Consider the following 54,655-nt stretch of genomic DNA (forward strand, 5'->3'; position numbering starts at 1 on the left):
CACGCCGGAGCCTGATGCTGTCACCCACCAGGCGCGGACGAGCTCCGCACGCTCCCGGGCACAAGGGACTGAGCTCATGCCTCCCATCCCGGAAACCGTCTGCGAGCATACGCGCAGTTGAGAGGGCGGGGATAAGTTTCCGGCCCCGCCCCCACAAACCGTCATCCTGACGAAAGTCAGGACCCAGATCGCAAAGCGGAATTTTGGCTGGAAAGGCTCAGATCGAATGTCGGCGATGTGCGGGATAAGTGCGAACTCGCGGCCACCCGGCTCTATGAACTGGGCCCTGACTTTCGTCAGGGTGACGGTGCTTGTGGGAGCGTTGGTACCTTCTCTCCCAATTGCCTCACTTTTTCCCGGACGGAGGCCCGCGGAAGCGGGCCGTAGATCCGGGATCTACCGAAGATCACTTCAAGCGATGAGCTTCCCGTCGGTCCCGGCACTCTGCCCGGCCGTCGCCGGGCTTGCAGCCGGGAAAAACGGAATGGTGTTCAGGGTGATGACTGCAGTTTCAACGCCCCCTCTCCCCACCGGGGAAAAGGCGCGACGCCGCCTACGCGTCCTCGAGAACCTTCACATCCTTCATCGGCCGGGCGGTGACGCAGATGCGGGGGCGTTCGCCTTCGGTCTTGGTGACCAGCAGGCGTTCGACCTGGCTGTCATCGTGGAAGACCACGCCGGTCAGCGCGTCCAGCACCGCCTTGGCGACATTGTCGACATCGTGGGTGGGACTGTTGGGTGTGCGCTGGATCTCGATCACGACCTCGTAAGGCCCCCATTTCGGGCGCGCGCGCTTGAATTCGAGGCGGAAGAATTCCCCGATCAGCGCCTTGAAACGCCGCGACTGCGTGGTCAGTGCGTCCACGCGCAAATTGAGCTCGTCGCCAGACATCAAGGCCTGAACCTTCCCTCTACCGACCCAGTTTTGCGCCTGCCCCCCGCGGGCACCCGATCTGCGGCCTTGCGCATCGCCATCTTGATCGTTCATCTGCCGGTGATACACGTTCCCACCGATCACAGCCATATTCCTCCCGCACAATGCGGCCTGCAAGGAGCCTCCCCTGATGAGCGAGATGCGTACCGAGACCGACAGCTTCGGCCCCCTGGAAGTCCCGTCGGCAAAACTCTTCGGCGCCCAGACCGCGCGTTCGCTGATCAACTTCCCGATCGGCACGGAAACCATGCCCAAGCCGCTGATCCGCGCGCTGGGCATCGTCAAGCGCTCGGCCGCCCTGGCCAACAAGCGCCTGGACAATATCGAACCGGAGCTGGCCGACGCCATTGCCCAGGCCGCGCTGGAAGTCGCCGAAGGCAAGCTGGACGACCATTTCCCCTTGTCTGTCTGGCAGACCGGCTCGGGCACCCAGTCGAACATGAACACGAATGAGGTCGTCTCGAACCGCGCCATCCAGATCCTGGGCGGCACGGTCGGTTCGAAGGATCCGATCCATCCGAACGACCACGTGAACCGCGCGCAGAGCTCGAACGACACCTTCCCGACGGCGATGCATATCGCCGCCGCCGAGGAGATCGTGCACAGCCTCGTGCCCGCCCTGCAGACGCTGCACAACGCACTCAACGACAAGTCGAACCAGTTCAAGGACATCATCAAGATCGGCCGCACCCACACCCAGGACGCCACGCCGCTGACCCTGGGCCAGGAATTCTCCGGCTATGTCGCGATGGTGAAGAACTCGATCCGCCGCGTGGAAGCGACGCTGCCCGCCCTGCTCGAGCTTGCCCAGGGCGGCACGGCCGTCGGTACCGGCCTCAACACCAAGAAGGGCTTCGCCGAAGCCTTCGCCGACGAGGTCGCGGCCTTCACCAAGCTGAAATTCGTCACCGCACCGAACAAGTTCGAGGCCCTGGCCACCAAGGACGCGCTGGTCGAGGCCCATGGCGCCCTCAACTCGGTCGCCGTCTCCCTGTTCAAGATCGCCAACGATATCCGCTTCCTGGGCTCCGGCCCGCGCTCGGGTCTGGGCGAGATCGCCCTGCCGGAGAACGAGCCGGGCTCGTCGATCATGCCGGGCAAGGTGAACCCGACCCAGTGCGAGGCGATGACCATGGTCTGCGCCCAGGTGATGGGCAATAACACGACGGTCAGCTTCGCCGGCAGCCAAGGCCATTTCGAGCTGAACGTGTTCAAGCCGGTCATCATCTACAATGTGCTGCAGTCGATCCGCCTTCTGGCCGACGCCGCCAACACTTTCACCGACAAGTGCGTTGTCGGCATCCAGGCCCGCGAGGACAATATCCGGGCGCTGATGGAGCGCTCGCTGATGCTGGTCACCGCGCTCAACTCGACCATCGGCTATGACAACGCCACCATCGTCGCCAAGACCGCCCACAAGAACGGCACCACGTTGCGCGAGGAGGCCGTCAAGCTGGGCTTCGTGACGGAAGAACAGTTCGACGCCATCGTGCGCCCGGAAAACATGCTGGGTCCGAAGGACTAGGTCAAAGGCCGCCATGACCAAGCCCGTCAATCTCCGCCAGTATCGCAAGCGCAAGCAGCGCGAGGACAAGGCCGCGGCCGCCGAGGCGAACCGTGTGAAGCATGGCACGCCGAAAGCGGTCTCGGACCTGGCGAAAGCGCGGGCGGAGATGGCGGCGAAGACGCTGGACGGGCACAGGCGGGACGAGCCGAACGGGCAATAGCAACAACGCACGCTGTCATCCCGGCCGAATGCCCCGCGAAGGCGGGGCGCAGAGCAGGGACCCATACGCTTCGGCGACGGCCCAAAGCAGGCTCGATGCCTGCGACAGCTGGATCGACACCGTGACTATGGGTCCCGGACTTCCGCCCGGCCCCAGGCCGGGCATCCATCCGGGATGACACTTAAGATGCGCGCTAAAACGGCGAGTTCAGTACCGGCACGCGGCCGTGCTTGCGGCGGTATTCGGTTATCAGGCGCTGGGCCTCTTCCGCGTCGGCGCGGGATTCCATGAACATCATGGCGGTCGGGATGGCGGGCTGGCGTTCACCGGCGGGTTCGAGCTCGCGGGCGAAGGCGCGGCGGAGCGAGCGGGCCGGGCCGATCTTCAGCACCGAGGAAATGTCCCGCTCGTCGCACAGCAGCACGTAGACGCCCGGGACATCCGGAACCATCTCCGTATTGAAACGCGACAGGGCGACCGGCTTGTGCCAGCGCTTCATTCCGGCTTCTCCTGCAAGGCGTGGCATGACGCCTCCAAATCGTTCGGACAGATTTGCCCGATCCGGTAATCAGGCAATTAACGCTGCTGCATACGGTATCAACCGGTCGAGAAGGCGAGGATGCGGCTGATCTCGCTCTGGCTCCTGCCGCTCTCCTCCGACCAGGCCGTGATCGCCGCCTGCGCTTTTGCAATGGCCGCTTTCGACGTTGGCGGCTTGTCGACCACGCCTTCCCTCACCAGCGCCGCGCCGACATCCTTCGACAGGATCCAGGCGTCCCAGCCGGAAAAGCGCAGGAAATACTGCGCCGTCATGCCCGACAGACGCGAGCCGCGTGTCTTCAGCACGTCCAGCAGGCCGGGCTGGTCGCCGGCCGGCCAGTTGGCCATGAAGCGGCCGAACCCGCCATGCTCCTTTGAGATATCGGCGACGAAGCCGGCATTGTGGACGGTGGCGAGGATCTTCTGGCCATTGCGCACGATACGTTCGTCCGAGGCCAGCCGGGCCACATCATCGTCGGAATAGAAGCTGACCGTCGCCGGGTCGAACCCGTCGAAAGCGGCCTCGAAACCGGGCCATTTCGCCTCGATCACCTTCCACACGAAACCGGCCTGGAAGACGCAGCGCGTCATGGTGGAAAGCCAGCGATCGTCCGGGATATCCGCGATTTCCTGCACTGTGCGCAGGTGGCCATGGGCCGCCAGACGCGTATCCAGATCGGGATGGTGCATCCGGGCCATCGCCTCGATCTCGCTGAAGTTTTTCATTCCGTATCTCCCCTCGTCAGCCAGATATGGCATCGTTTTTACCGCGCGCAACTTGTCCCCGCCCCTCCTGGCCCGGCCTAGGCTGGATGGAAACGGGAGACGGACATGCCAGAACTCAATCGCACCGCCCTTGACGCCGTGGCGTCAACGCGCCCGCAAAGCGCCGCCATCATCGCCGCCATCCGGCCGCACCTGCCGGGCGCGCTCACGGCCGCCGCTATCGATACGCCCCTGCGGCAGGCGCATTTTCTCGCCCAGATCGCCCATGAGAGCGACGGCTTCGCCACCCTCACCGAATATGCCAGCGGGCGCGCCTATGAGGGGCGGACCGATCTGGGCAATACCCGGCCCGGCGACGGGGTGCGCTACAAGGGCCGCGGCCTGATCCAGCTGACCGGACGCGCCAATTACCGCCGAATGGGCCGCCGGCTGGGTATCGGCCTGGAGGCTGAACCCCGGCGCGCCGCGGATCCGGATATCGCCGTGCGCACGGCCTGTGCCTACTGGCAGGACCGGCAGCTGAACACTTATGCCGATCGCGACGATCTGATCGCCGTCACCTTTGCCGTCAATGGCGGTCTCAACGGTCTTGCCGACCGGCGCGAGCGGCTGACCCGCGTGCGGACCGCGATGGGCCGCAATCTCGACTGGAGCCCGGCACCGCATCCCGTGCTACAGCGCGGCGGGCGCGGCCCGGCGGTCGCCAGCCTGCAATATGCACTGCGTCAGGCGGCCTGCGATGTGCGGATCGATGGCGATTTCGGCCCCGCGACAGAGCGCACGCTGCGGCGCTTCCAGACGCAGACCGGACTGGCGGCCGACGGGATCGCCGGACCGGCCGCCTGGGCGGCGCTCTTGAGGCGGCCCGCGCTTGCCAGCGCGCACGCGCCGGGCGACAAACCGGACATGCCGCTTGTCAAACGCTCGCTTTCCCTTGCCGGTCACCGCACCAGCCTGTCGCTCGAACCGGAATTCTGGGAGGAGATCGACCGAGCCGTTGCCGAGGACGGCCGCTCGCTGGCCGGGCTTGTCGCCGAGATCGACGAGGCGCGCGGCGAGGATCCGCTGGCCTCGTCCATGCGGGTCTGGGTGCTCGAACGCCTGCGTGCCGGGCGCTGACCAGGCTCAGTGGCTGCGCGCCAGCCAGGCTCCAACGTCCGGATTGGTATCGTCAAAGAGGACCGGTTCCTGCGAACAATCCCAGCCCGGCGCCAGCCGGTCGGCTGCCTCGCGGGCGATGAGATTGGCATCGCGCAGGGCCGAGGCGTCGACATGAGCGACGGCGCAGGCCGTGTCCGCTCCGTGCGGGTCGAGCGTGGTGACGATCAGCGTGTTCGGCTCTTCCAGCCCGCCGGAGACTTCCAGCATTTCCGGCGGATTATAGTGGATATAGCGGTGGATGGTGGCGAAAGCCGCGCCATCGCGCAGACGCCATTCGACAACATCGTTGAACCCGCCGAACAGGCCGCGCATGGGCGGTGCGATGAAGTCTGACATTGCCCCGCCGGGACGGGCGTAAGCGATCGCCGCCCCGTGCTCGCCCGCCGCGATCTGAAACGACCAGTCATCATGACCGGCGCACCGGATCTCGACCCCGGGCTCGTCCGGCAATTGCCGCTCGGTGCAGGTCTCGTCGATGCGCGTATAGGTGCTGTCGACCGACCGAGCCGCGGCTCCGCCCGCCAGCGATACTGCCAGCGATACGGGCAGCGCGGCCGCAAACAAGATCGTTCTGGACATTCCGCTCTCCCCCTACAGGCACCGCAGCCTAGCGTGCCCGCAGGGAGAGGCAACCGGCGCCGCTAGCCGGCCATGGCCGGTTCGGTGACGCGAACCCGCAGCTTGACGAAATGCTCGTCCCAGCCGGCGTCATGGCCGCACAATTGTTCGAACACATCGACCGGCGCGCCCTCGAACCCGTCATGCACCAGCTTGACCAGCGTGCCCGAGGCGACCTCGCTCAGCGTCCATTCGACCCGTGTCAGATGCTCACCGAGCCATTTGTGGGTGAAAGTGTAGACCAGCCGGGACGGTGCCTCGGCTTCGACCACCTCGCCCCACATGCACCGCTCGGGCTCTTCAAGGCTCTTGAGAAACATGTAGGGGCCGGGCGTTACCAGCGACCGGTCAACGGGATGGAACCAGCGCGCCAGATTGTCCTGGCCGGTGAGGAAGTCCCAGACGCGCTCGCGCGGCGCCTTGAGGAACAGCGATTTCTCGATGCGTGGCTCAGCCATGCTCTTTCTCCACTTCTTGTTTCAGTTTGCTCAGCTTGTCGTCCCAGAAGGCGTCGAAGCGGGAGACCCAGTCGGCGACCTGCTGCAGGGGGGCGGCGTTGAGCCGGTTGAACCGCTCGCGGCCGCGCGCCTCGACGCTGATCAGCCCGCCATCGCTGAGCACTTTGAGATGCTTGGCGACAGCGGGACGGGTCATGTCGAACCGGTCCGCCACATCCCCGACGGTCATCGCCCCTTCGGAGAGAAGCGCGAGAATTTCCCGCCGTGTCGGGTCGGCGATTGCCCTGAAGATATCCGGCCGGTCCATGCGGGCCCTCCATATGAAACCATCTGGTTTCTTTTATATGGAACCGATTGGTTTCATGTCAAGCGCCACCGCGGTTCGGCTTGACGCTTGGCGCATTCCGCAGTGAAACCGGAGATGTGAGCGATTCAGATGGGCAATCCTGGCTGGGACAGATCGCCAAGGCCTTCCGCGACGGCCGGGGTCCGGCCCTGTGGGTTCTGGGCATCGGCGTCGGCCTCGTCGCCGGCTATGCCACCCTCGCCCTGAGGCTGGGCATTTCCGCCGTCGAGCGCGGCGCGTTCGGCGTCACGGAAATCCATCTCGCCTCCGCCGCCTCCCACCTGCCCGCCTGGCGCGTCATCCTGATCCCGCTCGCCGCCGGCTGCGTCATCGCGGCCATGCTGTGGCTGGGCAAGCGCTGGAACCTGTCGCCGGACACGCGCGGCAAGGGCGTCGCCGACGTGCTGGAAGCGCGCGCCGTGAATGCCGGACGGATCGACCTGAAGTCGGGGCTCTATTCCGCTGTCATGTCGGCGATCTCGCTGGGCGGCGGCGCCAGTGCGGGCCGCGAGGGCCCGGCCGTGCATCTGGGTGCCACCCTCGCCTCGCAATTCGGCAAATGGCTCGACATGCCCGCCCGCGGCAGCCGCATCCTGCTGGCCTGCGGTGCGGCAGCGGCGGTCTCGGCCAGCTTCAACGCGCCGGTCGCCGGCGCCCTCTTCGCCTTCGAGGTCGTGCTGGGCCACTACGCCCTGCGCTCCATCGCGCCAGTCGCCTCCTCCTCCATCGTCGGCGCCCTGATCGTGCGGCATCATTTCGGCCAGGACCCGGTCTTCGGCCTGCCGGAGATGGCCGCGGCCAGCGTGTGGGATTTCCCGGCCGCCGCCCTGCTGGGCTTTGCCGCGGCGGGGCTCGCCATCGTCTTCAATCGCGGCGCCATCTTCCTGCCGGCCCGGCTGGGCCAGTGGATGGAGCGCATGCATCTGCCGGTCTGGCTTCTGCCCATTCCCGGCGGGCTCCTGATCGGCCTCATCGCGCTCATCGCGCCGGAAATCCTCGGCGTGGGTTATGAGGCCACCTCCAACGCCCTACGCGGCGAATACGCCTTCCAGCAGCTCATCCTCTTCATCGCGCTGAAGACCCTGGCGACCGTGCTGTCGCTCGGCTTCCGCTTTGCCGGCGGCGTATTCTCGCCCTCCATGTATCTGGGCGCCATGCTGGGCGCGGCCTTCGGCATCGCGCTGAGTGCGATACTGGGCGAACACACGGCGGGACCGGCCTTCTTCGCGGTGATCGGCATGGGCGCCGTCTCCGGCGCCGTGCTGGGCGCGCCGCTCTCGACCACGCTGATCGTGTTCGAGCTGACCACGAGCTATGAAGCCTCGGTCGCGGTACTGCTGGCCGTCTCGCTGGCGACCGTGCTGTCGCAATCGGCGCTGGGCGGCTCGCTGTTCCAGCTGCAGGTCCAGCGCAAGGGCTATGACCTCTCCGGCGGATCGAGCCGGCTGGTGCTGCAGACCGTGCGTGTGCGCGACGTGCTGGTGCCGCTGGACGACTGGGGCAAGTCGGAAATCCCCGACAAGACCTGCGTCTTCGAGGACGACACGCTGGGCCGGGCGCTCGGCGTGCTGGATGCCGAACAGGTCGACGGCGCTGCTGTACGGCAACGTACGGGGGAACAGGCCATCATCGGCTGGATCGCCAAGGCCGACGCCCAGGCCGCCTATGCCCGCCGCCTCGCCGAGATCAGCGAAGAGGAACACCGTTAAGACGGTTTTCGCCTGTCGCGCGAACCGGTTAGCGCTCTGGAAAGGATGTCCCGCTAAGGTGGCAGGATGACACTGGGCGGGCTGCATATGACAACGCAGGACGAAACGGCTCTCGGCACGGGCGTGCTGAGTGCGGACGCGCTTGCCGCCGCCAATATCAATCCCGTCACCGGTCTGGCTACGGACTATCTCAACCACTTCAACGAGGTGGTGATGCTGATGGAAATGCTGCCGGACATGCCCGATTGCGCCGAGGATGTGCTGGACTGGCAGCCGCTGGATTATTGCGGCCATTTCCGCCAGTCCGCCTTCAAGGACAAGGACCTGGCCATCCTCGCCTATGCCGCGGCACCGCGGGCGGTGCGCGCGCATCTGGAAACGCTGATCCTGCAGATCGACAATGCCGTGATCGAGGCCCAGGACCGGCTGCGCAGCGGCAGCGACGCGGCGACCTGCCGGGCCGTCGCACACCTGGCGACCGAAGAGATCAAACCGCTGATCGCGGCCGCCTCCGGCACGATCCATGGCCGCGCGGAAGGCGAGGACGACTTCGCCGACGAGACCGCCCAGGCCGGCATCGACGCCCTCTTCGGCTGACCGTCACACACCGCATTCTCATATAATATTGACGAATCCGGCCGGTTTTGCGCCGCCGGATTAACCGTGTCTTGGACGCCGGCGAGTCATAGCTCGGGGAAAGACAGACACCGGAGACCGACCATGCCGATCATGAACTGGGATGCCTCGCTCGATGTGGGCGTGGAGTCGATGAATGACGAACACAAGCAGATCCTGGACCTGATGAACGCGATCCACGATCGCGCCGCGACCGGCGAAACCGGTGCGTCCATGACCGCGCTTGTCGACGAGCTTGCCCGCGTGACGATCGAGCATTTCCGCGACGAGGAAGCCTATATGGCCAGCGTCAATTTCGCCGGCCTCGCCTCGCACAAGCTGATCCATGCCGACCTCCTGAAGAAATTCGCGGCCCATGCCGACACGATCCGCGCCAATGGCGGCCAGGTCCCGTCCGAATTCCTGATGTTCCTCAAGCTCTGGCTGACCGCCCATATCAAGGGCATCGACATGAAATACTCGCCGACCATGCCGCTGAAGATGGCGGGGTAGCGGGGAGCGGACTCACCCCCTTCGACCTCACCCGGCGCATGGCCGGGTTCGGCCACTTCCCCCGCTTCGCAGGGGAAGCCTTGGCTCAGGGCTCGGCCCGCTTGCGGGGGAGCTGTCGGCAAAGCCGACTGAGGGGGCGGTGCGCAGCACCGCAGAGCGCGCAGCGCGCACAAAGACCCCGAACAAAATACGAACAATTGCACATCCCGGTCTTGGGATTGATCGCCAATCGGTCCAGACTGCACAGTCATTGCGACTCGAAGGCGGCACCCAAGACACGATGTCCAACCTCTCCATTTCCGACATGGCGCGCCCGGCGCCGCCGACGCCCTATCTTGAAGGGCTGAACGAGCAGCAGCGCGCCGCGGTGGAAGCGCTGGACGGGCCGGTGCTGGTGCTGGCCGGGGCCGGCACGGGCAAGACGCGCGTGCTGACGACCCGCCTGGCCCATATCCTCGCCACCGGCCGCGCGCGGCCGTGGGAGATTCTCGCCGTCACCTTCACCAACAAGGCCGCGCGCGAGATGAAGGAGCGTGTCGGCCAGATCATCGGCGAGGCGGTCGAGGGCGTGCCCTGGCTGGGCACATTCCACTCGGTCTCCGCCCAGATCCTGCGGCGCCATGCCGAACTGGTGGATCTCAAGTCCAACTTCACCATCCTGGATACGGACGACCAGCTGCGCCTGCTCAAACAGATCATCCAGGCGGAAAATATCGACGAGAAGCGCTGGACGCCGCGCCACCTTTCCAGCCTGATCGACGGCTGGAAAAACCGCGGTCTCAAGCCCGAACAGCTCGGCGAGGAAGACAAGTGGTCCTTTGCCGAAGGCCGCGGCCAGGGTCTCTACACCCTCTACCAGGAGCGGCTGCAGACGCTCAATTGCTGCGATTTCGGCGATCTCCTGCTGCACACGCTGCACATCTTCAAGGACAATCCGGACGTCCTGAAGACCTATCACGACAAGTTCCGCTACCTCCTCGTCGACGAGTATCAGGATACCAATGTCGCCCAGTATCTCTGGCTGCGGCTGCTGGCCCAGGGCACGGGGAATATCTGCTGCGTGGGCGATGACGACCAGTCGATCTATGGCTGGCGTGGCGCCGAGGTCGACAACATTCTGCGCTTCGAGAAGGACTTCCCGGGCGCCGAGGTGATCCGGCTGGAGCGCAATTATCGCTCGACCGCCCACATTCTGGGCGCGGCCTCGGGCCTGATCGCCGCCAACCGCTCGCGCCTGGGCAAGACGCTGTGGACCGAGGACGAGGCCGGCGAGAAAGTCGCCGTGCGCGGCATCTGGGACGGCGAGGCCGAGGCGCGCTATGTCGCCGAGGAGATCGAGAACTGGGTCTCTTCCGGCCGCGCCTATTCCGGCAGCGCCGTGCTGGTGCGCGCCGCCTGGCAGATGCGCGCTTTTGAAGACCGTTTCATCATGCTGGGCCTGCCCTACAAGGTGATCGGCGGGCCGCGCTTCTTCGAGCGCGCCGAAGTGCGCGACGCCCACGCCTATCTGCGGCTGGTGCGCTCGCCCGAGGACGATCTCGCCTTCGAGCGCATCGTCAACACGCCGAAGCGCGGCATCGGCGATACGACTGTGCAGAAGATCGCCGTCACGGCCCGCGAGATGGGCGTGCCGATGACCGAGGCCGCCCGGGTCATGGTCGGCACGGACGAGATCCGCGGCAAGGCCCGCACCGCGCTGCAGGTCTTCCTGCGCGACATGGAACGCTGGCGCGACCAGGCCGAACAGAGCCGGCTGGACGAGCTCGCCGAGATCGTGCTCGACGAAAGCGGCTATACGGCGATGTGGCGCGAGGACAAGACGCCCCAGGCCGCCGGCCGTCTGGAAAACCTCAAGGAACTCGTCCGCTCCATGGGCGAGTACGACACGCTGGAAGCCTATCTGGAGCACGTCGCCCTGCTGACCGACGCCGACCGCGCGGCCGACGAGGACGAGGTCTCCCTGATGACGCTGCACGGCGCCAAGGGGCTGGAATTCCCGCTCGTCTTCCTGCCGGGCTGGGAAGAGACCGTCTTCCCCTCCCAGCGCTCGCTCGACGAGGGCGGCACGCGCTCGCTGGAGGAGGAACGGCGCCTGGCCTATGTCGGCATCACCCGGGCCCGCGAACGCGCCATCATCACCTTCACCGCCAACCGCATGATCTATGGCCGCTGGCAAACGGTGATCCCCAGCCGCTTCATCGACGAATTGCCGATGGACCATGTCGAGGCCCGCTCGGAGACCGGCTATTATGATGGCGGTCCGGGCTTCGAGAGCGTGCGTCAGCAGCCCGACGCCATGGCCTCGAGCTACTCCAGCCCCGGCTGGAAGCGCTACCAGGCCAGCCAGACCGAAGGCCGCCGCTCGGCCCCGCCCACCATCAACGCCAAAGCCACCCTGATCGAAAGCGGCGACACAAACGGCCGCTGGAAATCGGGCGACCGCGTCTTCCACGACAAGTTCGGCTACGGCACGGTCAGGAAAGCCGACGGCGCCAAATACACCGTCCGCTTCGACAAGGCCGGCGAGAAAAAGGTCGTCGAGAATTTCCTGCGGGAATTGCCTTAGGCGGGCTTTTTTCCAATTCACGCACATTTTTCCCGGCCGGAAGCCCGCGCAGGCGGGCTGAAGACGCCGGGACCGACCGAAGATCATTTCGAGCGATGAGCTTCCCGTAGATCCCGGATAGCGCTCTCGCGCTTCCGGGAAAAAGCTCCGAACGGGTTGCATCAAGAAATATATAAATCTACAATTGCATTCATGAGCAATGCACCCGAAGCCGTCTACATCATGGCGAGCCGGCCGCGCGGAGCCCTGTATGTCGGACGGACGACGAACCTGATCTGGCGCACCTGGCAGCATCGGACCGGTGCGATGCGCGGATACACGCGGCGCTACGCGATCAAGCAGCTCGTCTGGTTCGAATGGCATGAGGGGTTCGAGACCGCCGCCCGGCGCGAATATCTCCTCAAGCGCTGGCGCCGCGCCTGGAAGATCAACCTGATCGAGGCGATGAACCCCGGCTGGAAAGATCTCTGGTTCGACATCCGCGGCGATTTCGACGAAGCCGCACCCGTTCTCGCCTCAGCGCCCGAGGTCTGAGCGCGTCTCCTGGCTGGAAGCCCTCGAAACCGGACCTTTTCCCGGCCGCATGACCCGCGAAGGCAAGCTGTTTTTCCCGGCCGTAAGCCCGCGAAAGCGGGCTGAAGAAGCCGGGATCGACCGAGCGCGATGCCAAGCGGTGAGCCTCCTGTAGATCCCGGGTAGCGCTTTGCGCTTCCGGGAAAAATTCCCTCATACTCCCCGAACTTTTCCCGGCCGTAAGCCCGCGAAGGCGGGCTGAAGATGCCGGGATCGACCGAAGATCATTTCCAGCGATGAGCTTCCCGTAGGTCCCGGATAGCGCTCTCGCGCTTCCGGGAAAAATGACGCTTTGGGTTTCCTGGGAAGTACGGCGCTCCGGCCGCGCCTTCCCCCCTCTCCCTCGATCCCTCTCCCAAGGGAGAGGGAGGTTGGAGCCACTCCTGCCACGACGCTGTCAGCACGCTCTGCCATCGCGGCTTGGCAGGCGGGCGCAGGCGGGGTGGAGTGTGGCGGACACGAGAACGAGGCCAGGCCATGCTCCAGCGCTGCGGATGGGTGAATATCGACGATCCGATCTATGCCGAGTACCACGACACCGAATGGGGTGTGCCCGAGTATGACAGCCGGGCCCTGTGGGAGAAGCTGATGCTGGACGGGTTCCAGGCCGGCCTCGCCTGGATCACCATATTGCGCAAGCGCGAGACGATGCGCGCCGCCTTTGACGGTTTCCAGCCCGAGATCATCGCCCGCTATACCGATGCCGACCGCGAACGCCTGCTAGCCGATCCGGGCATTATCCGCTCGAAATCGAAGATCGAGGCCGCCATCGGCAATGCCCAGGCCTGGCTGGACATGCGCGAGCGCGGCATCGATTTCTCGGACCATTTGTGGAGCTTTGTCGGCGGCGCACCGATCCAGAATGCCTGGCCGTCGCTGAAGGACACGCCGACCAAAACCGCCGAGAGCGAGGCCCTGTCGAAGGATCTCAAGAAACGCGGCTTCAAATTCGTCGGCCCGGTCATCGTCTACGCCTTCATGCAGGCCGTCGGCATGGTCAATGACCACGAACCCCGCTGCCACCGCCACGAACCGGTGAAACGGCTGGTGCGCTAGTCAGCCTCTCCCCCGAACGGGGGATCGTGCGGCTGGCGTGGCGGGTCTAGTCGTGATCGTGCGGCCACCACTTCATCCCGGTCCCGGTGGCCGTGCGATGCGGGACCCTCCAAGGCCGCACCAGCCCAGCGTCCTCGCACCCTCGCAAGACTGGTGCGGTGGTTCCCGCATCGCCTCCCCACCCCTTTCCAGACAGGCTTTTCACCCCGCCCGGCGGCCCTCCCCTGAACCGGGGATACCGGTGCGCCGGCCCCGCTCCTAGGCTCCCCATCGTTGTGAGGGACCTGAATGCTCCAAGGAGGGGACACCATGAAACGCCTTGCTACTTTCGCCCTGACCGCCGCCATCGGCCTTGCCGCGCCGGCTTCGGCCCAGACCTTCGGTTCGGTCAATCTGCGCGCCGGCTTCACGCCGGACCCGTATCGCACGACGGTGACGTCCGGCGGCGCCATTGCGGCCAGCAATCTGTTCACCAACTGCACCGGCTGGGTCGCCGACAATGTCGACTTCGCCGTCTACTACACCGCCGGCAGCTTCAACCTGACCTTCTCGGCCAGCTCGAACGCCGACACGACGCTGATCATCCAGGCGCCGAACGGCAACTGGTATTGCGATGATGACAGCGGCAACGGTCTCAACCCGATGGTGACGATCGGCAATCCGACCTCGGGCCGCTATTCGGTCTGGATCGGCTCCTACCGCCAGGGCGAATACGCCCAGGCCACGCTGTCGGTCTCGGAAATCGGACGGCAGTAGTGATGAAGGCGCATCATCTTGCACTCATTCCGGCGCTGGCCCTCGCGGTCAGCGCCTGCGCCAGCACGTCGGGCAGCGGCGGTGGTGGCGGTGGCGGCAGCCGGGTCAATGGCGTGTTCGGCTCGGTCTCCCTGCAGGCCGGCTTCACGCCGGATCCCTACCGGGTCAATGTCGTCGCCGGCGGCACGTACGAATCCGCCCGCGAACTGGGCACGCAATGCCGCGGCTGGACGACGGGCGACGGCACCTATGTGCTCTACTACACGGCCGGCCAGTATCCGCTGACCATCTCCGCCACCTCCGATACCGACACCACGCTGATCGTGAGTCTGCCGGGCGGCGGCTTCCTGTGTGACGATGATTCCGGTCCGGGTCTGAACCCGCAGGTCACGATCAACCGTCCGGGCAGCGGCGGCTATGCGATCTGGGTGGCGACCTATTCCAGCGGCCAGACGGCTCCGGCCACCCTCTCGATCTCCGAGATCGGCCAGCGCTGATCCTGTGTGCCGGGGGCAGGACGGGCGGTCCTGTCTCCGGCACGCCACACGCCCGGCCATGTAACGCGGGTTTCACGTGACAGACGCGCCGGCGCGGCGCTAGTTTTCCGGCTCCTTCACCCGATGAACCGGAGCCGCCCCCGTGACCCGTCTTCTCACCCTTCTTGCCGCCAGTTTCGCCCTCACCGGCTGTGCCTATCTGGAAGGCGGCCGCAATGAGGACCTGCCCTCGGCCTCCGAGCTGGGTGCCGGCGATTGCCGCCAGGCCGGACCGCAGGACGCGGCCGCACCGGGCGAGTGGATCTGCGACAATGGCGACAGCCCCTTCCAGCGCACCCGGCCGCGCCACCGCGTCGAGGACAACTGATCCGGCCGGATCAGTCCTTCAGCGCCTTCGCGTGATGGCGCAGATGGTCTTCCATGAAGCTGGCAATGAAATAATAGGAATGATCGTATCCGGGGTGCCGGCGCAGGGTGAGTGACTGGCCCGCCTCGCGGCACGCCGCCTCGAACAGTTCCGGCTTCAGCTGTTCCTCGAGGAACTGGTCGGCCTCGCCCTGGTCGATCAGGATATGGGCGTCGGATGGCTGGCGCTTCACCAGCTCGCAGGCATCGTGCTCGCCCCAGGCCGGGCATTCATCGCCCAGATAGGCCTGGAAGGCCTTGCGGCCCCAGGGCACTTTCGACGGCGCCACGATGGGCGAAAAGGCCGAGACCGAGCGATAACGGGCGCGCTGCTTGAAGTGCAGGGTGAGCGCGCCGTGTCCGCCCATGGAATGGCCGAAAATCCCCTGCCGCTCCATGTCGGCGGGAAAGGCCGAACCGATCAGGGCGGGCAATTCCTCGGTGATGTATTGCTGCATGCGGAAATGCGGCGCCCAGGGCATTTCCGTGGCGTCGATATAGAAACCCGCCCCCTGGCCCAGATCATAGGCCTCGTCATTGGCCACATCCTCGCCGCGCGGCGAGGTGTCCGGCGCCACGACCATCAGGCCCAGCTCGGCCGCCATGCGCTGCAGGCCGGACTTCTCCATCACATTCGACCAGTTACAGGTCAGCCCGGAGAGATACCACAGCACCGGCACCGGTCCGTCCTTGGCCTGGGGCGGCGTGAAGACGGCGAAGCGCATCGTGCAGGCACAGGCCTCGCTGTCATGATCATGGACAGACAGCGTGCCGCCGAAAGACGTCCAGCTGGAAACGGGTTGGAGGGTCAAGGCGATGTCCTTTCGGATGAAGGGATGGGCGGTCAAGACGGGTTGATGTCGTCAAGGCTGATCGTTTGCAGGCCGAGGCGGTCGCGCGCCAGAGTCAAGAGCCGCTTGTCCGCACTTATGAGCGGTAGCCCCTCCCGGCGTGCCAGAGCAATATAGAGACAGTCATACACAGGGTGGTCCTGCTCACAGGCGATCTGCAAGGCTTCCGGTTGCAGCGTCAGATCAGGCCGCAGTTCGGGATAGACTGCGAAGCGCCGGATCACATCCAGACTTGTCGCTCGGTCCAGGTCGCCGCGCCGGTGATACTTCCAGATTGCATTGGCCACTTCGGTGACGATCAGGGCCGGCGCCACCATCGCATAGCGGTCGATGGCAGCTTCCGCCTGTCTGTACCCCGGCCCCCGTATAAACGCCCGCACGGCGACGCTGGCATCGAAAACGGCCGGCTTCAACGATCCCGGTCCTCGCGGATCAGATCTGTCGGATCGATATCCGTCGGCTTGCACCGTTCACGAACACCGCGCGCAAATTCCAGAAAATCTTCCCGCTGGCGATAAATGCGCTCCTCCAGAACCTCCCGCAGGAATTGCTCCAGCGACTTGCCGTCATTTGCCGCCATGCGCTTGAGGTTGGCAACGACGTGATCGTCGAGATTGCGGATGATGACCTGGCCCATGGCGCGCCTCCTGATATCATGATGATATCATAGCAGACCCGCAGGCTAGGCCCAAGCGTGGATCAATACTCCACCACGCTGCGAATACTCTCGCCGGCATGCATCAGGTCGAAGCCCTTGTTGATGTCTTCCAGCTTGAGCTTGTGGGTGATCAGGCTGTCGATATCGATGCGGCCTTCCATGTACATGTCGACGATCTTGGGCACATCGGTGCGGCCCCTCGCCCCGCCGAAGGCCGAGCCGCGCCAGTTGCGGCCGGTGACCAGCTGGAAGGGACGGGTGGAGATTTCCGCGCCGGCCGGCGCCACGCCGATCACGATGGAGGTGCCCCAGCCCTTGTGGCTGCATTCCAGCGCCGTGCGCATCACATTGACATTGCCGATGCATTCGAACGTGTAGTCGGCCCCGCCGCCGGTCAGCTCCACCAGATGGCCGACCAGATCGCCGGTCACATCCTTGGGATTGACGAAATCGGTCATGCCGAACTGGCGCCCCATGGCTTCCTTGGCCGGGTTCATGTCGACCCCGACGATCTGGCGCGCGCCGATCAGTTTGAGACCCTGGATGACGTTGAGACCGATCCCGCCGAGACCGAAGACGACGGCCGTGCAGTTGGGCTCGGCCTTGGCGGTGAACATCACCGCACCGATCCCCGTCGTCACGCCGCAGCCGATATAGCAGATCTTGTCGAAGGGCGCGTCCGGGCGGACCTTGGCCAGCGCGATCTCAGGCAGGACGGTATAGTTGGAGAAGGTCGAGCAGCCCATATAGTGCAGGATTTTCTCGCCCTTGTAGGAGAAGCGCGAGGTCCCGTCCGGCATCACGCCCTGGCCCTGGGTCGAGCGGATCGACTGGCACAGATTGGTCTTCGGATTGAGACAGTATTCGCATTCCCGGCATTCCGGCGTGTAGAGCGGGATGACGTGATCGCCGGGCTTGAGCCCCGTCACGCCCGGACCGCACTCCACCACCACGCCTGCGCCCTCATGGCCCAGGATCGCCGGGAAGGCGCCTTCCGGGTCGGCGCCCGAGCGGGTGAATTCGTCGGTATGGCAGATCCCCGTCGCCTTGATCTCGACCAGCACCTCGCCGGCCTGCGGCCCCTCCAGGTCGACCTCGACGATCTCGAGCGGCTTTCCGGCTTCGAAGGCAACAGCGGCACGCGTTTTCATGGAGCTCTCCCGGGGTTTCCAGACCGATTGCAGACCCCGTGTTTCGCACTCCGGGACCGGGAGGTCAAAGGCGTACGCAGCTGCGAAAAGCAGATTTTGCTGCGCAGCAAACCTCTTGAAACGCGGAGGGAACGAAACGACGTCGCATCCCGTTGGGTCTCTGGGGAGGGCGCAAGGAGTATGTCATGTTTCCGTCTCTTCCCCCCGCCGGCTGGCGCGTCTCCGCGACCGCCATCCTGATCGCCCTTTCCGGCACAGCCGCCCACGCCGAGGGTTTCCGCATCCAGGAATACAGCGTGCGCGATCTCGGCCTCGCCAATTCGGGCAATGCCGCCTATGCCGCCGACGCCTCGACCGTCTTTTCCAATCCCGCCGCCCTGCCACAGCTTGACGGGCGCCAGCTCAATGTCGGCCTGCACGGCATTCTGGGCCGCGGCGAGTTCACCGATACGGGCTCGACCGATGCCACCGGCGCCCCGCTGAGCGGCGGCAATGGCGGCGATCTGTTCAACGACGCCGTCATCCCCAATGCCTACTACGCCCAGCCCATCGGCGACGGGCGATTCTGGTTCGGCGTCGGCCTGACCGCGCCCTTCGGCCTGACGACCGACTATGACAATGGCTGGACCGGCCGCTACCAGACGCTGGAATCCGAGCTGACGGTGATCGATATCAACCCCTCGCTCGGCTTCGTCGTGAATGACTGGCTGTCGCTGGGTCTCGGCGTGAGCGCGCAATATGCCAGCGTGAAACTGACCAATGCGATCGATTTCGGATCCCTGTGCCTGGGCCAGGTCGAACCGGCCGCGCCGGGCACGTGCTCATCCATCGGCGCCCTGCCGCAGCAGGCCGACGGTTTCGTCAAGCTGGACGGGGATGACTGGACGCTGGGCTATAATCTGGGCGCGCTGATCACGCTGAGCGATGCGACCCGGCTGGGTCTCGCCTACCGTTCGGGGATCGATCACGGCATCGAGGGCGATGCACAATTCTCCGCCCCCGCCGCGATGGGCGCCCTGCTCGATCCCGCCTTCACCGACAGCCAGGCCTTTGCGCCGCTGAACCTGCCGGCCCGCTTCTCGGTCAGCCTGCATCACCAGGCCACTGAACGCCTCGCCCTGACCGGCGATGTCAGCTGGTCGCAATGGGAGCGGTTTGACGGGATTTCCGTCGATTTCGACAATCCGGCCCAGCCGGACACGGTGGAAACCCTCAATTACGACAACACGATCCGCTATTCTGCCGGTGCCGAATATGCCGTGAATACGGCCTGGACCGTGCGCGGCGGTGTTGCCGTCGAGGAAACGCCGACCGATCCGGACTTCCGCTCGCCGCGCGTGCCCGATGCCGACCGCACCGTCGCTGCGCTGGGCGCTTCCTGGACCCCGCGCGAGAACATCACGCTGGACGCCGGCTACCAGCACATCTTCTTCGAGGATGCCGAAATCGACGAGACCGGATCGGGCGGTGACACGCTGACCGGGGTCTATGACGAGAACGCCGCGGACCTGGTCGCCCTGGGCCTGAGCTGGCGCTTCTGACGCCGGCCGGACCGGACAACCGCGCTAGAAGGGTGACGCCGCGGCGTTGCCGGACTAGTTTCGCGCCTCTTGCGTACGTCCCGGAGTGATGTGAATGAACGCGGTTATCCGGTCCACCGGTCTTTGGACCCCCGACGAGTCCGTTTCCAACGATGAACTCGTCGCCTGCTTCAACGCCTATGTCGAACGTTTCAACGCCGAGAATGCCGACGCCATCGCGCGCGGTTCGGTCGAGGCGAAAAACCCCTCCTCCTCCGGCTTTATCGAGAAGGCCTCCGGCATCAAGTCGCGCTACACGATCGACAAGGCCGGCGTGCTCGATGTCGATCGCATGCGCCCGCGGGTGAAGCCGCGCGCCAATGACGAGCTCGCGCTGACCGCGGAAGCCGGCGTCGCCGCCGCCCGCGACGCGCTGGAACGCGCCGGCCGCGACCCCAAGGATGTCGACGCGGTGATCTGTTCGGGCACATCGATGCAGCGCACCTATCCGTGCATGGCGATCGAGATGCAGGACGCGCTGGGCATTGAGGGCTTCGGCTTTGACATGACGGTGGCCTGTTCGTCCGGCACGTTCGGCGTGGTCAATGCGATCAACATGATCGATACCGGCATGGCAAAATCCGTACTGGTCATCGTGCCGGAAATCACCACGCCGCAGCTCAATTTCCGCGACCGCGACAGTCATTTCATCTTCGGCGATGTCGCCGTGGCCATGCTGATCGAGCACGAGGATGTCGCCGGCGGAGAGGGCTGGCGCGTTCTCGGCCGCAACATGATGACGAAATTCTCGAACAATATCCGGTCGAACTTCGGCTTCCTCAACGCCTCGGAAGACCCGGAACCGGATTTCGAGGATCGCTATTTCGTCCAGGAAGGCCGCAAGGTCTTCAAGGAAGTCTGTCCCATGGTCGCCGAGATGATCCTCAACGACATGGCGAGCTTCGGTCTCAAGCCCGACCAGATGAAGCGCCTCTGGCTGCACCAGGCCAATATTAACATGAACATGCTGGTCGCCAAGAAAGTGTTCGGCCGCGAGTTCGAGCCGGACGAAGCGCCGGTCATCCTCGACGAGTTCGCCAACACGGCCGGGGCCGGCTCGCTGGTCGCCTTCCACCGCCACAATGACGGGTTCGAGGCCGGCGAGAAGGGCCTGATCTGCTCTTTCGGCGCGGGCTATTCCGCCGGCACGGTGTTTGTCGAGAAACTCTAGGCGGAAACGGAGCGGCCTATCTGCGGCCGCTATAGGCCACCGCCAGCCTGAAGACCGCGAAACCCACGCCGCACACCGACCCGGCGATCAGCAGGATCGTCATGTCCGGCTGGTAGAGATTGAAGGTCGCAAGCGGAACGCCGAAGAGTCTGGGGATCAGGTCCACAAACACCCAGGCCATCGCCAGGGTCGCGACCAGGGGGAAGAAAAGGCTGAAAGCGCCGAAAGCACCCGACTTCGCCCGCAGGCCCGCTCGGCGTAGCCACGCCGTCGCGATGCCGGCCAGGAAGAGAACCGGCAGCACCAGCAGCATGAGATAGAGGCTCTTTGCCCCGAGGTGATTGCCGCCACTTTGCGGTGTCTCCCCCAGCGCAATCGCCGCGAAGCCGGAGAGAATGTCTCCGGTCACGCCAAACCCCATGCCGCTATTGGCATTGACCAGAACCACCCCGCCTCTTCGCTCCGCGCGGGACAGGACAGCGATGGTTTCGACCCCCGGGGTCAGTCCCGTGTGGTAGGCCGCATCGGCCTCGGCATCGAGAAACCAGCCGAAGCCGTAATGCGGTGAGGCGGCATTGGCCGGGCGCATCATCATGGCCTTGTGGTCGGCGCTGATCAGATCGTCCTCGCCATTCATCATCATCGCCAGATAGCGGGCCATATCAGCAGCGCTGGCCATCACGCCCCCCGCCGGCGCCATGCCGCGCACGGTCCGGCGATCGGCAACCGGGCGCCGGCCGCCAAACCAGGGCGTATGGCCGATCGCCATGGCCTCATGCACCTCGCCATCGGCGACGAAACTGTCATCCATCCCCAGCGGCTCAAGGATCCGCGTCTCGATATAGTCGCCGTATTCCAGCCCGCTGACCGTCTCGATCAGCCCGCCCAGAATGAGATAATTGGCATTGGAATACTGCCACCGGCCGCCGGCCTCGCCGGCCGGCGCCATAGCCGCCAGCTGACGGACCCGGTTGGCCAGCCCGTCAGTCTCGCCGGCGCCGTCGGTATGGGACTGATTGCCCTGCAGTGTGGAATAGCCGCTGGTATGGCTCAGCAGCTGGCGGATCGTGATCGTCCCGCCGGGCTGGCCGTCGAACACATCCAGATACTCGCCAATGCCATGATCGAGCTCGATCCGGCCCGCCTCGACCTGCTGCAGGATGGCGAGCGCCGTGAAACTCTTCGAGATCGAGCCGAGCGCGAAGGGCGTGTCTTCGGTGACCGGCAGGCCACTGCCTGCCACGCGCTCACCGCGCTCGCCCAGCCGCACATCGCCATTCTCGACAAGCGCATAGGCCAGACCGGGCGCCGCCGCCCGGGGAACAGCCCGGTCGAGAAAGGCCTCGACCCCGCCGGATTGCGGTTCATCTTGTGACAGGGCCGCTGCCGTCAGACACAGCAGTCCCAGGATCGCCAGATAACGCCACATTCGATATCCCCCCGTTTGTCTTTACCTGACCTAGCAGGCAGCGGCCGCCGGCACCACTGTCCGGCTTGTATCCCTAGCCATCATGCTCGACGCAGATCGCCTCGCTGTCGGCAGGCGTGAGCGCTTCGTTCAACAGGGCGCATCGCGCCTGACCTGCCACGCCCGGCTCCGGCCGGTAATGCCGGCAGGTCCGGCACACGCCGAAGGCCCGGCCGCCGCGCCGGCGCAGAAGGTCTGACAGCACCGCCCGCAGCCCGCCGGACAGGTCCTCGCCGCGTGCCGCCTCCACGCTCCGAGCCGCCGCGTCCAGCGCGTCCATCGGATCGCCGGCCAGCATCTCCTGTCCCGCCGCGGTCAGCGCCAGCGTCAGTCGCCGCCGGTCACCGGCGACCGGCTCCTTCGTCACAAGCTGCTTGGTCTCCAGCGCATTGAGCGATTGCGACACCGTGCCCTTCGTCAGGTTGAGATAGGCGGTCACGGCCGAGGGCGTGCGGGAAAACCGGTTGGCCAGACGCAGGAAGCGCAGGATTTCCCACTGCACGGGTTTGAGCCCGCTTGCATGCGCCTCGTTCTGGATGAGGCGGGACAGGCGTTCGAGCAGGTGCGTGGTCGGCGAGTGTCCGGACATGCCTGAACGTATCGAGTCAAAACAGGTCTTGCAAACCCCGGATCCGCTTCCTAGCTTTTAAATGTATCGAGTCGATACTTTTAGAGCGAAAGGACACCCCATGCCCCACATCACCCCCTTCCCGCACGCCGACGCCTCGGGCGAACGCAAGCAGCTGATGGACGCCGTGAAGGGCCAGTTCGGCGCCGTCATCAACATGTTCGGCACCGTCGCCCACTCGCCGGCCGCGCTGAAATCCATGCTCGGCAGCTTCCAGGCGCTGGGCGGCGGACGCATCGATGCCGCGCTGGGCGAAAAGATCGCCGTGGCGATCGCCAACCGGAATGATTGCGAATACTGCCTCTCCGCCCACACCGTGCTGGGCACCCAGGCCGGCGAAACGCCCGCCGCGATGGAAGCCGCCCGCGCCGGCAAGGCCGCCGATCCGCGCACCCAGGCCGCGCTCGACTTCGCGCTCGCCGTCGTCGAACAGCGCGGCCATGTCGGCGCCAGTGCCGTCGAGCGGCTGCGTGCGGCCGGGTTCGACGATGAGGAAATCGTCGAGATCGTCGCGCATGTCGCACTCAACCTCTTCACCAATTACGTGAATGTCGTGTTCGGCGTCGAGGTCGACTTCCCCCGCGTCAAACCCCGCCAGGCCGCCTGATAAAACGGATAGCCCGCCGGCGCCGCCGCTGGCGGGCATCCATCCGGAGGATACCGGGATGAAACTCAAACCCGCCCCCGAACTCACCGTATCCGGCTGGCTGAACACTGCGGAGCCGTTGAGCCTGGCCGGCCTGCGCGGCCGGATAGTGCTGCTGGAAGCCTTCCAGATGCTGTGCCCGGGCTGTGTCTCACACGCCCTGCCGCAGGCCCGGCGCGTCGCCGAGCATTTCACCGCACACGGCGTCGCCGTGATCGGCCTGCACAGCGTGTTCGAACATCATCAGGCCCAGGGCAGCCGCGAGGCGCTGGCTGCCTTCCTGCACGAATACCGGATCGCCTTTCCCGTCGCGATGGATGCGCCCGGAGATGCGCCCGGAGATGCGGCCGGAGATCGGGGCGGCCTGCCCCGCACCATGGCCGCCTATGCCATGCAAGGCACGCCGACCACGATATTGATCGACCGGCAGGGCCGCATCAGGCGGCACAGTTTCGGTGCGGTCACCGATCTCGCACTCGGTGCCGCGATCGGTTCGCTCCTCGCCGAGGGCGATCCGGTATCCGCACCGGACGGGAGCGATCCTGCCCTGGCATGCACGCCCGAGGGATGTCCTGCGCCCTGATCCTCTTCTCCTGGTCTTCAGCCTCAAAAAAGCGGGGCCAAAAAAAGACCCGGTCCGCCGCAGCGAACCGGGTCAGTCTGACGTCTCGAGGCCGGGGAGGACATGGCCTGGACGCGAAACGGTTCAAAACAGGTCGGGGGTAAGCGCCGCAACCCCTTACAGCGCTCACCCCCGTTCCGGCCCCCAACCGGCCGAACCATGAGCCGGTGTCAGCCGCCGACGGACTCGCCGTGGAGGCTGGTATCGAGACCGGAGACTTCGGATTCCTCGTCGACGCGCAGGGACATCAGCTTCGACAGGACAAACAGGATGGCGAAGGTCACGGCGCCGCAATAGACCGCCGCGGCCAGGGCGCCCCAGGTCTGGGTCCAGACCTGCAGCAGATTGCCTTCGATGGCGCCCGGCGCGCCGCCGATCGCTTCGCTGGCAAAGACACCCGTCAGGATGGCGCCGACCAGACCGCCCACACCGTGCAGGCCGAACGCGTCGAGTGCGTCGTCGATCTTCAGCGCCTTCTTCAGGGCGGTGACGCCCCAATAGGCCGCAAAGGCCCCGCCGGCACCGACGAAGAAGGCCGCCCAGGCCGGCACGAAGCCGGCGGCCGGGGTGATCGCGACCAGGCCGGCCACGGCACCGGACGCCGCGCCGAGCACGCTGGCCTTGCCGCGCAGGATCCATTCCAGCCCCATCCACACCAGGACGGCGGTCGCGGTGGCCAGCTGTGTGGTGACCAGGGCGTGCGCTGCCGCGCCGTCAGCTGCCAGCGCAGAGCCGCCGTTGAAACCGAACCAGCCGACCCAGAGAATGCCGGCACCGGCGACCGTCAGCACCAGATTGTCCGGCGCCAGGTTCGATCCGGGATAGCCCTTGCGCGGGCCAACGAATTTCGCGAGCACCAGGCCGGCCACACCGGCATTGATGTGCACCACGGCGCCGCCGGCAAAGTCGAGCACGCCCGCCTCGCCCAGGAAGCCGCCGCCCCACACCCAGTGGCAGATCGGCGCATAGACCAGCACCACCCAGACCGCCGAGAACACCATGAAGGCGGAGAATTTGATCCGCTCGACCGCCGCACCGGCGATGATCGCGACGGTGATGATGGCAAAGGTCAGCTGGAACATCAGGAAGAGGTTTTCGGGCAGGTCGCCGGACATCGTGTCCGGTGCGATCCCCGCCATGCCAAGACGGCCGAGCCCGCCGACAAAGGCGTTCAGCCCGCCCCCGTCGGAGAAGGCGAGCGAATAGGCGATCAGCGCCCACAGCACGGTGACGATGGCCGCCGCACCGACGCTCTGCATCAGCGTGGAGAGCACGTTCTTGCGGCGCACCATGCCGGCATAGAAAAGCGCCAGCCCCGGCAAGGTCATGAACAGGACCAGGGCGGTCGAGGTCAGGATCCAGGCATTGTTTCCAGTGTCCATGCGGGGCCTCCGGCGAGCGGTTGAGTGCTTCTTGCTGTCTGCCCATGAGCTAGGCGCCGGATTTTCCGGGAGTCGACGCCGCCGCGGGAAAATCGCGGTTTTGCGCCGTGTGCGCTGCACAATCGGGCAGGCTTGCTCGTTTTTCGGGCGGCCGCCCGGGCGCGGCAATGCGCGCATGGATTGATCGGGGGCAGGCATGCTTTACGCTGACGAAAAGTCGGGAAGAAAGAGTCGGGAACCGTGCCAGACAGCGTCATCCGGGCGACCGGTTACTGGGCCCCGCCCAGTGTCATCGACAATGACGAGCTCGTCGCGAGCTACAATGCCTATGCCGAGCGGTTCAATGCCGAACACGCCGCAGCCATTGCGGCCGGCGATGTCGAGCCTGTGCCCCTGTCCAGCGCCGAGTTCATCGTCAACGCTTCGGGCATCCAGCGCCGGCATGTCTACGAGAAGTCCGGCATCCTGGATATCGACCGCATGGTGCCGCAAATCCCGCCGCGCCCGATCGAGGAGGTCTCGGTGCAGGCCGAGTTCGCCATGAAGTCGGTGACGCCGGCACTGGAGGCCGCCGGCTATGACGGGTCGGACATTGACGGCGTGATCGTCGCCTCCTCGGCCCAGCAGCGCAATTTCCCCGGCGTTTCCTGCGAGATCCAGAACATCATCGGCTCGGACGGCTTCTCCTTCGACCTGACCATGGCCTGCGCCTCGGCGCTCTACGGGCTGCACATCGCCAATGGCATGATCCGCTCGGGCCAGGCGAAACGCCTGCTGATCTGCTCGCCGGAACTGATGACCTGCATCAATGTGCACTCGCGCCGCGAAGTGCACTTCATCTTCGGCGACGCCTCGGCGGCGATGATCGTGGAGGCCGATGACGGCCGGCCGGGCGGCTGGGACGTGCTGGGCACCCATGCCCAGAACAAGTGGTCCTCGGCGCTGCGCTCGGATTTCGGCTTCATCAACATCGCCGAACGCCAGGTCGATCCGGACTTCGAGCCGCATCTCGACCAGGACGGCCACCGCGTCTTCAAGGATGTGGTCGGCTTTGCGCCCACGGTCGCGCGCTCGATGATGGAGGATATCGGTCTGGCACCGGAGGATGTGCGCCGCGCCTGGCTGCACCAGGCCAATATCCGCATGGTCGACATGATCGCCAAACGCATTCTCGGCCGCGACCGGACAGAGGAAAACGCACCGGCCATCCTGACCGAGTACGGCAATACGTCCTCCTCCTCCGTCGTGATGAATTTCCAGATGCATTCCGACGATATGAAAGCCGGCGAGACCGGCGTGATGTGCGCTTTTGGTGCCGGTTACGGTGTCGGCGCGGCTGCCGTGAGGAAACGCTGATGCGCCCGATACACACCCTGGCCGCACTGGCCGGCCTGAGCCTGATCGCTGCCTGTTCCGACCCCGCACCCGAACCGGAAGCCGCTGACGGCCCGGGCGCCCTTGAAGAGACTGCCACGCCGCAGCCGGCAGGCGGGGACACGGCCCAGACGGACGCCGAGGACGAGGCCGAAACCGCCGGCCTGCCCGGTGTCGACATCTACATCGCGCCGCTCAGCTGGGTCGGCAATATTCCGGCCATCGGCACGCTGACCAATGCCACCGCGCGGCCCGGCTATGACAACCAGCCCGCCTTCACCGAAGACGGTACCAGCTTCTACTTCACCTCCGGCGACAGCGAGCACACCGATATCTGGCGCTGCAGCCTGGACTGCACCGTGCGCACGCAGATCACCGACACGCCCGATGCCGGGGAATACTCGCCGCGGCCGACTCCGGCCGGCGGCGCGCTGTCCTATATCTACCAGGCGCCCGGCGGTTATGGCGGCGAGGTCTGGCTGGACGCGCCGGGTGGCGGCAATGCCCGCTCGGCCTCCGATGTCGGCCCGAACGGCTATTACGCCTTCAATGCCGACATGACCCGGCTGGCCGTGTTCAGCCTTGAGGACAACTTCCCGCTGAAAGTCTTCGGCCGGTTCGAGGATACCGGGATTGTCACCGCCGCCGAAGGCATCGGCCGCGCCCTCTATGCCGCGCCGGACCATGACAGCGTCTACTTCACCCTGCCGCACGAGGATGGCGGCTTTGCCGTCTTTGAAACCGGGTTCGACGGCGCCACGCCGGAACACCGTTTCGACCTGCCCGGCGAGACCGAGGACTATGCCGTCTTCACCCTGCCGGACGGCACGGACGGTTTCTTTGCGGTCGACGAGAATGTGCTGATGACGCGCACGCTGAATGCGCCCTGGCACTCGGTCGCCGATCTGGCCGTGCACGATATCGACGGGGTCACCCGCCTCGCCGTCAGCCCGGACCGCCGCCATATCGCCCTCGTCGCGAACGATCCGGCCGGCGAATAGCCGGCGCCGCGATCATGCAGGAACACGGGCGGCACACGACCATTGTCGAGATTCAGCACCTGCGCATGGTCGCGGTCCTGCTCGTCGTGCTCGCCCATATCCATCAGGCCGATGCGCGCTTCCTCACCACGACGCTGCTCGACCAGACGGCCTATTTCGGCTTTGCCGGCGTCGACGTCTTCTTCGTCCTGTCCGGCTTCATCATCCACCATCTCTACCGCGACCGTCGCGGGCTGGATGTGCGCTACTTCCTCAAGCGGCTGAACCGGATCTTCCCGCTCTACTGGATATTCACCGGGCTGACACTGGCGGGCTATCTCGTCTTCGGCGACAGCCTGACCCGCTCCTTTGCCGAGCTCGACCTCATCGCCTCGCTGACCCTGATCCCGCATCACGACCTGCCCGTCCTGCTGGTCGGCTGGACGCTGACGCACGAGCTCTATTTCTATGCCCTGTTCGGACTGGCGCTGGCCCTGCCGCCGGTCTGGCGGGTCCGGGCAGCCGCGCTGTGGGCGGCGGCAACGATTGCCGCGACCGCCCTGATGCCGCGGGATGTCTCGCCCTGGCTGAGCGTCGCCTTCAGCCCGTTCAACCTGCTCTTCCTGTCGGGCATTGGCCTCTCGGTGCTGCGCGACCGGCTGCCGGCCTGGCGCTGGCCGCTCACGGTCGTCGCGCTGGCCGGTGCGATCGGCGGACTGGTCTGGACCCATGGCGGCGGGCTCGACGCGATCGACGCGGCCGCCCTGCGCGTGCCGGTCTTCGCCCCCTTCGCCATCGGCATCACCGCGGCCTGGCTGGCCTGGAAACCGCACCTGCCCGCCCTCGCCGCGCGCATCGGCGACTGGTCCTATGCGATCTATCTGGGCCATCTGCTGGCGATCAGCGCGCTGGCGCGCGTGCTGCCCGACAGCCTGTGGAGCCCGCTCTTCTATCTCGTCGCCCTGGCCGCCTGCATCGCCCTGGGCTGGCTGACCCATATCGCCGTCGAGATGCCGCTCCTGAAAGCCGGCCGGCGGCTGATCGACACAATAAAACCGCCCGCTGACACGCAGCGGGCGGCCAAGGACTAGCGAAAGCGGGTCCGGTCAGACCGCGACCGCCTCCGTGATGCGGTAGGTCAGGTCGTCGCCATCGGCTTCGTGGATGGTGAGATAGTCTCCGACGCGCAGCGTGTGGTCGCCGAGGCGGAAGACCGGTTCGTCCGGGCCCTCGTCTTCCTCGTCATAGCGGAAATACCAGTGCGAACCGCGATGGGAGAGCCAGCCATCGGCCTTCTCGTCCGGATCGGGCGAGAAGCGGTCGACGGTGCATTTCTCCTTGTGGGCGCGCCACAATTCGAGGTCCAGCTTGCCATCCTTGTCGAGCGGCGCGACCACGACATAGCCGTGATGCTCGTCGCCATCGGGATAGCCGGCGTCAGGATTGCGGCCCAGCCGCATCACCACACGTGTCAGACCCATCTCGGTCTCCTGTTCCAAGTCAACGATATCGCACCCCTTTTTCGCCGTCGGGTCAATCCGTCCGGCCGCGATGCGGCGATCTCACGCACACCCTAGCGTGCGCGAACGACCGGCAGTTCGATATAGGAGGCGTGCCCGGGCGAATGGTGCACGGAATTCGTCGCCACACGGCCCTCGCTCTCGTCGTAATTGTTCCCGCCCGTGTTCAGATTGCGCACGAATTTCGGGAAGTTGGACGAGGTGATCTCCACCTGGATGCGATGGCCCGGCTGGAAGACGATGCTCGACGTCATCGGCGTGAAGTCGAGTTCATAGACCTCGCCCTCTTCCATCATCTGCGGCGTGTCATAGCCATTGCGATAGCGGGCCCGCAGGATGGTGTCGTCGACGATCCAGGCCGTGCCGTCCGGAGCGACATCGACGAGTTTCACGGCGAAGTCGGTATCCGGCGCGTCCGAGGAAACATAGAGCACGGCATCGATGAAGCCGGTCACATCCAGCGGCTCGGTGAGCACGTCGGAGGTGTAGACCAGCACGTCGTCACGTACCTGGACCGGCCGCTGGTCGCGCGCGCCGGGATGCACGATGCCGCCATTGCAGCAATCGCCACCGCCAATGGTCTGCACGGGCACCATGGGATCGTAGACATAGGTGTCGGCGGGCTCCTCACCCTCCGGCGCCTCGAAGCTCAGACGCCCGTCGCCATAGCGGCTGTTGGCATCGCCGCCGGAATGCAGATAGAGCCGCACCGGCTCGGCCGCGGCCGGCGGCCATTCCTCCGCGCCGCGCCACTCATCGGCGCCCATGGCGTAGTACTGCACGCGCGGCGTGTCGCGGTCCCAGGCATTGCGCTCGCCCTTCAGCCAGCGGTCGAACCAGGCGAAGATCAGCCCCGTCGTGTCGAAGCTCGTGTCGCCGACATTGCGCTCGCCGACGACCGTATCCGGGCCGTAGTTGAAGAAGTTGCAGTGCACATTGGGACCGGCGACGACATACTGGTTGTCGCGCACCTCGCGGTCGGAGGCGTTTTCGCGGACATGGTTGTAGAGCGCCATGTTCGGGCCGATCGACACGTCATACCAGGAATTGAACCAGAGCGCGGGCACGCCCCAATCCTCATTGTCATGGTAGAGCCCGCCCTCATACCAGCCCTCATCGGCCGGACCGCGGACGATGAATTCGTCGAAAGTCGCCGGCGGCTCGCCCAGCGTGGACAGCAGTTCGGAGACCGGCAGGAAGGCGATATGGCTGGCCCAGTCGACCTCCGGCTTGTCGGTCGCCAGGTCATTGTACTGCGCGATGCGGCTGCGCATCTGCGGGTCGAGACCGGCCGGGATCTGGGCGCGCAGCGGATTGTCGACATTGTAGAGCCAGACAAAGAAGAGATTGCGCGGCACGCCGCCGGTATACCAATTGCCCTGTTCGTGGAATTCGCCGACCCGGCCGATGCCCGCGCCGGACGCCATCGGCACCATCGCCGCGTGGGCCGGGTGATCCATCGCCGCCAGCGCCAGCTGCCATTCCGCCGAGGAGGAGCAGCCCCAGGTGCCGACCCGGCCGTTCGACCAGTCCTGCGCCGCCAGCCAGTCGAGCGCGTCATAGCCATCGGTGCGCGGATAGCCGAGAATCTCGAACTCGCCCTCGGAGAAATAGCGGCCGCGCTCATTCTGGATCACGAAGGCATAGCCGCGATTGACCGCCTCGACCGCCATGCGCAGGCGGCTGCCTGACAGGGTGTTGAAATTGTACGGGGTGCGCCAGAAGATCACCGGCACGTCTTCATCGGCCTCGCGCGGCCGGTAAATATCCGTCGACAGGCCGATCCCGTCGCGCATCGGCACGAGGACTTTCGTCTCGGCCGTCGCGATCCGCGCCAGCTCGGCGCGCAGCGCATCCTCGGAATAGTTGGAATAGTCCTGGGCCAAGGCCGGCGCCGTGAAGGCTGCCAGCGCCGCAATCATCGCAATCAGTCGCATGTTTTCCCCCGGAGTTCCGGTCTCACGAACCGTTCTGGTCGGCGCAGAGTGAACCCCCTGACCGCGCCGTGCAAGGCAGACAGGCGCGGCGTTCTCTGCAGCGCAAAGCCCGGCCTGACAGTGCGCAGAGTGGAGTGATGGCAGCATCGGTGCTATCTCCGCTCTCCGCCAAACCGGAGGTCCGACCCGCATGCCTGCTGCCGCCCGCAAGAAAGCCGTCGCACCGCGCGCCTGGCAGCGCATGATTTCCGGCCGCCGGCTCGACCTGCTCGACCCCTCGCCCTTCGACGTGGAGATCGAGGACATCGCCCACGGCCTGGCCCGCGTCGCCCGCTGGAACGGGCAGACCCATGGCGATCATGCCTTTTCCGTCGCCGAACACTCGGTCGTCGTGCTCGATATTCTCGATCACCTCTATCCGGACCTGGAACAGAAATGGCGCCTCGCCGCCCTGCTGCACGACGCCTCGGAATACGTGATCGGCGACATGATCAGCCCGTTCAAGGCCGCACTGGGCGTGAACTACCGCGAGTTCGAGGACCGGCTGGAAGCGGCCATCCATCTGCGTTTCGGCCTGCCGCCGAAACTGCCCAGGGAAACCAAGCGCAAGATCAAGCGGGCCGATGTGATCTGCGCCTATTTCGAGGCGACCCAGATTGCCGGCTTCAGCCATGACGAGTCGCTGAAATTCTTTGGCCGCCCGCCGGGCGAGCTGGAAATCGAGATCGTGCCGAAATCGGTGAAACAGGCCCAGATCCTTTTCCTCGACCGTTTCGAGACGGTGCTGGGCCAGTTCGAAGGACGGCGCTGATGCAGCCGGCCGGCCAGTCGATCTCCGTCGGTCTGAACGCGGTCATTCTCTCGGTCGACGGCGACACGCCGCAGCTTCTCATCGTGCCGCAGGAAGGCGGCGGGGTCGCCCTGCCCTTCGGTCCGTTCGATCCCGCCCGGCACCGCACGTTCGAGATCGGTCTGCGCCGCTGGGTGGCCGAACAGGCCCACTTCCAGCTGGGCTATGTGGAACAGCTCTACACTTTCGGCGATCGCGGCCGCGAGGCGCCGGTTGCCGCGATGACAGGTTCCGAGGACGCCCGCATCGTGTCGATCGGCTATCTCGCCCTGACGCCCGACAAGAGCACCCCGCCCGATGGCGGCGGACGCTGGCGCGGCTGGTATGATTTCTTCCCCTGGGAAGACTGGCGCGACGGCAAGCCGGCGCTGATCGAGGCCGAGATCATTCCGCGCCTGTCAGCCTGGGCCGACGAAGCCGGCGTGCCCGGCCGCCGGGCCTCGCGCCACGACCGGTTGAAAACCGTTTTCGGTGTCGGCGGCGGCGGATGGAACGAGGAACGCGTGCTCGACCGCTACGAGCTGCTCTACGAAGCCGGGCTTGTCGCCGAGGCGGCGCGCGACGGCCAGGTGGAAAACCCGTCGCAATGCCCGGCCTTCGGCTTGTCCATGGCCTCGGATCACCGGCGCATCCTGGCGACGGCGATCTCGCGCCTGCGCGGCAAGATCAAATACCGCCCCATCGTCTTCGAGCTGATGCCCGACCTTTTTACACTTTCCGCACTGCAACAGGTGGTCGAGGCTATTGCAGGATACCGGCTTCACAAGCAGAACTTCCGCCGCGCGCTGGACCGCACGGGATTCGTCGAGGGGACGGGCCGGATGGAAAGCCGTACGGGCGGGCGGCCGGCCGAACTTTTCCGTTACCGCCGCGAAGCACTGGCGGGCCTGCCCTCGCTGGGCCTGGCCATTCCCAGGTTGCGTGACGGGTAATTTGTGTTGCAGCTGAGAGTTGTTCAGGCTTAGAATGCAGGCGTCTGACGACAGTATGAGTACACTGAGGGGGTACGTTTTGAGCGGGACGGCTATCCGTAACGCCTTTTTGGCTTTTGCGATTTGCGCTGCCATTGTGCTCGCCTTGCGGCTGATTGCTGCCGAACTCTACCTGCCCGTCATTCCCGTAATTCTCGTCGTGGCTGCCATCGTCGCCGTCATCCCCAGAAACCGGCTGATCCAGGTCCAGATCCTGGTCCCTGCCGCGCTCGGCGTGGCTGCGGTCGAAGTGCTGATGGTCAACGGCATCCCGCTGGCACCGGCTTTTGCCCTGGCCCTGGCCCTGGCTTCGCTGGGCACCGGCGTCTGGCTGTCCGGCCTGCGCCCCCGCACCGCACACTGATCACCTTCATTCCGGAATTCGCACGGCGAGGCATCGCGTCGCACGCCTGTGCCTTGCACTGTGCTCAGGGTGAGCATATATACGGATCACGTTAAAGCTCATTTCGAGCATAAGGGCGGCACCGGAAAACAGCCGCCCATTTTCGGGCCCCAATATTGCTCACATTGAGCAAAAGGGAGGAGAGAATGGACCGATTGAACTGGGACGGCACGCCTGAAGGCTTTGAACAGTCCCGGCCGGAACTGGCGTATACGGATGAGGTCAAGGCCGCGACGGACCATCTCTACGAGAAGGTGAAGGACATCATCACCCCGATGGAATGGCCGGCCAAGGCGCCGCTGATCCATGCCATCAACCAGCTGAAGGCGGAAAAGAACGCCGTCATTCTCGCCCACAACTACATGACCGCCGACATTTTCCACTGCGTCGGCGATCTGATGGGTGACAGCCTGGCCCTGGCCCGCATGGCCGCCGAGAGCGAGGCCGACATCATCGTCCAGGCCGGCGTCCACTTCATGGCCGAGACCGCCAAGGTGCTCGCGCCGGAGAAGAAAGTGCTGATCCCCGACACCCGCGCCGGCTGCTCCCTCGCCTCCTCGATCACCGGCGAGGATGTGCGCCGCATCAAGGCTACCTATCCCGGCGTGCCCGTCGTCACCTATGTGAACACCTCGGCCGATGTGAAGGCCGAGTGCGATATCTGCTGCACCTCCTCCAATGCCGTACAGGTCGTCGAGAGCCTGGGCGCCGACACGGTGATCCTGCTGCCCGACCAGTATCTCGCCAAGAATGTCGCCGCCCAGACCGATGTGCGCATTCTCACCTGGGCCGGCAGCTGCGAAGTGCACGAGAAATTCACCGCCCAGGACGTGCAGGACCTGCGCGACGCCCATCCCGGCGTGCTGATCATCACCCACCCGGAAAGCCCGCTGGAGGTGGTCCAGGCTGCCGACTATGCCGGCTCCACCGCCGCCATGGCCGACTATGCCCGCAATTCCGGAGCGAAGAAGGCCGTGCTGCTGACCGAGTGCTCGATGAGCGACAATGTCGCCGTCGAAGTGCCCGAGGTGCAGTTCATCCGGCCGTGCAATCTGTGCCCGCACATGAAGCGGATCACGCTGGAAAACATCTATGACTGCCTGCGTCTGGAACAGCACGAAGTGACCGTGCCCGACGATGTGATCGACGGCGCCCGCCGCTCCGTCCAGGCCATGCTCGACCTGCCCAAGCCCGACAAGCCCGCCAGCTTCGACCCGGCCAAGCAGGAAAAGCCCGTGGACCTGGTCTCGATCTAGGAGGACGGCCATGACCCGTCCCGTCCTCATCTGCGGCGCCGGGATTGCGGGGCTGTGGGCGGCGTTCCAGTTGACTCTGGCCACGCCAGCTCAGGCCTACGTCGCTCCGGCTGAACACTCCGTGCCGTCTGAAGCATCGTGTCCGCGGCATCCAGAAGATTCACGCCCGCAACCATCCGACTTCGACGAACTGTTCATCACTCTGCCAGAACTCGCACCGGTGCTGTCTGACGACAGCATCCATTGTCGACATGTCGTCCTTCAGGGACACTTCCGCGCCGGACATCGCGACGGCTATGCCGGAAGCCTCTACTCGAGTGTCGCCGCAGCCTATGCGGACAGCCCGGCCCGCCCCGCGGACGTGGTCGCCGTTTTCGCCTTCGAGGATCCATTTCAAAGCTTCGCGTTGAACGGTGCGACGCTTACGCTGGCGGGGTATGCGCACCCGGTCTGCCTCCCGAACAGTTTGAACCCGGCGCCCCGCACGGCCCGGGACACGATCGGGTCATCGCATCTGCAATGCCGGGAGGGTGAACACCTCGAGTGGGGGCTGGAGCACCCGACTGTCGTCAGCGTCGACACGCTTCCCGGTCAGTTCCTGACGGGCGAATCCCGCCGGGATACCGTTGGTCAGCTGCGTCGAATTGAAATGACGCCGAGTGCACAGCAGGAAATCGAGATCATCTGGTCCGACTTTGTCCTCGCCCTTCCTTCGTTCACAGATGATCAGACCCCAGCCTGGGATCATTTTCTCGCGCATTCGGAACTTTCTCCTCTCCGAACGCGCGAATTTGCTGCCGCCTCACAGAGCGTGGTTCTATTTGAGCCGCTTGCGCCAGGCGCAGACCCTGACAGGACGATCACCTGTTTGTGCACAACAAGCGACTGCTCCGACAGTTGGCCACTCTTTGAAATCGATACCCGGTACGCATTCCGGGAGTTCGTTTGCATGGACCTGTATGGCTCTCCGACTGGAGAGCATCCATGACCCGTCCCGTCCTCATCTGCGGCGCCGGGATTGCGGGGCTGTGGGCGGCGCTGAAGCTGGCGCCGCGGCCAGTCGTGCTGCTAACCGGGGCGCCGCTGGGTGAAGGCGCAGCCTCCGGCTGGGCCCAGGGCGGAGTCGCGGCCGCGCTGGCGGACGATGACAGCGCCGCCCTGCACACCGCCGACACGGTCACCGCCGGTGCCGGACTGGTCGACGCGGATGCGGCACGGGCACTGGCCGAAGGTGCGGCGCAGGAAGTCCGCGAGCTTGCCGCCCTGGGCGCGCCTTTCGAGCGGCGGGGCGAGGCCTGGTCGCTCTCCCGCGAAGCCGCCCATGCCCGCCACCGGGTTGCCCGGGTGAAGGGCGACGGCGCCGGGGCCGCGATCATGTCCACCCTGATCGCCGCCGTGCGCCGGGCGCCGCACATCGAGATCCGCAATGGCTGGAAAGCCGCCGCCCTGCTGGGCGATGCTGCCGGCTGTACCGGCGTGCTGGCCCGCTCGCCGGACGGGCAAACCGAAGCGATCGAAGCCGGAGCCACCATCCTCGCCATGGGCGGGGCGGGCGGCCTGTTTGCACTCACCACCACACCGGCCGGCGCCCAGGGCCAGGCCATGGCGATGGCGGCACGCCTGGGCGCGGTGATCCAGGATCCGGAATTCGTCCAGTTTCACCCGACCGCCCTCAATGCCGGTCTCGATCCGGCACCGCTGTGCACCGAGGCCCTGCGCGGCGAAGGCGCGACCCTGGTCGACCGCACGGGCCACCGTTTCATGAAAGCCGTCCACGCCGATGCCGAACTCGCCCCGCGCGATGTCGTCGCCCGGGCGGTGCACCGGCAGAACCTCTCCGGCAAGGGCGCTTTCCTCGATTGCCGCACCGCGATCGGCGCGGCTTTCCCGGAGGAATTCCCTGCCGTTTTCGCGGCTTGCATGCAGGCCGGTATCGATCCGCGCCGCGAACTTATCCCCGTCGCCCCCACAGCCCATTATCATATGGGCGGAGTGATGACCGATATCGACGGAGCGACCAGCATCCCAGGCCTCTATGCCATCGGCGAATGCGCCTCGACGGGCCTGCACGGCGCCAACCGTCTCGCCTCCAACTCGCTGGCCGAGGGCCTGGTGAGTGCGGCACGGGTGGCCAGGGCTCTGCCGGAGCGCAAGTCCAGCGGCAATGCCGTTGCGCCGGCGCCGGACCTTCCGCCCGAACTTCCCGCCGACGCACTCGCGACACTCCGCGCCGCCATGAGCCGGGCCTGCGGTGTGGAGCGGAATGGTGGCGCTATGGTGCAGCTATGTGACCTCATTGATGGTCTTGTGCGCACACATGGTGACGCGGATGCATTGCTTGCGGCACGCTTCATCGTCACCGGCGCCCTCAACCGGAATGAAAGCCGGGGCGGGCATTTCCGCACCGATTGCCCCGCCACCGACACCGTGGCACAGCATAGCCGGATGACCCTGGCCGACCTTGCCGCCAGCACCACCAGTCCGGCCCGCTACCGCGAACCTGCCGAATAGGACGCCATGCCCGTTTCTCCCCTGCCCCGCTTCGTCGTCACCGACGCCGTCACCCGTGCCTTCGCCGAAGACCAGGGCGGCCGCGGCGACGTGACATCGCTGGCCTGCATCCCGGAAATCCAGGAGGCGAAATTCTATTTCGTCGCCCGCGAAGCCGGTGTGATCTGCGGCCTGCAGCCGGCCGTGGAGGCGATCTGGCAGATGGATCCGGACGCGCTGGTGAATGTCCAGGTGCGCGATGGCGACACCGTGAAGGCCGGCGACGTGCTCGCCGCCATCAACGGCCAGGCCCGTGCCCTGCTCTCGGCCGAGCGGATCGCCCTGAACTTCCTCGGCCGCATGAGCGGCATCGCCAGTTTCACCCGCCGCTATGTCGATGCCGTCGCGGGGACGAAGGCCCGCATCGCCCACACCCGCAAGACCACGCCGGGCTTCCGCGCTTTCGAACTCCAGGCCGTCCAGGCCGGCGGCGGCGCGCTGCACCGCTACGGGCTGGATGACGCCATCCTGATCAAGGACAATCACGTCGCCGTCTGTGGCGGGGTCGCCGAGGCCGTGAAGGCCGCCCGCAACCATGCCGGCCACATGACCCGCGTCGCCGTGGAGATCGACCGGCTCGACCAGCTCGACGCCGCCATCAATGCCGGTGCCGAAAGCGTATTGCTCGACAATTTCCCGCCCGACGATCTGCGGGCCGCCGTCGCGGCCGCCAGCGGCAAGGTCACGCTGGAGGCATCCGGCGGGGTCAATCTCGACACGGTGCGCGATATCGCGCAGACCGGTGTCGATGTAATCTCGGTGGGCGCGCTGACCCATTCGGCGCCCAATTTCGACATCGGCCTGGACGAGGCCTGAGGGGAGCAAAACGCATGTTCAATCACATCATGGTCGGCGCCAGCGATATCGAGCGCTCGAAAACCTTCTACGATGCGGTCCTGGGCACGCTGGGTGCCGGCGAGGCCGTGCGCAATGAAGCGCCGACGGGGCATGTGCGCTATTTCTACCGGCATGACGGCAACACGTTCGGCATTTCCGAGCCGATCAATGGCGAGGCCGCCTGCGGTGCCAATGGCGGCACGATCGGCTTCAAGTGCACTTCGCCCGAGCAGGTGAAGGCCTTCCACGATGCCGGTATCGCGAATGGCGGCACCTCGATCGAGGACGCGCCCGGCCTTCGCGAAACCAGTATGGGCCCGATGCACCTGGCCTATGTCCGCGACCCCGACGGCAACAAGCTGTGCGCCATCCACCGGGTGAAGTAGGGAGGGCCGGGCGTCACGTCTTTTGCGGGTTCCGGCGGCGTGATACACTTCATCAAAGCTGATTACAAAGCCGGGATTATGAAAAATATCTCCATCCGCATCGACGATGCCGCCATCGACAAGCTCGACACCCTGGCAAAGGCGCAGGACCGGTCCCGCAACTGGGTCGTCAAGGAAGCCCTGCAACAATATTTCGATCGTCAGGACTGGATGGTTGAAGCCATCCGGGACGGTATCCGCGATGCCGATGCCGGCAAGACCGTGCCGCATGACCAGGTCGTCGCAGAGATCGACACGCTGATCGAGGCGGCCCGCAAGGCATGACGATCGCTTGGTCCGTCCGCGCGAAAGACGACCTGATTGCCATTTTCACCCGGATCGCCGCCGACAATATCGACGCCGCCACCCGTCTTCGCGATCACATGTTCAAAGCCGTCGGCATGCTGGGTACTTACCCGTCGATGGGCCGCACCGGGCGTGTCGCATCAACGCGGGAACTGGCCCTGCCGGGAACGGCCTATCTCATCATCTACCGGCAGAACGGCGACGGCATCGAGATCCTGCGCATCCTTCACGGTGCCCGCGACTGGCCGTGACCGCTAGTCCAGCACCGCCGCGCCGGCTGCGCCCTTGGTGCGGATCTCGTCGTCGGTGAGACCGCAGATCTCGTGCGGGAAGACCAGCCAGTCATCGGTTTCCTCGACGAAGAAGTCCGGCTTGCCGCCGGTGCGGTTCCGGGCCGGCTTGTAGTAGACCGTGGCCACTTTCACCTCGCCGGGATAATTGCGGCGGCACTTCTCCTGCAGAACACGCTGCAGGGCCTCGATCGAGCGGCCGCTGTCGAAGACATCGTCGACGATAAGCAGACGGTCCTCCGCATTCAGCGTGTCGACCAGATAGCCCTCGCCGAACACGCGCACGACCGGCGCCTGCCGGTCGATTCCGGTATAAGAGGCCGTCCGCACGGCGATGTGCTGGGTCTCCAGCCCCCGGTATTCGAGATATTCCTGCACCGCGATGCCGACCGGCGCACCGCCCCGCCAGACGGCGACGATATGGGTCGGCCGGAAGCCGGCATCGTGAATCTGGCGCGCCAGACGGATACTGTCGACCAGCAGCCCGTCGGCAGAGATGAAGCGCTTGTCCTGGACCATGCAGCAGGATCACCCGCTTCGCGCTGCATCTCAAGCACTTGCCCGCGAGGACATGCACTCTAGTGTGGCCGCGCAAGCCAATGGGGAAAGCCATGCGCCGAGAACGTCACCTGCCGGCCGGAACGGTCACCACGCACTTTGTGAAGAGCGAAGCGATCGCCAACAACATGCTCGGCGAGGACCTGACGCGGCGGATCGATGTCTACATCCCGCACGGCCACGATCCGGCCTGTCTGCCCCTGCTCGTCGATCTGGTCGGCTTCACCGGCGGCGGCCCGGCCCACACCAACTGGAAAAGCTTCGGGGAAAGCGCCCCCAGCCGCGCCCAGCGCCTGATCGATGCCGGCGAGATGAAACCCTGCGTCATCGCCTTCCCGGACTGTTTCACCCGCCTGGGCGGCAATCAGTACGTCAACTCTGCGGCCATGGGGAATTGGGACGATTTCCTGCTGCAGGAGGCCGTGCCGTTCATTGAGCAGACCTTCGGCTGCGGCGGCCCGGGCCGGCGCGGCGTGTTCGGCAAGAGCTCCGGCGGTTATGGCGCCATGGTCCACGCCCAGCTGCACCCCGATTTCTGGTCAGCCGCAGCCTGCCATTCCGGCGATATGGGGTTCGATCTGATGTTCGCCGCCGACTTTGCCTTCACCCTGCGGCGCCTCGCCAAGCATGGCGGCAATATCCAGGATTTCGTGGAGGCTTTCGAAGCCTCCGACAAGGTCAATGGCGACGATCTGCACGCCATGATGACCCTGGCCATGGGCGCGACCTACGACCCCGATCCCGACGCCTTCCTGGGCATCCGCCTGCCGGTGACAACCGACACCTGCGAACGCATTCCCGAGCGCTGGGCCGAGTGGATGAAATGGGATCCGCTGGAAATGCTCGACGCCCATGCCGAGGGGCTGAAATCCCTGAAGGGCCTGTTCATCGATTGCGGCGATGTCGACCAGTACAATCTGGTCTATGGCGCGCGCCGCATGAACAAGGCGCTCGCCGCCCGCGGCATCGACCATGTCTATGAGGAGTTCCCGGACAACCACTCCTCGATCGACTACCGCATGGACCGCTCCCTGCCCTTCCTGGCAGACCGTCTCAGCGCCTAACGCGGCTCAGGCCGGAACCTTGATGGTCTCGGTCTTGCCGCCGGTGACCGAATTCCACGCCGCCGTGAACGCGGTCGCCACGAGGGCGATCAGCACACGGGCGATGATGGTGAAGAAGAGCAGCAGGATCTTGTCGTCCGACACGGCAAACCGTACGCCGGAGCGCCAGCGTCCGGCCAGCGGCAGATGCGCAAGCTGATCTTCCACCCAGTCGGCCATATCGAGCATGGAATGCAGCACATGCTCCATGGTCAGTGCGATAAAGGCCAGCATCAGTATGGCCACGACGAAAGACAGGAAGAGCGTGGCGATCATCGAGGAGATGCGGCTGATGAAGGGCGGCTCGGCCACACGGACTTTCGCGACCCGGGTCGCGGCCGTGAAAGCCGTGCCGAAAATCGCCAGAATGAAGCGCGCGATGACCGTGAAGATCAGCAGGACGATCTTGTCGTCGCTGGCATAGATGCGCACGAGATTGTTGTACTGCTCGGGAATGGGAATGGCCGACACGCCGTCCTCGACGAGATCGGCGCCATCCTGCACCCAGCCCAGCCATTCAGGCAGGTAGAACCAGAGCAGGACGAGCATGCCCATGGCCATGAGCATGGACACGAACAGCGTCGCCGAAATCTTGGACAGACGTGCGAACAGCATGGAATTCCCCTCCCCCGAAGGCCGCCAGGAGGGACACTAGACAATAATTGCGTCGAAGTCGCGACCGCTCGCGCGAAAGGCGATTCGCCTGAGCGGCGCTATTCCTCGTCGTCCAGGTCCTCGGCCGGGCCTTCCGCCGACGGCACCTCGACAATCTGCACCCAGTATTCGCCGATCGAGTTCACCACCCGCATCAGCCGGTCGAGCGAGATCGGCTTGACGATATAGGACGACGCCCCCAGCCCGTAGCTGGACAGGATATCGTCCTCATCCTTCGAGGTCGTCAGGACGATGATCGGGATGTGCCGCAGCTCATTGTCATTCTTGATCTCTTCCAGCGCCTCACGCCCGTCCTTGAGCGGCATGTTGAGGTCCAGCAGGATGATCCCCGGATAGGGCGTACCCTCCAGGTTCGCATAAGCGCCGCGGCGCTTGAGATAATCGACAAGCTGTTCGCCATTCTCGAGGAATTCCAGTGGATTGCGCAAGCGCACTTCCTCGCAGGCTTCCTTGAAGAGCAGACGATCATCCGGATCGTCGTCGACCATGAGAATGGTGAAAAGCCGGTTGTCCTGGCTCATGATGAAAGCCTCGTCGAATTAGTCGGCCCTGCGGGCCGGGTCGGATAACAGGTTCGCCTGTCGGCGGGGCAAGATCAAGGTGAAGCAAGCGCCCGAACCGGGTTCTCCACGGGCGGAAAGCGACCCGCCGTGACGTTCGGCAATCTTGCGGCATGTGGCAAGCCCCACACCGGCCCCCGGATAGGCGTCGCGCGAGTGAAGACGCTCGAACAGACCGAATATGCGCTCGGCATGGCGCGGATCGAAGCCGATCCCGTTATCGCTGATCTCGATTGTCACGCGCCCGCCTGCCTCGTCCCCGCCGGCCTGAGTGGAAATAAGAATATTCACACTCGCGTCCGAACGCCGGTATTTCAAGGCATTATCGATAAGATTTTCCAAAAGTGTCCGCATCTGGACCGCGTCGGCCTCGACCATGCCCAGCGGGTCGCTCTCGATTTTCGCCTTCGCCGCCTGGATGCCGGGCGCACGATCCTCGAGAATCCCGGCCAGGACAGCATCCAGATCGACGGATGTGATGGCCGTCCGGTCATCGCGCACCCGGACGTGTACCAGCAGCGCATCGAGCAGGTCGCGCATGCGCCCGGCCGCGGCGGTCATCCGGTCCAGCGGTTGCGCGAGGGCCGGATCGGGCAGGAGGCCCAGCTTGTCGCGCAGGCGGTCGCCGAAAACCTGGATCTTGCGCAGGGGTTCGTGCAGGTCGTGGGTCGCCGCGTTGACGAAGATCTCCAGATCCGCCTTCTCAGCTTCCAACCGTGCGATCCGGGCACGGTCCGAACGCTGCCGGGTCAGGGCCCGGTCTGCCTGCCGCCAGCTGATGATAACCACCGCCAGCAGCAGGGCGACGAGTGCCAGCACAACCGTCAGCGCCGCCGGGTTCTCCCGAGCCAGTGGCAGGCCCGCCCCGGCAGCCAGCAGAAGACAGATCGCCGCCAGCACGGGCACGATACGCTGCTGCAGTCCTGCCCTGTCCGGGTCCGGCTGGCTCATGAACATGTCACGGGACGCGCCGCCCCGCGCCTCCCGTCAGGTTACACTGCCCTGGCGCACCGGCAGCAACAGGGTGAAGACCGCGCCGGCATCCGGCTCGCCCCAGGCCGTCAGCTCGCCGGCATGGCGTTCGGCAATCTTGCGGCAGGTCGCCAGACCGACACCCGTTCCATCGAACTCGTCGCGGCCATGCAGGCGTTCGAACATGCCGAAGATGCGCTCGGCATGGCGCGGCTCGAAACCGACACCATTATCGGCGACCGCAATCCGCGCCATGGCCCCGTTCTCGCCGACCTCGACACTGCCCTCGATGGAGATGGACGGCTGGACGCCGGGGCGGCGGAATTTCAGGGAATTGGCGATCAGGTTGAGGAAGAGCTGGTGCATCTGGCCCGGATCGGCCTCGATCGCCGGCAATTCGCCGACGCGGATTTTGGCGTTCTCTGCCGCGATCCGGGGCTCCAGATCGGACAAGACATCCGCCAGCACCGTCGCCAGCTCGACCGGCAGGAAGGAGGTCGTCTTCGAATTGACCCGTGAATAGCTCAGCAGGTCGTCGATCAGCCGGCGCATCCGGGTCGCGGCATCGACCATGCTCTCCAGATAGTGCCGACCGGTATCGTCCAGCGCGTCATAGCACTTGTTGTTCAGCCGTTCGCCGAAAGCCTGGATCTTGCGCAGGGGCTCCTGCAGATCGTGCGAGGCGGCATAGGCAAACTCCTGCAGCTCGGAGTTCGACCGTTTCAGCTCCTGGGCGTAGCGGCGCAGGGCCAACTCGTCGCGCTTGCGATTGGTGATATCGCGGAAGGTGATCACCGCGCCCTTGGCCGGATCGGACGGATCGAGCGACGAACTCGCCGATTCGATCGGGATGGGTTGTCCGCTCTTGGTCCAGAACACATCGCCATCCACCGTCTCACCGGTCGTGCCGGGATGGTGAAGCGGGCATTCCTCGCGCGGATAGAGCGAACCGTCCCGGCGGGAATGGTGTATCACCGCATGGATATCCCGGCCGATCAGCTCACTCTCGTCATAGCCCAGCATCTGGCAGGCCCGCGGGTTGATGAAGGTCAGCACGCCCTGGCCATCGATGCCGTAAATGCCCTCGGCCGCCGTCATCAGGATCTGCGACAGGCGCTGGTTGGCCGCAGCCGTCGCCTGCGCCCGGCGCCGGGTGATCGTCCTGTGTGCACTGAACAGGACCGCCAGCAGGATGAAGGACAGGGCCATCGCCACGGCGAAGACCCGCAGCACGGCGCGGGCCTGGTTGGCGCCCGCCAGCGCGTCGATGACCTCGATCTCGGTAATGACGCCGATATCGCGGCTGTCATCCCACACCCACGCGCCCATGACGAGAACGCCGCGCGCATCGCGGTAACCGCGCAGATTATAGCCGCGCCCTTCGGTGGTGACACTCCGCGCCGCCTCGGTCAGAGGCCATTCGGCGTAGGGACGGGACGGGATCGCGCCACGGGTGACATTGACCCCGGGATCACGCACTTCCAGATGCAGCATCGAGGGATGACCGTCGGCCAGCAGCCCTGCTTCGACGAATTCCTCACTGTAGCGGGTCTCGGTCAGGAGCCGGCCGGTCCGGTCGATCGCATAGGTCTCGCCGGACACGCCGGTACGTCCCACACGGAAGGTGGCGGAATACTCGGCCAGCGGATCGACCCGCAGGGCCAGATAGCCCACGACCTCGCCTTCATCGCGGATCGGCGCAACCGAGTACATCAGGATTTCCTCGTCGATCGGCGCGCCCTCCATGTCCGGCGACGGCAGGGCCAGATCGACGATATGCGGGCGCGTCAGAACCGAGCCGCTGCGCTGGAAGCGCCCCTCGGGCAGGAGATCGAGCACCAGCGCCGGCTGCGCCAGCACGCTGTCGCGCATCGAGGACAGCGTCGTGCCGTTGGACGAGATCAGCAGATAGCCGCGATAGCCGTATTCGGTGAGCCAGGGCCCCAGCGTCTCGCGCAGCCGCGCCTGGGCAGGCGAGCGTTCCAGCTCGGAGCGGACGGGCGCGCGCGACAATTCCGCCAGGGCTTCGACAACGACCTCGTTTTCCGCCCAGACACGGACATCGTTCTCGCGATCCTGGGCCCAGTCCTCGAAACGCTGGATCGTGTTGCGCAGCACGGTCTGCAGCGCGGACAGGTTGGTCGAGCGGGCAGACGCCATCAAGGCGCCCTCGCCGGCCATCACCGCAAGCGCAACGACGACGATGAAGGACACCGCGACGAGGCCGGGCAGGACCTGGCCGACCCAGCCGTCAATATCGGCAAGGCGCTGCAAGGCAGACCGCGCCACGGCCTGCTCCGGTTCGTCACGGAGATAGGTATCTTCGTCCGCATCTGCGGTCATTCGAATCGACCCCGCCTGAACGCCCGAAGTCCATGTTAGCGATTTTGTGGCGCTTGTCGCGTAAGACCGCCAAATTCATGGCACAAATTGGCCCGTTCCAGTCAGCCCGGGTTCACCGCAACGCCCCTAATGTCGTCAGCGTGCGCCCCGCGGTGTATCGGTCCGGACCGGGCAACAACCCTCGCTTTGCTCCGGACCGGGCCGGTACACCGCACCTTTTTCTCACCACGCATCCGACGGATTGGCCGTTCCTGCATACTCGCGAAGCCGGCGCAGTGTTGCCGGCGATGTGTCGTGCGGCAGGTCGTCCGGATGGAACCAGTCCACCGCCTCGATCTCGCCGGCATGATCTGTCGGACAGACCCGCCAGTCGCGAACCGAGAACAGCACGACATGATCGCCGCGAAAGCTTGCGTGATTGCTGTAGATGCCAAACAGATCGGCCGGCCCCGTCACCTCCACGCCGGCTTCCTCGGCGAGTTCGCGACGCAAGGCCTCGCGAACCGGCTCGCCCCGCTCCACCCCGCCACCGGGCAGATACCAGCCATCGATATAGGTGTGACGGACCAGTACGACACGCTTTTCACTGTCCGTGACAATCGCCCGGACCCCGATCGTGGTTCCCCGCGACAGGCGCCACCAGGACTGCATGATCGGGCGTACCGCCGGCTCGATGCGTGCGCGCCAGCTCATGCCGCTTCCACCGCTAGCCACCGCCTGTTCGTCACGCTATGTACGGGACATCTGACTGCCATTTTCGGGAAAATGATCATGTACGCTCTTGTTGCCATCCTCGGTGTCGCGGCAATTTTCGGACTGCTCAACCTTATCGAATACCGCCGCCTCGACTAGTCCGCACTTTTAGAGGTTCCGGAATGGCTGCACCCCTGTTCATCGCCCTGATCCTGGGCGGGATCGTCGTTCTTTTGTTCGGCGGGGACCTCTTGGTCCGGGGTAGTGCGGGCCTGGCCCGGATCTGGCGGCTGCCGCCGCTGCTGGTCGGCCTCACCATCATCGCCTTCGGGACATCGGCGCCCGAGCTGGTGGTCTCGGTGCAATCGGCCCTGGAAGACGTGCCCGGCCTCGCGCTGGGTAATATCGTCGGCTCCAACACCGCGAACTTCCTCCTGATTCTCGGCCTGCCGGCGATTTTCGGCGCCATTCCCACCACCACGCCCGGTGTCCGGCGCAATGCGATCATCGCACTCCTGGCCGCCCTCGCGCTGGTGGCGGTCAGCTGGGACCGAACGATCGACACGGTCGAAAGTGCCGTCCTGTTTGCCCTGATCATTGGCTATGTCAGCCTGATGGGCGTGCTGGCCGGCAAGAAGAGCGACGACCCCTCGCTGGCGGAACTCACCGATCTCGAACATATGGAAGGCCTGCCCACCGGTGTGGGGCGCAGCGTCGCCGCTGTTCTGATCGGCCTTGTCGCCCTGCCCGTGGGTGCCCAGATGATCGTGACGGGCGGCACCGAAGCAGCGCTCGCCCTCAATGTCGACGAAGCCCTGATCGGCCTGACCGCTGTCGCCTTCGGCACCTCCCTGCCCGAGCTCGCGACCGTCGTGATGGCGTCGATGCGGCGACAGGCCGACATGGCGATCGGCAATGTGCTCGGCTCGAATATTTTCAACGTCTTCGCCGTCGGCGGCGCGACCGGTCTCGCCGCGTCGGCAACGGGCGACAATCTGCCGGTCCCGGCCGGCTTCTTCGCCCTCGATCTGTGGGTGATGGTCGGCGCGAGCGTCGCGATCGCCGCGATCATCCTGGCGCGCCAGCCGATCAGCCGCCTGTTCGGCCTCCTGCTCTTCATCGCCTATATCGGCTATATGGTCGTGCTGGCCCGGTCTGCACTGGGCAGCTGATCGCCGCAGGGGACGATCCGGACGAAAGTCCCGCAGACATTCGCCCTGTCCCGTCGTAACCTCCCGCTGGCGGCTATTATTCCGAGGGGGGACTCATGGCTTCACCAAACACCGAGCGTCTGGTCAGTATCGACGCGCTGCGCGGAATCGCCGTCCTGGGCATTCTGATGATGAATGTGCAGGGCTTCGCGATGACGCCCTTCGCCTATGACGATCCGACGATGCAGATGGATCTGACCGGCGCCAACCTGTCGGTCTGGGCTATCGCCCATACCTTCTTCCATCTGAAATTCATCACGATTTTCTCGACCCTGTTCGGCGCCGGCATTGTCATGATGGCAGGAACCGGTGAAGACACCGGGCGCCATTATCCGCGCATGCTGTGGCTGCTGCTGATCGGTGCGATCCACGCCTACCTGCTCTGGTGGGGCGATATCCTCGTGAGCTACGCCCTGCTGGGCATGCTGGCCGTCAAGGCCCGCCGCATGTCGCCGGGCGCACTGGTCACCTGGGGCATCGTGCTGATCGGCGTGAGCGCCCTCTTGATGGTGGGTGGCGCCTGGCTGGCCGTGCCGTTCGCGGGCATGTCCGAGACGTCCGAGCAAGACGCCATGATGGCCGAGATGATGGCCGGCATGACGCAGGCCTACCAGGCCGGCTATCTTGAGCGGCTGCCCTGGAATGCCGGCTTTGCCGCGATCGGCCAGATCGGCGGGCTGATCGCCTTCGGACCGCGCCTGATGGGGCTGATGTTCATCGGCATGGCCCTGTTCAAGTCGGGCTTCCTGTCGGCGAGCTGGAGCCTGGGGCGGTATGCCGTTCTGGCAGCCGTGACGCTGGTGGCCGGCTATCTGCTGTCGCACATGGGCACGCAGTCGATGATCGCCGGCGAATTCGATACCGAGGCGATGGCCGTGGGCACGAGCTACAGTTATTTCGGCAGCCTGGTCCTGTCCTTCGGTTATGCATCCGCCGTGATGCTGCTGGCCAAGATCGGCGCTTTCCGGCTCCTGCTGATGCCCTTCGCCGCAGCCGGCCGGATGGCCTTCACCAACTATATCGCCCAAACCCTGATCATGACCTTCATCTTCGTGGGCACGCCGGGTCTCGGCCTGTTCGGCACGGTCGAACGGGTCGACCAGGCCAAGCTGGTGCTGGTCGTCTGGACTGTGCAGCTGATCTGGTCGCCGCTCTGGCTGTCGGTCTTCCGCTTCGGCCCGCTGGAATGGGTCTGGCGCTCGCTGACCTACAAGCAGGCCCAGCCGCTGCTCAAACAGCGCGAACCCGCTGCCGGATAGACATCGGGGCGCTGCAGCCAGTCAGACCAGCTGTGGCGCCCACTCTTCCAGCAGAAAATCGAGAAAGGCCCGGCGAACGGGCGAGTCGGTCCGCGTTGCTGGCCAGACCGCGTGCAGGTCGATGGGCGGGACGGTCCAGCCCGGCGCAGGGTCGACCAGACTGCCGGCCTTCAACCTGTCCTCCACCAGATGGGCGGGCGGTGTGGCCAGCCCCATGCCGGCAAGCGCCAGCTCGATCATGGCATCGATACTGCCCACGACGACATTGCCGGATGTCTCGACATCCACCGACTGGCCATCCGGAGCGATCAGCGTGCGCCAGGCCGGCATGGCGTCCAGCCGAATCCAGCGCCGTTGCGCCAGCATTTCGGCGTCGACAGCGATGGTGTGGGCAGAGAGGAACGCCGGCGCGCAGACAAGCTGGCGCCGGATATGCCCGATCCGGCGAGCCTTCAGAGCACTGTCAACCAGACGCCCGGCGCGCAGGCCGAGATCGAACCGGCCGGCGCCGAGATCCGCAACCGCGTCGGAAACATCCACCCGCATCTCCACGCCCGGATGGGCGCCGGAGAACGCCGCAACCGCCTCGCCCAGCCCGGCTCCGATCACCGCCGATGTACAGGTCACGGCAAGGCTGCCGCGCAGCTGACCTGTATGACGGCTGGCGAGCGCGAAAGCATCGTCGCAGGCGGCGGCGATCGCGGCGGCATGGCGGCCAACCTCTTCACCCAGTGCCGTGGGAGACAGGCGACGGGTGGTGCGGTTGAGCAGCGGAGCGCCCAGGAAACGCTCCAGCTCGCTGATGTGATAGCTCACCGTGGATGGCGCCACGCCGAGCCTGACCGCAGCCGCACGGAAGGAGCCTTCCTGCAGGACGGTCCCGAAGGTCGCCAGGGATTTGAGCCGATCCAGCATATCGATGATTTTTCGATCAATGAGTTTCAACTCACCAGCCTAATCGACCGCAAAGCGAATTGATAGATCAGCTGAAACGGGAGACACGCGATGGGAAACCTGCTGGCGATGGGCGTCTTCGCCCTGACGATGTCGATCTCGCCGGGACCGGCAAACATGATCACACTATCGGCTGGCCTGCATCACGGCGCGCGCCGGGCCCTGCCCTTCGTGCTCGGCTGCACGATCGGTTTCACCGCCCTGCTTGTTACCATCGGCCTGGCGGCCAGCCTTCTGGCCCGGCTGGGGCCGGTCTGGCAGATCGGCATGGCCGTCCTGGGCGCCGCTGTGATCGTCTATTTCGGTGTCCGCATCGCCTTCGCCCCGACCGGCTTGCAGACCGAAGAGCGGCCAGCCCTGCCCGGCCTCTGGCAGGGTGTGCTGCTGCAATGGGTGAACCCGAAGGCCTGGGGTGCCTGCCTGGCGGCTGTGTCCCTGTTCGAACTGGCAGGAGCGGGCGACCGTCTGGCGGTGTTCTCCAGCCTCTATTTCGTGATCTGCCTGTTCGGGATCGGCACCTGGGCGGTGCTCGGACGCAGTATCCGCCGATTCCTGGTCTCACCCCTGCGCATGCGGCTGTTCAACCTGGCAATCGGCGGCACGCTCGTCCTGCTCGCGGCGGGGCTGGTCGCTGACGGGTTGATGCGATCTGCGGCGAGCTGACCCGGCTCAGCTCTTCGGGCGGCAGCGAAAGCGCGTGAGGCCGACGGCATCGGCGTCGGGATAGGCGTCGACCTTGCGGGTGGTCACCTGGGCCGCGGCGACAGCCGCCGGCTCAAGCGCCAGGTCGAGTATCGTGCCGCACAGGGTTTCCTGCAGGTCGAACTGCTGGTTTTCCAGAGCCTTGATGCCGTGCAGGATGTAGTCGTAGTCAACGACCGTAGCGATGTCGTCCGTGCCGCACCAGGCTTTGGACACCAGGGTAACAACGTCGACCAGAACGCGCTGCTTCACTCCGCGCTCATAATCGTGGATGCCGATCTCGACATCCAGCTTCACGCCTTCCAGGCGGTAGACGAAGACATCTTCGCCGGTGGCACTGGCAAGCGCGTTCTCGATCACCTGATCCAGTCTCATGCGGCGCTACTCCTCCGGCACACCGGCGGCATACATCACATCGCCGTCGCGGGCGTCGAGATGCTGGCCGCCATCCACGATGATCGTCTCGCCCGTCATCGACGGGGTCGCAAGGATGAAGCGCACCGCCCGGATGATGTCCTCGGGCGTGGACCCGCCCCGCATCGGGTTCATCCGGTGTGCGCGGGCGAATTCCTCGGGCGACTGACCGCCGGATGGCAGGGTGATCCCCGGCGCCACACCATTCACCCGCACGCGCGGGGCAAAAGCCATGGCCATTGTGGTCGTCGCACCCAGAAGCGCCTGCTTGGCCAGGGTGTAGGAAAAGAAGTCGGGATTGAGGTTGAAGAGCTTCTGGTCGAGCAGGTTGATGATACAGCCTGACGCGCGGTCCTCGTGTCGCTTTGCCATGACAGAAGCGAGCAATACCGGCGCCACAAGGTTTACACGCAGCGTACGTTCGAGTTGCACAGGTGTGACATTTTCCGGACGGTCGGGCTCGAAGATCGACGCGGAATTGATCAGCGCATCGACACGCCCCACCCCGTCCATGAAACCCTCGATGCCAGCCGTGTCGTCCATGTCGAACCGGACCGTGTCCGCCGAACCGCCCGCATCGCGGATCGCCGCCGCGACGGCCTCCGCCTCTGTGCCGGACGTGTTGTAGTGCACGACGACGTGCCAGCCATCCGCACCGAGCGCGGCAGCTATTTTGGCACCCAGGCGCTTGCCGCCGCCGGTCACGAGGGCGATCTTGTCGGACATGGCAACCTCGAAGTCTCAATCAGGTCCGATAGATGGCCTTTCCGAACCGGCGAAGCAATCGCTCGCCGGACCGAAAGTCATCGCCGACTACGTCAAACGGCTACCGCCCAAGCCCGGCGTCTACCGGATGATCGGCGAGGACGGGCAGATTCTCTATGTCGGCAAGGCGCGCAATCTGAAGAACCGGGTGAGCAATTACGCCGCCGGCCGCGGCCATTCCAATCGCATCGCGCTGATGATCGCGCTGACGCACTCCATGGAGTTCGTGGTCACCCAGACCGAGACCGAGGCGCTGCTGCTGGAAGCCAATCTCATCAAGCGCCTGAAGCCGCGCTTCAACATCCTGCTGCGCGACGACAAGAGCTTCCCCTACATCCTGATCCGCAAGGACCATCCGGCGCCGCAATTGCTCAAGCACCGCGGTGCCCGCAAGACCAAGGGCGATTATTTCGGCCCCTTCGCCTCGGTCGGCGCCGTGAACCAGACGCTGAACACGCTACAGAAAGCCTTCCTGATCCGTACCTGTACCGACAGCGTCTATGAGGGCCGATCGCGTCCCTGCATGCTCTACCAGATCAAGCGTTGCGCCGGGCCCTGTGTCGATCTGGTCGAACCGGCCGCCTATGACGAGCTGGTCAAGGAAGCGACGGATTTCCTGCGCGGCCGTTCCAACGCCCTGCGCCAGGAGCTGCAGGCCCGTATGAGCGAGGCCGCCGAGGCGATGGATTTCGAGACGGCGGCCAAGCTGCGCGACCGGATCCGCGCGATTGCGGCCGTCACCACCGATCAGGGCATAAATCCGGACGGGGTGGAGGAGGCCGATGTCATCGCCATCGCCCAGGACGGCGGCAAGTCCTGTGTCCAGGTCTTCTTCTTCCGGGCCGGTCAGAACTGGGGCAACCAGTCCTTCTTCCCGCGCCATGAAAGCGATGCCGAACCGGCTGACGTTCTGGCCGCCTTCCTGGCGCAATTCTACGACGACAAGCCGGCTCCGGGCCTGATCCTCCTGTCGCACGAGATCGAGGAAGCCGAGCTGCTAGCCGAGGCGCTGTCGCTGCGGGCCGAGCGCAAGGTCCAGCTGCACACGCCCCAGCGCGGCGAAAAGCGCAAACTCGTTGAACGCACCACCACCAATGCCAAGGAAGCCCTCGCCCGGCGCCTGTCGGAAAGCGCCACCCAGACCCAGCTTCTCAAAGGCGTGCAGCGTGTCTTCGAGCTGGAGGACATCCCCCAGCGTATCGAGGTCTACGACAACTCCCACATCCAGGGCACGAACGCGCTGGGCGCGATGATCGTGGCGGGACCGGAGGGTTTCGAGAAAAACTACTATCGCCGTTTCAACATGAAGGGCGATGACGCCGCCACGAACGATGATTTCGCGATGATGCAGGCCATGCTGCGCCGCCGCCTGTCACGCCTGATCAAGGAGCGCGAGGAAGGCGCCGCCGTGCCCGACCTGATCCTGATCGATGGCGGCAAGGGGCAATTGTCCTCGGTATTGGAGGTCGCCGAAGAGCTGGGCGTGACCGATATCACCATCGCCGCTATCGCCAAGGGACCCGAGCGCGATGCCGGCCGCGAAGCCTTCTACCTGCCCGGCAAGGCGCCGTTCAAACTGCCGCAGAAAGACCCGGTGCTCTATTATCTCCAGCGCCTGCGCGACGAGGCGCACCGCTTCGCCATTGGCGGCCACCGGGCCAAGCGCAAGAAGCAGATGGCGGAGAACCCGCTGGACGATATTCCCGGCATCGGCCCGTCCCGCAAGAAGGCCCTGCTGGCGCATTTCGGCTCGGCCAAGGCGGTGCGAAATGCAGCCCTGGCCGATCTTGAAGCGGTTGACGGCGTGTCGAAAGCCATGGCCAAAAGGATCCACGACTGGTTCCAGAGGTAATCCGCGTGCTGAAAGCCCTGCCGAACATCATCACCGTCTTGCGCATCGTGCTGGCCATCGGCGGCGGCTGGGCCCTGTGGCAGTCCTATTTCTGGTCGGTCGACTACAATGTCCCGCTCTGGCTGGGCGATGCCTCGGTCGCTGCGCGCTCGCTGGGCGCCTTTGCGGTGGCCGCTTTCGTTGTCGCCGCGATCAGCGACTGGCTGGACGGCTGGCTCGCCCGGCGCCTGTCGGCCGAATCCCGCCTGGGCTCGGTGCTCGACCCCATCGCCGACAAGCTGCTCGTCGATGCCTATCTGTTGGTCTACACGATGATCCTGGGCAGCCCTGTCACGCTGGCCGTGCCGGTCGCCGCCATCGTGCTGCGCGACGCCGTCATCACGCTCACCCGCATGGTCGGCCGCGGCGGACCGGAACCCGCCCTGCCGGTCTCGGCCTCGGCCAAGCTGAAAACCGCCATCGCCATGGTCGTGACGGCCTTCCCCCTCATCGCCGCTCTCGCCGGCTTTCATACGGTGCTGTGGGTCGTGGAGGCGTGGATCATTGCCGTCTGGATCACCGCCGCGATGAGCCTGGCGACCGGGCTGGGTTATCTGCGCCGCAAGCCGCAGGCCTGAACTTGAGCCACGCGGCGGCACAGGCCATTCTGGACACGAGACAGATCAGGAGACGGCATGGCGGAGCTGGCTGGCGGTGATGCCCATATTCTCGTCGTCGATGATGACGACCGGATCAGGACCCTTCTCAAGCGCTACCTCCAGGAACGCGGCTTCCGCGTCTCCACGGCACCGAATGCCGCCAAGGCCCTGTCGACGCTGAACTCCCTCGCCTTCGACCTCCTGGTTCTCGATGTGATGATGCCGGGCATGAACGGGTTCGAGCTGACCGAAGCCGTGCGCAGGCGGGGCGACACGCCCATCCTGCTGCTCACGGCGCGCGGCGAGGCCGAGGACCGTATCAAGGGTCTGTCGCTGGGCGCCGACGACTATCTGGCCAAACCCTTCGAGCCGGAGGAACTGGTCCTGCGTATCAATGCCATCCTGCGGCGGGCACGGCCGGTGACGGCCGCCATCCGTCAGGTCGCTTTCGGCGACTGGCATTTCGATATCGGCCGGGAAAGCCTGAGCCGCCGCGGCGAGCCGGTCCGGCTGACCGGCGGCGAAGCAGCCCTGCTGGCGGCACTGGCAGCATCGGCCGGACAGACCGTTTCGCGGCTGTCCCTGTCCGAGCGCACGGGCGGCGGCGAACGGGCCGTCGACGTCCAGGTCACACGGCTGCGGCGCAAGATCGAGGCCGACCCCAAGGAGCCGCTCCACCTTCAGACCGTCCGCGGCGAAGGCTATCGCCTCGCGGCCGATCCGATCTTCGAGGATTGAGCCTCGTGGAGATGCGCGCCCTTCCTGACATATCGCCACGGCTTGTCATCCCGGATGGATGCCCCGCGCAGGCGGGGCGCAAGTCCGGGACCTATAATCCCGGTGCGCGTTCAGCCATCTGCAATGCCGGGCCTGCTTCCATCCGACAGCAGCGCGTATGGG

General features: G+C 65.4%; 60 protein-coding genes. 36 read left to right on the plus strand and 24 right to left on the minus strand.

What is annotated here, in order from left to right:
• Positions 1–553: 553 nt before the first annotated feature.
• The gene (locus tag JJ918_RS13025; RefSeq protein ID WP_291888011.1) at positions 554–892 is read right to left on the minus strand and encodes a RusA family crossover junction endodeoxyribonuclease; all 339 of its coding nucleotides are present in this window, start codon (positions 890–892) and stop codon (positions 554–556) included.
• A 172-nt stretch (positions 893–1,064) separates the two neighbouring features.
• Between JJ918_RS13025 and fumC the strand changes: the two genes are divergently transcribed.
• Positions 1,065–2,459, plus strand: a complete 1,395-nt coding sequence (gene fumC / locus JJ918_RS13030; RefSeq protein WP_291888014.1) for a class II fumarate hydratase — start codon at positions 1,065–1,067, stop codon at positions 2,457–2,459.
• 13 nt (positions 2,460–2,472) lie between these two features.
• Positions 2,473–2,661, plus strand: coding sequence for a DUF4169 family protein (locus tag JJ918_RS13035; RefSeq protein WP_291888017.1), 189 nt, complete (start codon positions 2,473–2,475; stop codon positions 2,659–2,661).
• Positions 2,662–2,854: 193 nt separating this feature from the next.
• On the opposite strand, the gene JJ918_RS13040 is transcribed toward JJ918_RS13035, so the two are convergent.
• Positions 2,855–3,160, minus strand: coding sequence for a hypothetical protein (locus JJ918_RS13040; protein WP_291888020.1), 306 nt, complete (start codon positions 3,158–3,160; stop codon positions 2,855–2,857).
• Between the two features lie 98 nt (positions 3,161–3,258).
• Positions 3,259–3,927 carry a DNA-3-methyladenine glycosylase I gene (locus tag JJ918_RS13045; RefSeq protein WP_291888023.1) on the minus strand — a complete coding sequence of 223 codons (669 nt, stop codon included), beginning with the start codon at positions 3,925–3,927 and terminating at the stop codon, positions 3,259–3,261.
• A 105-nt stretch (positions 3,928–4,032) separates the two neighbouring features.
• Here JJ918_RS13045 and JJ918_RS13050 point away from each other — a divergent pair, with 105 nt between their 5' ends.
• On the plus strand, positions 4,033–5,046 hold the full coding sequence (locus JJ918_RS13050; RefSeq protein ID WP_291888026.1) for a ribbon-helix-helix domain-containing protein: 1,014 nt from the start codon (positions 4,033–4,035) through the stop codon (positions 5,044–5,046).
• Positions 5,047–5,052: 6 nt separating this feature from the next.
• Here JJ918_RS13050 and JJ918_RS13055 read toward each other — a convergent pair whose 3' ends face one another.
• The 3 genes from JJ918_RS13055 to JJ918_RS13065 form a co-directional block, all read right to left on the minus strand.
• Positions 5,053–5,667, minus strand: coding sequence for a hypothetical protein (locus JJ918_RS13055; RefSeq protein ID WP_291888029.1), 615 nt, complete (start codon positions 5,665–5,667; stop codon positions 5,053–5,055).
• Between the two features lie 62 nt (positions 5,668–5,729).
• Entirely contained in the window at positions 5,730–6,164 is a 435-nt protein-coding gene (locus JJ918_RS13060; protein ID WP_291888032.1) for an SRPBCC domain-containing protein, read from the minus strand.
• Positions 6,157–6,471, minus strand: a complete 315-nt coding sequence (locus JJ918_RS13065) for a helix-turn-helix transcriptional regulator (RefSeq protein ID WP_291888035.1) — start codon at positions 6,469–6,471, stop codon at positions 6,157–6,159. The genes JJ918_RS13060 and JJ918_RS13065 overlap by 8 nt, the downstream gene beginning before the upstream one ends.
• Positions 6,472–6,587: 116 nt before the next feature.
• Here JJ918_RS13065 and JJ918_RS13070 point away from each other — a divergent pair, with 116 nt between their 5' ends.
• The 9 genes from JJ918_RS13070 to JJ918_RS13110 all read left to right on the plus strand — a co-directional run bounded on the left by JJ918_RS13070 (position 6,588) and on the right by JJ918_RS13110 (position 15,162).
• Positions 6,588–8,219, plus strand: coding sequence for a chloride channel protein (locus JJ918_RS13070; RefSeq protein WP_291888038.1), 1,632 nt, complete (start codon positions 6,588–6,590; stop codon positions 8,217–8,219).
• An 87-nt stretch (positions 8,220–8,306) separates the two neighbouring features.
• A complete protein-coding gene (locus tag JJ918_RS13075) occupies positions 8,307–8,816 on the plus strand; it encodes a hypothetical protein (protein WP_291888041.1) in 510 nt (169 codons plus the stop codon).
• 123 nt (positions 8,817–8,939) lie between these two features.
• On the plus strand, positions 8,940–9,347 hold the full coding sequence (locus JJ918_RS13080) for a bacteriohemerythrin (protein WP_291888043.1): 408 nt from the start codon (positions 8,940–8,942) through the stop codon (positions 9,345–9,347).
• 280 nt (positions 9,348–9,627) lie between these two features.
• Positions 9,628–11,913 (plus strand): ATP-dependent helicase, encoded by a 2,286-nt coding sequence (locus tag JJ918_RS13085; protein ID WP_291888046.1) that lies wholly within the window; start codon positions 9,628–9,630, stop codon positions 11,911–11,913.
• Between the two features lie 192 nt (positions 11,914–12,105).
• Positions 12,106–12,447, plus strand: a complete 342-nt coding sequence (locus JJ918_RS13090) for a GIY-YIG nuclease family protein (protein WP_291888049.1) — start codon at positions 12,106–12,108, stop codon at positions 12,445–12,447.
• Between the two features lie 516 nt (positions 12,448–12,963).
• Positions 12,964–13,542 carry a DNA-3-methyladenine glycosylase I gene (locus tag JJ918_RS13095; RefSeq protein ID WP_291888051.1) on the plus strand — a complete coding sequence of 193 codons (579 nt, stop codon included), beginning with the start codon at positions 12,964–12,966 and terminating at the stop codon, positions 13,540–13,542.
• A gap of 309 nt (positions 13,543–13,851) precedes the next feature.
• A complete protein-coding gene (locus JJ918_RS13100) occupies positions 13,852–14,298 on the plus strand; it encodes a peptidase S1 (RefSeq protein ID WP_291888054.1) in 447 nt (148 codons plus the stop codon).
• Positions 14,299–14,300: 2 nt separating this feature from the next.
• Complete coding sequence (locus JJ918_RS13105) at positions 14,301–14,795, plus strand: peptidase S1 (protein WP_291888056.1); 495 nt, start codon at positions 14,301–14,303, stop codon at positions 14,793–14,795.
• A 142-nt stretch (positions 14,796–14,937) separates the two neighbouring features.
• Positions 14,938–15,162, plus strand: coding sequence for a hypothetical protein (locus JJ918_RS13110; RefSeq protein WP_291888059.1), 225 nt, complete (start codon positions 14,938–14,940; stop codon positions 15,160–15,162).
• Between the two features lie 10 nt (positions 15,163–15,172).
• Here JJ918_RS13110 and fghA read toward each other — a convergent pair whose 3' ends face one another.
• From fghA to JJ918_RS13130, 4 genes are all read right to left on the minus strand, one after another.
• Entirely contained in the window at positions 15,173–16,012 is an 840-nt protein-coding gene (fghA, locus tag JJ918_RS13115) for an S-formylglutathione hydrolase (protein ID WP_291888061.1), read from the minus strand.
• Positions 16,013–16,044: 32 nt separating this feature from the next.
• Positions 16,045–16,464, minus strand: a complete 420-nt coding sequence (locus JJ918_RS13120) for a type II toxin-antitoxin system VapC family toxin (protein WP_291888064.1) — start codon at positions 16,462–16,464, stop codon at positions 16,045–16,047.
• Positions 16,461–16,688 carry a hypothetical protein gene (locus tag JJ918_RS13125; RefSeq protein WP_291888067.1) on the minus strand — a complete coding sequence of 76 codons (228 nt, stop codon included), beginning with the start codon at positions 16,686–16,688 and terminating at the stop codon, positions 16,461–16,463. The genes JJ918_RS13120 and JJ918_RS13125 overlap by 4 nt, the downstream gene beginning before the upstream one ends.
• A gap of 62 nt (positions 16,689–16,750) precedes the next feature.
• A complete protein-coding gene (locus JJ918_RS13130; protein WP_291888070.1) occupies positions 16,751–17,860 on the minus strand; it encodes an S-(hydroxymethyl)glutathione dehydrogenase/class III alcohol dehydrogenase in 1,110 nt (369 codons plus the stop codon).
• Between the two features lie 185 nt (positions 17,861–18,045).
• Here JJ918_RS13130 and JJ918_RS13135 point away from each other — a divergent pair, with 185 nt between their 5' ends.
• Complete coding sequence (locus tag JJ918_RS13135) at positions 18,046–19,401, plus strand: OmpP1/FadL family transporter (RefSeq protein ID WP_291888072.1); 1,356 nt, start codon at positions 18,046–18,048, stop codon at positions 19,399–19,401.
• Between the two features lie 94 nt (positions 19,402–19,495).
• Positions 19,496–20,611 (plus strand): beta-ketoacyl-ACP synthase III, encoded by a 1,116-nt coding sequence (locus JJ918_RS13140; protein WP_291888075.1) that lies wholly within the window; start codon positions 19,496–19,498, stop codon positions 20,609–20,611.
• A 16-nt stretch (positions 20,612–20,627) separates the two neighbouring features.
• On the opposite strand, the gene JJ918_RS13145 is transcribed toward JJ918_RS13140, so the two are convergent.
• Both JJ918_RS13145 and JJ918_RS13150 read right to left on the minus strand, forming a co-directional pair.
• Positions 20,628–22,040, minus strand: a complete 1,413-nt coding sequence (locus tag JJ918_RS13145) for a serine hydrolase (RefSeq protein ID WP_291888078.1) — start codon at positions 22,038–22,040, stop codon at positions 20,628–20,630.
• Between the two features lie 73 nt (positions 22,041–22,113).
• Positions 22,114–22,668 (minus strand): MarR family winged helix-turn-helix transcriptional regulator, encoded by a 555-nt coding sequence (locus JJ918_RS13150; RefSeq protein WP_291888081.1) that lies wholly within the window; start codon positions 22,666–22,668, stop codon positions 22,114–22,116.
• A 100-nt stretch (positions 22,669–22,768) separates the two neighbouring features.
• Here JJ918_RS13150 and JJ918_RS13155 point away from each other — a divergent pair, with 100 nt between their 5' ends.
• Both JJ918_RS13155 and JJ918_RS13160 read left to right on the plus strand, forming a co-directional pair.
• On the plus strand, positions 22,769–23,314 hold the full coding sequence (locus JJ918_RS13155) for a carboxymuconolactone decarboxylase family protein (RefSeq protein ID WP_291888084.1): 546 nt from the start codon (positions 22,769–22,771) through the stop codon (positions 23,312–23,314).
• A 58-nt stretch (positions 23,315–23,372) separates the two neighbouring features.
• Complete coding sequence (locus tag JJ918_RS13160) at positions 23,373–23,936, plus strand: peroxiredoxin (protein WP_291888086.1); 564 nt, start codon at positions 23,373–23,375, stop codon at positions 23,934–23,936.
• Positions 23,937–24,145: 209 nt separating this feature from the next.
• Here the strand turns inward: JJ918_RS13160 and JJ918_RS13165 are convergent, their stop codons facing one another.
• Complete coding sequence (locus tag JJ918_RS13165) at positions 24,146–25,357, minus strand: ammonium transporter (RefSeq protein ID WP_291888088.1); 1,212 nt, start codon at positions 25,355–25,357, stop codon at positions 24,146–24,148.
• 240 nt (positions 25,358–25,597) lie between these two features.
• Between JJ918_RS13165 and JJ918_RS13170 the strand changes: the two genes are divergently transcribed.
• Genes JJ918_RS13170 through JJ918_RS13180 form a run of 3 tightly spaced genes read left to right on the plus strand, consistent with a single transcriptional unit; the run spans position 25,598 to position 28,802 of the window.
• Entirely contained in the window at positions 25,598–26,713 is a 1,116-nt protein-coding gene (locus JJ918_RS13170; RefSeq protein ID WP_291888090.1) for a beta-ketoacyl-ACP synthase III, read from the plus strand.
• Positions 26,713–27,732 carry a hypothetical protein gene (locus JJ918_RS13175; protein ID WP_291888092.1) on the plus strand — a complete coding sequence of 340 codons (1,020 nt, stop codon included), beginning with the start codon at positions 26,713–26,715 and terminating at the stop codon, positions 27,730–27,732. Before JJ918_RS13170 ends, JJ918_RS13175 begins: the two co-directional genes overlap by 1 nt.
• A gap of 14 nt (positions 27,733–27,746) precedes the next feature.
• Positions 27,747–28,802, plus strand: a complete 1,056-nt coding sequence (locus tag JJ918_RS13180) for an acyltransferase (protein WP_291888094.1) — start codon at positions 27,747–27,749, stop codon at positions 28,800–28,802.
• 15 nt (positions 28,803–28,817) lie between these two features.
• Here the strand turns inward: JJ918_RS13180 and JJ918_RS13185 are convergent, their stop codons facing one another.
• Positions 28,818–29,192, minus strand: a complete 375-nt coding sequence (locus JJ918_RS13185; protein WP_291888096.1) for a hypothetical protein — start codon at positions 29,190–29,192, stop codon at positions 28,818–28,820.
• A gap of 92 nt (positions 29,193–29,284) precedes the next feature.
• A complete protein-coding gene (locus tag JJ918_RS13190; protein WP_291888098.1) occupies positions 29,285–31,168 on the minus strand; it encodes a CocE/NonD family hydrolase in 1,884 nt (627 codons plus the stop codon).
• A 190-nt stretch (positions 31,169–31,358) separates the two neighbouring features.
• Between JJ918_RS13190 and JJ918_RS13195 the strand changes: the two genes are divergently transcribed.
• The 10 genes from JJ918_RS13195 (at position 31,359) to JJ918_RS13240 (ending at position 39,017) form a co-directional block, all read left to right on the plus strand.
• The gene (locus JJ918_RS13195; RefSeq protein ID WP_291888100.1) at positions 31,359–31,979 is read left to right on the plus strand and encodes an HD family hydrolase; all 621 of its coding nucleotides are present in this window, start codon (positions 31,359–31,361) and stop codon (positions 31,977–31,979) included.
• Positions 31,979–32,950: an NAD regulator gene (locus JJ918_RS13200; RefSeq protein ID WP_291888103.1), complete on the plus strand. Its 972-nt coding sequence runs from the start codon at positions 31,979–31,981 to the stop codon at positions 32,948–32,950. The genes JJ918_RS13195 and JJ918_RS13200 overlap by 1 nt, the downstream gene beginning before the upstream one ends.
• 79 nt (positions 32,951–33,029) lie before the next feature.
• Positions 33,030–33,353 carry a hypothetical protein gene (locus JJ918_RS13205; protein ID WP_291888106.1) on the plus strand — a complete coding sequence of 108 codons (324 nt, stop codon included), beginning with the start codon at positions 33,030–33,032 and terminating at the stop codon, positions 33,351–33,353.
• A gap of 185 nt (positions 33,354–33,538) precedes the next feature.
• Positions 33,539–34,648 (plus strand): quinolinate synthase NadA, encoded by a 1,110-nt coding sequence (nadA, locus tag JJ918_RS13210; protein ID WP_291888109.1) that lies wholly within the window; start codon positions 33,539–33,541, stop codon positions 34,646–34,648.
• Between the two features lie 10 nt (positions 34,649–34,658).
• Positions 34,659–35,636 (plus strand): hypothetical protein, encoded by a 978-nt coding sequence (locus JJ918_RS13215; protein WP_291888112.1) that lies wholly within the window; start codon positions 34,659–34,661, stop codon positions 35,634–35,636.
• Complete coding sequence (locus JJ918_RS13220) at positions 35,633–37,159, plus strand: L-aspartate oxidase (RefSeq protein ID WP_291888114.1); 1,527 nt, start codon at positions 35,633–35,635, stop codon at positions 37,157–37,159. The genes JJ918_RS13215 and JJ918_RS13220 overlap by 4 nt, the downstream gene beginning before the upstream one ends.
• A 6-nt stretch (positions 37,160–37,165) precedes the next feature.
• Positions 37,166–38,014, plus strand: coding sequence for a carboxylating nicotinate-nucleotide diphosphorylase (nadC, locus tag JJ918_RS13225; RefSeq protein ID WP_291888117.1), 849 nt, complete (start codon positions 37,166–37,168; stop codon positions 38,012–38,014).
• A gap of 14 nt (positions 38,015–38,028) precedes the next feature.
• On the plus strand, positions 38,029–38,421 hold the full coding sequence (locus JJ918_RS13230) for a VOC family protein (RefSeq protein ID WP_291888120.1): 393 nt from the start codon (positions 38,029–38,031) through the stop codon (positions 38,419–38,421).
• Between the two features lie 78 nt (positions 38,422–38,499).
• The gene (locus tag JJ918_RS13235; protein WP_291888123.1) at positions 38,500–38,745 is read left to right on the plus strand and encodes a CopG family ribbon-helix-helix protein; all 246 of its coding nucleotides are present in this window, start codon (positions 38,500–38,502) and stop codon (positions 38,743–38,745) included.
• Positions 38,742–39,017: a type II toxin-antitoxin system RelE/ParE family toxin gene (locus JJ918_RS13240; protein ID WP_291888125.1), complete on the plus strand. Its 276-nt coding sequence runs from the start codon at positions 38,742–38,744 to the stop codon at positions 39,015–39,017. Before JJ918_RS13235 ends, JJ918_RS13240 begins: the two co-directional genes overlap by 4 nt.
• 3 nt (positions 39,018–39,020) lie before the next feature.
• On the opposite strand, the gene JJ918_RS13245 is transcribed toward JJ918_RS13240, so the two are convergent.
• Positions 39,021–39,575: a phosphoribosyltransferase gene (locus JJ918_RS13245; protein WP_291888128.1), complete on the minus strand. Its 555-nt coding sequence runs from the start codon at positions 39,573–39,575 to the stop codon at positions 39,021–39,023.
• 92 nt (positions 39,576–39,667) lie between these two features.
• Between JJ918_RS13245 and JJ918_RS13250 the strand changes: the two genes are divergently transcribed.
• Positions 39,668–40,678, plus strand: a complete 1,011-nt coding sequence (locus JJ918_RS13250) for an alpha/beta hydrolase-fold protein (protein WP_291888130.1) — start codon at positions 39,668–39,670, stop codon at positions 40,676–40,678.
• A gap of 6 nt (positions 40,679–40,684) precedes the next feature.
• On the opposite strand, the gene JJ918_RS13255 is transcribed toward JJ918_RS13250, so the two are convergent.
• The 5 genes from JJ918_RS13255 to JJ918_RS13275 all read right to left on the minus strand — a co-directional run bounded on the left by JJ918_RS13255 (position 40,685) and on the right by JJ918_RS13275 (position 45,960).
• Complete coding sequence (locus JJ918_RS13255) at positions 40,685–41,332, minus strand: hypothetical protein (protein ID WP_291888133.1); 648 nt, start codon at positions 41,330–41,332, stop codon at positions 40,685–40,687.
• A 98-nt stretch (positions 41,333–41,430) separates the two neighbouring features.
• Positions 41,431–41,913, minus strand: coding sequence for a response regulator (locus tag JJ918_RS13260; RefSeq protein ID WP_291888135.1), 483 nt, complete (start codon positions 41,911–41,913; stop codon positions 41,431–41,433).
• Positions 41,914–41,931: 18 nt separating this feature from the next.
• Positions 41,932–42,903 carry an ATP-binding protein gene (locus tag JJ918_RS13265; RefSeq protein WP_291888137.1) on the minus strand — a complete coding sequence of 324 codons (972 nt, stop codon included), beginning with the start codon at positions 42,901–42,903 and terminating at the stop codon, positions 41,932–41,934.
• A gap of 36 nt (positions 42,904–42,939) precedes the next feature.
• Positions 42,940–45,267 (minus strand): ATP-binding protein, encoded by a 2,328-nt coding sequence (locus JJ918_RS13270; RefSeq protein ID WP_291888139.1) that lies wholly within the window; start codon positions 45,265–45,267, stop codon positions 42,940–42,942.
• A gap of 222 nt (positions 45,268–45,489) precedes the next feature.
• Positions 45,490–45,960 carry an NUDIX domain-containing protein gene (locus tag JJ918_RS13275; protein ID WP_291888142.1) on the minus strand — a complete coding sequence of 157 codons (471 nt, stop codon included), beginning with the start codon at positions 45,958–45,960 and terminating at the stop codon, positions 45,490–45,492.
• Positions 45,961–46,142: 182 nt separating this feature from the next.
• Here JJ918_RS13275 and JJ918_RS13280 point away from each other — a divergent pair, with 182 nt between their 5' ends.
• Both JJ918_RS13280 and JJ918_RS13285 read left to right on the plus strand, forming a co-directional pair.
• Positions 46,143–47,132 (plus strand): calcium/sodium antiporter, encoded by a 990-nt coding sequence (locus JJ918_RS13280; protein ID WP_291888145.1) that lies wholly within the window; start codon positions 46,143–46,145, stop codon positions 47,130–47,132.
• 95 nt (positions 47,133–47,227) lie between these two features.
• On the plus strand, positions 47,228–48,430 hold the full coding sequence (locus JJ918_RS13285) for a DUF418 domain-containing protein (RefSeq protein WP_291888148.1): 1,203 nt from the start codon (positions 47,228–47,230) through the stop codon (positions 48,428–48,430).
• A 21-nt stretch (positions 48,431–48,451) separates the two neighbouring features.
• Here JJ918_RS13285 and JJ918_RS13290 read toward each other — a convergent pair whose 3' ends face one another.
• On the minus strand, positions 48,452–49,345 hold the full coding sequence (locus tag JJ918_RS13290) for a LysR family transcriptional regulator (protein WP_291888150.1): 894 nt from the start codon (positions 49,343–49,345) through the stop codon (positions 48,452–48,454).
• 90 nt (positions 49,346–49,435) lie between these two features.
• On the opposite strand from JJ918_RS13290, the gene JJ918_RS13295 reads away from it, so the two are divergent.
• Entirely contained in the window at positions 49,436–50,047 is a 612-nt protein-coding gene (locus JJ918_RS13295; RefSeq protein WP_291888153.1) for a LysE family translocator, read from the plus strand.
• Positions 50,048–50,053: 6 nt separating this feature from the next.
• Here the strand turns inward: JJ918_RS13295 and JJ918_RS13300 are convergent, their stop codons facing one another.
• Together JJ918_RS13300 and JJ918_RS13305 are read right to left on the minus strand one after the other, a co-directional pair.
• Positions 50,054–50,461, minus strand: a complete 408-nt coding sequence (locus JJ918_RS13300; protein ID WP_291888156.1) for a dihydroneopterin aldolase — start codon at positions 50,459–50,461, stop codon at positions 50,054–50,056.
• 6 nt (positions 50,462–50,467) lie between these two features.
• On the minus strand, positions 50,468–51,226 hold the full coding sequence (locus JJ918_RS13305) for an SDR family oxidoreductase (RefSeq protein ID WP_291888159.1): 759 nt from the start codon (positions 51,224–51,226) through the stop codon (positions 50,468–50,470).
• Between JJ918_RS13305 and uvrC the strand changes: the two genes are divergently transcribed.
• From uvrC to JJ918_RS13320, 3 genes are read left to right on the plus strand one after another with little or no spacing between them, the layout of a single operon-like run.
• Positions 51,225–53,117, plus strand: a complete 1,893-nt coding sequence (uvrC, locus tag JJ918_RS13310; protein ID WP_291888163.1) for an excinuclease ABC subunit UvrC — start codon at positions 51,225–51,227, stop codon at positions 53,115–53,117. The genes JJ918_RS13305 and uvrC overlap by 2 nt on opposite strands.
• A 5-nt stretch (positions 53,118–53,122) precedes the next feature.
• Positions 53,123–53,734 (plus strand): CDP-alcohol phosphatidyltransferase family protein, encoded by a 612-nt coding sequence (locus JJ918_RS13315; RefSeq protein WP_291888166.1) that lies wholly within the window; start codon positions 53,123–53,125, stop codon positions 53,732–53,734.
• A gap of 57 nt (positions 53,735–53,791) precedes the next feature.
• The gene (locus JJ918_RS13320; RefSeq protein ID WP_291888169.1) at positions 53,792–54,493 is read left to right on the plus strand and encodes a response regulator transcription factor; all 702 of its coding nucleotides are present in this window, start codon (positions 53,792–53,794) and stop codon (positions 54,491–54,493) included.
• Positions 54,494–54,655 lie beyond the last annotated feature (162 nt).

The sequence above is a fragment of the Maricaulis sp. genome (assembly GCF_017642925.1).
In the GTDB taxonomy this organism is placed as follows: Bacteria; Pseudomonadota; Alphaproteobacteria; order Caulobacterales; family Maricaulaceae; genus Maricaulis.

Bases quoted from the DNA above. Each gene is read 5' to 3' on its own strand.
- JJ918_RS13155 (WP_291888084.1), top strand. From the start codon at position 22,769: ATGCCCCACATCACCCCCTTCCCGCACGCCGACGCCTCGGGCGAACGC.
- JJ918_RS13095 (WP_291888051.1), top strand. From the start codon at position 12,964: ATGCTCCAGCGCTGCGGATGGGTGAATATCGACGATCCGATCTATGCC.
- JJ918_RS13180 (WP_291888094.1), top strand. From the start codon at position 27,747: ATGCAGGAACACGGGCGGCACACGACCATTGTCGAGATTCAGCACCTG.
- JJ918_RS13025 (WP_291888011.1), bottom strand. From the start codon at position 892: ATGTCTGGCGACGAGCTCAATTTGCGCGTGGACGCACTGACCACGCAG.
- JJ918_RS13060 (WP_291888032.1), bottom strand. From the start codon at position 6,164: ATGGCTGAGCCACGCATCGAGAAATCGCTGTTCCTCAAGGCGCCGCGC.
- JJ918_RS13040 (WP_291888020.1), bottom strand. From the start codon at position 3,160: ATGAAGCGCTGGCACAAGCCGGTCGCCCTGTCGCGTTTCAATACGGAG.
- JJ918_RS13260 (WP_291888135.1), bottom strand. From the start codon at position 41,913: ATGAGCCAGGACAACCGGCTTTTCACCATTCTCATGGTCGACGACGAT.
- JJ918_RS13150 (WP_291888081.1), bottom strand. From the start codon at position 22,668: ATGTCCGGACACTCGCCGACCACGCACCTGCTCGAACGCCTGTCCCGC.
- JJ918_RS13085 (WP_291888046.1), top strand. From the start codon at position 9,628: ATGTCCAACCTCTCCATTTCCGACATGGCGCGCCCGGCGCCGCCGACG.
- JJ918_RS13295 (WP_291888153.1), top strand. From the start codon at position 49,436: ATGGGAAACCTGCTGGCGATGGGCGTCTTCGCCCTGACGATGTCGATC.
- JJ918_RS13215 (WP_291888112.1), top strand. From the start codon at position 34,659: ATGACCCGTCCCGTCCTCATCTGCGGCGCCGGGATTGCGGGGCTGTGG.
- JJ918_RS13280 (WP_291888145.1), top strand. From the start codon at position 46,143: ATGGCTGCACCCCTGTTCATCGCCCTGATCCTGGGCGGGATCGTCGTT.
- JJ918_RS13075 (WP_291888041.1), top strand. From the start codon at position 8,307: ATGACAACGCAGGACGAAACGGCTCTCGGCACGGGCGTGCTGAGTGCG.
- JJ918_RS13100 (WP_291888054.1), top strand. From the start codon at position 13,852: ATGAAACGCCTTGCTACTTTCGCCCTGACCGCCGCCATCGGCCTTGCC.
- nadC (WP_291888117.1), top strand. From the start codon at position 37,166: ATGCCCGTTTCTCCCCTGCCCCGCTTCGTCGTCACCGACGCCGTCACC.
- JJ918_RS13195 (WP_291888100.1), top strand. From the start codon at position 31,359: ATGCCTGCTGCCGCCCGCAAGAAAGCCGTCGCACCGCGCGCCTGGCAG.
- JJ918_RS13090 (WP_291888049.1), top strand. From the start codon at position 12,106: ATGAGCAATGCACCCGAAGCCGTCTACATCATGGCGAGCCGGCCGCGC.
- JJ918_RS13135 (WP_291888072.1), top strand. From the start codon at position 18,046: ATGTTTCCGTCTCTTCCCCCCGCCGGCTGGCGCGTCTCCGCGACCGCC.
- JJ918_RS13055 (WP_291888029.1), bottom strand. From the start codon at position 5,667: ATGTCCAGAACGATCTTGTTTGCGGCCGCGCTGCCCGTATCGCTGGCA.
- JJ918_RS13165 (WP_291888088.1), bottom strand. From the start codon at position 25,357: ATGGACACTGGAAACAATGCCTGGATCCTGACCTCGACCGCCCTGGTC.
- JJ918_RS13035 (WP_291888017.1), top strand. From the start codon at position 2,473: ATGACCAAGCCCGTCAATCTCCGCCAGTATCGCAAGCGCAAGCAGCGC.
- JJ918_RS13145 (WP_291888078.1), bottom strand. From the start codon at position 22,040: ATGTGGCGTTATCTGGCGATCCTGGGACTGCTGTGTCTGACGGCAGCG.
- JJ918_RS13080 (WP_291888043.1), top strand. From the start codon at position 8,940: ATGCCGATCATGAACTGGGATGCCTCGCTCGATGTGGGCGTGGAGTCG.
- JJ918_RS13320 (WP_291888169.1), top strand. From the start codon at position 53,792: ATGGCGGAGCTGGCTGGCGGTGATGCCCATATTCTCGTCGTCGATGAT.
- fumC (WP_291888014.1), top strand. From the start codon at position 1,065: ATGAGCGAGATGCGTACCGAGACCGACAGCTTCGGCCCCCTGGAAGTC.
- JJ918_RS13230 (WP_291888120.1), top strand. From the start codon at position 38,029: ATGTTCAATCACATCATGGTCGGCGCCAGCGATATCGAGCGCTCGAAA.
- JJ918_RS13270 (WP_291888139.1), bottom strand. From the start codon at position 45,267: ATGACCGCAGATGCGGACGAAGATACCTATCTCCGTGACGAACCGGAG.
- uvrC (WP_291888163.1), top strand. From the start codon at position 51,225: ATGGCAACCTCGAAGTCTCAATCAGGTCCGATAGATGGCCTTTCCGAA.
- JJ918_RS13140 (WP_291888075.1), top strand. From the start codon at position 19,496: ATGAACGCGGTTATCCGGTCCACCGGTCTTTGGACCCCCGACGAGTCC.
- nadA (WP_291888109.1), top strand. From the start codon at position 33,539: ATGGACCGATTGAACTGGGACGGCACGCCTGAAGGCTTTGAACAGTCC.
- JJ918_RS13050 (WP_291888026.1), top strand. From the start codon at position 4,033: ATGCCAGAACTCAATCGCACCGCCCTTGACGCCGTGGCGTCAACGCGC.
- JJ918_RS13305 (WP_291888159.1), bottom strand. From the start codon at position 51,226: ATGTCCGACAAGATCGCCCTCGTGACCGGCGGCGGCAAGCGCCTGGGT.
- JJ918_RS13105 (WP_291888056.1), top strand. From the start codon at position 14,301: ATGAAGGCGCATCATCTTGCACTCATTCCGGCGCTGGCCCTCGCGGTC.
- JJ918_RS13200 (WP_291888103.1), top strand. From the start codon at position 31,979: ATGCAGCCGGCCGGCCAGTCGATCTCCGTCGGTCTGAACGCGGTCATT.
- JJ918_RS13255 (WP_291888133.1), bottom strand. From the start codon at position 41,332: ATGCTGTTCGCACGTCTGTCCAAGATTTCGGCGACGCTGTTCGTGTCC.
- JJ918_RS13045 (WP_291888023.1), bottom strand. From the start codon at position 3,927: ATGAAAAACTTCAGCGAGATCGAGGCGATGGCCCGGATGCACCATCCC.
- JJ918_RS13250 (WP_291888130.1), top strand. From the start codon at position 39,668: ATGCGCCGAGAACGTCACCTGCCGGCCGGAACGGTCACCACGCACTTT.
- JJ918_RS13190 (WP_291888098.1), bottom strand. From the start codon at position 31,168: ATGCGACTGATTGCGATGATTGCGGCGCTGGCAGCCTTCACGGCGCCG.
- JJ918_RS13160 (WP_291888086.1), top strand. From the start codon at position 23,373: ATGAAACTCAAACCCGCCCCCGAACTCACCGTATCCGGCTGGCTGAAC.
- JJ918_RS13290 (WP_291888150.1), bottom strand. From the start codon at position 49,345: ATGCTGGATCGGCTCAAATCCCTGGCGACCTTCGGGACCGTCCTGCAG.
- JJ918_RS13175 (WP_291888092.1), top strand. From the start codon at position 26,713: ATGCGCCCGATACACACCCTGGCCGCACTGGCCGGCCTGAGCCTGATC.
- JJ918_RS13275 (WP_291888142.1), bottom strand. From the start codon at position 45,960: ATGAGCTGGCGCGCACGCATCGAGCCGGCGGTACGCCCGATCATGCAG.
- JJ918_RS13125 (WP_291888067.1), bottom strand. From the start codon at position 16,688: ATGGGCCAGGTCATCATCCGCAATCTCGACGATCACGTCGTTGCCAAC.
- JJ918_RS13185 (WP_291888096.1), bottom strand. From the start codon at position 29,192: ATGGGTCTGACACGTGTGGTGATGCGGCTGGGCCGCAATCCTGACGCC.
- JJ918_RS13240 (WP_291888125.1), top strand. From the start codon at position 38,742: ATGACGATCGCTTGGTCCGTCCGCGCGAAAGACGACCTGATTGCCATT.
- JJ918_RS13265 (WP_291888137.1), bottom strand. From the start codon at position 42,903: ATGAGCCAGCCGGACCCGGACAGGGCAGGACTGCAGCAGCGTATCGTG.
- JJ918_RS13220 (WP_291888114.1), top strand. From the start codon at position 35,633: ATGACCCGTCCCGTCCTCATCTGCGGCGCCGGGATTGCGGGGCTGTGG.
- JJ918_RS13065 (WP_291888035.1), bottom strand. From the start codon at position 6,471: ATGGACCGGCCGGATATCTTCAGGGCAATCGCCGACCCGACACGGCGG.
- JJ918_RS13235 (WP_291888123.1), top strand. From the start codon at position 38,500: ATGAAAAATATCTCCATCCGCATCGACGATGCCGCCATCGACAAGCTC.
- JJ918_RS13130 (WP_291888070.1), bottom strand. From the start codon at position 17,860: ATGAAAACGCGTGCCGCTGTTGCCTTCGAAGCCGGAAAGCCGCTCGAG.
- JJ918_RS13285 (WP_291888148.1), top strand. From the start codon at position 47,228: ATGGCTTCACCAAACACCGAGCGTCTGGTCAGTATCGACGCGCTGCGC.
- JJ918_RS13300 (WP_291888156.1), bottom strand. From the start codon at position 50,461: ATGAGACTGGATCAGGTGATCGAGAACGCGCTTGCCAGTGCCACCGGC.
- JJ918_RS13245 (WP_291888128.1), bottom strand. From the start codon at position 39,575: ATGGTCCAGGACAAGCGCTTCATCTCTGCCGACGGGCTGCTGGTCGAC.